This is a genomic window from Peptoniphilus sp. HMSC075B08 (assembly GCF_001815405.1).
Taxonomy (GTDB): domain Bacteria; phylum Bacillota; class Clostridia; order Tissierellales; family Peptoniphilaceae; genus Peptoniphilus_A; species Peptoniphilus_A harei.
In genome coordinates this window covers 99,406-154,406 of sequence record NZ_KV820459.1, presented here as the reverse complement: position 1 = coordinate 154,406, position 55,001 = coordinate 99,406, and the positions used below count along the sequence as shown (strand labels likewise).

General features: G+C 35.0%; 63 protein-coding genes and 3 other annotated features (2 of these 66 only partly in view). Of the genes, 10 read left to right on the top strand and 53 right to left on the bottom strand.

All coding sequences use genetic code 11. From position 1 onward, the window contains the following. From nadD to thrS, 7 genes are all read right to left on the bottom strand, one after another. Nucleotides 1-347 carry the 5' portion of a nicotinate-nucleotide adenylyltransferase gene (nadD, locus tag HMPREF3023_RS08570; protein WP_070702602.1) on the bottom strand. Its footprint begins 262 nt before the window's first position, so the window shows 347 of its 609 coding nt (coding positions 1-347); its start codon is at nucleotides 345-347; the stop codon falls past the left edge of the window. After that, on the bottom strand, nucleotides 347-634 hold the full coding sequence (gene yhbY, locus HMPREF3023_RS08565; RefSeq protein WP_070702600.1) for a ribosome assembly RNA-binding protein YhbY: 288 nt from the start codon (nucleotides 632-634) through the stop codon (nucleotides 347-349). Before yhbY ends, nadD begins: the two co-directional genes overlap by 1 nt. A gap of 12 nt (nucleotides 635-646) precedes the next feature. Continuing rightward, nucleotides 647-1,915 carry a GTPase ObgE gene (obgE, locus tag HMPREF3023_RS08560; protein ID WP_070702597.1) on the bottom strand — a complete coding sequence of 423 codons (1,269 nt, stop codon included), beginning with the start codon at nucleotides 1,913-1,915 and terminating at the stop codon, nucleotides 647-649. Nucleotides 1,916-2,062: 147 nt separating this feature from the next. After that, a complete protein-coding gene (gene rpmA / locus HMPREF3023_RS08555; RefSeq protein WP_019138550.1) occupies nucleotides 2,063-2,362 on the bottom strand; it encodes a 50S ribosomal protein L27 in 300 nt (99 codons plus the stop codon). Then, nucleotides 2,355-2,693, bottom strand: coding sequence for a ribosomal-processing cysteine protease Prp (locus tag HMPREF3023_RS08550; RefSeq protein WP_070702595.1), 339 nt, complete (start codon nucleotides 2,691-2,693; stop codon nucleotides 2,355-2,357). Before HMPREF3023_RS08550 ends, rpmA begins: the two co-directional genes overlap by 8 nt. Beyond that, nucleotides 2,693-2,998, bottom strand: coding sequence for a 50S ribosomal protein L21 (gene rplU / locus HMPREF3023_RS08545; RefSeq protein ID WP_070702593.1), 306 nt, complete (start codon nucleotides 2,996-2,998; stop codon nucleotides 2,693-2,695). The genes HMPREF3023_RS08550 and rplU overlap by 1 nt, the downstream gene beginning before the upstream one ends. 373 nt (nucleotides 2,999-3,371) lie before the next feature. Beyond that, a complete protein-coding gene (thrS, locus tag HMPREF3023_RS08540; protein WP_070702591.1) occupies nucleotides 3,372-5,282 on the bottom strand; it encodes a threonine--tRNA ligase in 1,911 nt (636 codons plus the stop codon). 383 nt (nucleotides 5,283-5,665) lie between these two features. Between thrS and HMPREF3023_RS08535 the strand changes: the two genes are divergently transcribed. Both HMPREF3023_RS08535 and HMPREF3023_RS09560 read left to right on the top strand, forming a co-directional pair. Beyond that, entirely contained in the window at nucleotides 5,666-5,920 is a 255-nt protein-coding gene (locus HMPREF3023_RS08535; RefSeq protein WP_070702589.1) for a hypothetical protein, read from the top strand. 105 nt (nucleotides 5,921-6,025) lie between these two features. Continuing rightward, nucleotides 6,026-6,922: a hypothetical protein gene (locus HMPREF3023_RS09560; RefSeq protein WP_210400925.1), complete on the top strand. Its 897-nt coding sequence runs from the start codon at nucleotides 6,026-6,028 to the stop codon at nucleotides 6,920-6,922. A gap of 88 nt (nucleotides 6,923-7,010) precedes the next feature. Here HMPREF3023_RS09560 and HMPREF3023_RS08525 read toward each other — a convergent pair whose 3' ends face one another. From HMPREF3023_RS08525 to ychF, 31 genes are all read right to left on the bottom strand, one after another. Further along, nucleotides 7,011-7,697 (bottom strand): DUF6873 family GME fold protein, encoded by a 687-nt coding sequence (locus tag HMPREF3023_RS08525; protein ID WP_070702587.1) that lies wholly within the window; start codon nucleotides 7,695-7,697, stop codon nucleotides 7,011-7,013. Further along, the gene (locus HMPREF3023_RS08520; RefSeq protein WP_070702586.1) at nucleotides 7,694-8,440 is read right to left on the bottom strand and encodes a TrmH family RNA methyltransferase; all 747 of its coding nucleotides are present in this window, start codon (nucleotides 8,438-8,440) and stop codon (nucleotides 7,694-7,696) included. Before HMPREF3023_RS08520 ends, HMPREF3023_RS08525 begins: the two co-directional genes overlap by 4 nt. 56 nt (nucleotides 8,441-8,496) lie before the next feature. Continuing rightward, nucleotides 8,497-8,997: a DUF4342 domain-containing protein gene (locus HMPREF3023_RS08515; protein ID WP_070702584.1), complete on the bottom strand. Its 501-nt coding sequence runs from the start codon at nucleotides 8,995-8,997 to the stop codon at nucleotides 8,497-8,499. Between the two features lie 46 nt (nucleotides 8,998-9,043). Beyond that, the gene (locus HMPREF3023_RS08510; protein ID WP_070702582.1) at nucleotides 9,044-10,141 is read right to left on the bottom strand and encodes a DUF3048 domain-containing protein; all 1,098 of its coding nucleotides are present in this window, start codon (nucleotides 10,139-10,141) and stop codon (nucleotides 9,044-9,046) included. A 380-nt stretch (nucleotides 10,142-10,521) separates the two neighbouring features. Next, nucleotides 10,522-11,172: a potassium channel family protein gene (locus HMPREF3023_RS08505; RefSeq protein ID WP_070702580.1), complete on the bottom strand. Its 651-nt coding sequence runs from the start codon at nucleotides 11,170-11,172 to the stop codon at nucleotides 10,522-10,524. A gap of 3 nt (nucleotides 11,173-11,175) precedes the next feature. Next, a complete protein-coding gene (locus HMPREF3023_RS08500; RefSeq protein ID WP_070702578.1) occupies nucleotides 11,176-12,504 on the bottom strand; it encodes a TrkH family potassium uptake protein in 1,329 nt (442 codons plus the stop codon). 68 nt (nucleotides 12,505-12,572) lie between these two features. Continuing rightward, the gene (rplT, locus tag HMPREF3023_RS08495; RefSeq protein WP_070702576.1) at nucleotides 12,573-12,923 is read right to left on the bottom strand and encodes a 50S ribosomal protein L20; all 351 of its coding nucleotides are present in this window, start codon (nucleotides 12,921-12,923) and stop codon (nucleotides 12,573-12,575) included. Nucleotides 12,924-12,935: 12 nt separating this feature from the next. Then, complete coding sequence (rpmI, locus tag HMPREF3023_RS08490) at nucleotides 12,936-13,127, bottom strand: 50S ribosomal protein L35 (RefSeq protein WP_070702574.1); 192 nt, start codon at nucleotides 13,125-13,127, stop codon at nucleotides 12,936-12,938. An 11-nt stretch (nucleotides 13,128-13,138) separates the two neighbouring features. Then, the gene (gene infC, locus HMPREF3023_RS08485) at nucleotides 13,139-13,759 is read right to left on the bottom strand and encodes a translation initiation factor IF-3 (RefSeq protein ID WP_246829204.1); all 621 of its coding nucleotides are present in this window, start codon (nucleotides 13,757-13,759) and stop codon (nucleotides 13,139-13,141) included. Beyond that, nucleotides 13,680-13,789: a sequence feature (ribosomal protein L20 leader region), on the bottom strand. Its footprint overlaps the gene before it by 80 nt. Nucleotides 13,790-13,831: 42 nt before the next feature. Next, on the bottom strand, nucleotides 13,832-14,449 hold the full coding sequence (gene udk, locus HMPREF3023_RS08480) for a uridine kinase (protein ID WP_070702572.1): 618 nt from the start codon (nucleotides 14,447-14,449) through the stop codon (nucleotides 13,832-13,834). Next, a complete protein-coding gene (locus tag HMPREF3023_RS08475; protein ID WP_070702570.1) occupies nucleotides 14,439-15,668 on the bottom strand; it encodes a peptidase U32 family protein in 1,230 nt (409 codons plus the stop codon). The genes udk and HMPREF3023_RS08475 overlap by 11 nt, the downstream gene beginning before the upstream one ends. After that, on the bottom strand, nucleotides 15,655-16,311 hold the full coding sequence (locus HMPREF3023_RS08470; RefSeq protein WP_070702568.1) for an O-methyltransferase: 657 nt from the start codon (nucleotides 16,309-16,311) through the stop codon (nucleotides 15,655-15,657). Before HMPREF3023_RS08470 ends, HMPREF3023_RS08475 begins: the two co-directional genes overlap by 14 nt. Nucleotides 16,312-16,353: 42 nt before the next feature. Then, a complete protein-coding gene (locus HMPREF3023_RS08465) occupies nucleotides 16,354-18,015 on the bottom strand; it encodes a ribonuclease J (RefSeq protein ID WP_070702566.1) in 1,662 nt (553 codons plus the stop codon). After that, nucleotides 18,015-18,473 carry a Fur family transcriptional regulator gene (locus tag HMPREF3023_RS08460; RefSeq protein WP_070702564.1) on the bottom strand — a complete coding sequence of 153 codons (459 nt, stop codon included), beginning with the start codon at nucleotides 18,471-18,473 and terminating at the stop codon, nucleotides 18,015-18,017. The genes HMPREF3023_RS08465 and HMPREF3023_RS08460 overlap by 1 nt, the downstream gene beginning before the upstream one ends. Then, entirely contained in the window at nucleotides 18,474-18,719 is a 246-nt protein-coding gene (locus HMPREF3023_RS08455) for a DUF1292 domain-containing protein (RefSeq protein ID WP_070702563.1), read from the bottom strand. Nucleotides 18,720-18,727: 8 nt separating this feature from the next. Next, nucleotides 18,728-19,144 carry a Holliday junction resolvase RuvX gene (ruvX, locus tag HMPREF3023_RS08450; RefSeq protein WP_070702561.1) on the bottom strand — a complete coding sequence of 139 codons (417 nt, stop codon included), beginning with the start codon at nucleotides 19,142-19,144 and terminating at the stop codon, nucleotides 18,728-18,730. 65 nt (nucleotides 19,145-19,209) lie between these two features. Beyond that, complete coding sequence (locus tag HMPREF3023_RS08445) at nucleotides 19,210-19,464, bottom strand: IreB family regulatory phosphoprotein (protein WP_070702559.1); 255 nt, start codon at nucleotides 19,462-19,464, stop codon at nucleotides 19,210-19,212. Between the two features lie 48 nt (nucleotides 19,465-19,512). Continuing rightward, nucleotides 19,513-22,125, bottom strand: coding sequence for an alanine--tRNA ligase (gene alaS / locus HMPREF3023_RS08440; RefSeq protein WP_070702557.1), 2,613 nt, complete (start codon nucleotides 22,123-22,125; stop codon nucleotides 19,513-19,515). A 78-nt stretch (nucleotides 22,126-22,203) separates the two neighbouring features. Next, nucleotides 22,204-23,487: an AI-2E family transporter gene (locus tag HMPREF3023_RS08435; RefSeq protein ID WP_070702555.1), complete on the bottom strand. Its 1,284-nt coding sequence runs from the start codon at nucleotides 23,485-23,487 to the stop codon at nucleotides 22,204-22,206. 4 nt (nucleotides 23,488-23,491) lie between these two features. Next, nucleotides 23,492-24,619: a cysteine desulfurase family protein gene (locus HMPREF3023_RS08430; protein WP_210400924.1), complete on the bottom strand. Its 1,128-nt coding sequence runs from the start codon at nucleotides 24,617-24,619 to the stop codon at nucleotides 23,492-23,494. Between the two features lie 7 nt (nucleotides 24,620-24,626). Continuing rightward, a complete protein-coding gene (locus HMPREF3023_RS08425; protein WP_070702554.1) occupies nucleotides 24,627-25,022 on the bottom strand; it encodes an RrF2 family transcriptional regulator in 396 nt (131 codons plus the stop codon). 11 nt (nucleotides 25,023-25,033) lie between these two features. Further along, a complete protein-coding gene (sufU, locus tag HMPREF3023_RS08420; RefSeq protein ID WP_070702552.1) occupies nucleotides 25,034-25,489 on the bottom strand; it encodes a Fe-S cluster assembly sulfur transfer protein SufU in 456 nt (151 codons plus the stop codon). Beyond that, nucleotides 25,479-26,720, bottom strand: a complete 1,242-nt coding sequence (locus HMPREF3023_RS08415; RefSeq protein WP_070702550.1) for a cysteine desulfurase — start codon at nucleotides 26,718-26,720, stop codon at nucleotides 25,479-25,481. Before HMPREF3023_RS08415 ends, sufU begins: the two co-directional genes overlap by 11 nt. Further along, entirely contained in the window at nucleotides 26,721-27,770 is a 1,050-nt protein-coding gene (locus HMPREF3023_RS08410; RefSeq protein WP_070702548.1) for a SufB/SufD family protein, read from the bottom strand. A 7-nt stretch (nucleotides 27,771-27,777) separates the two neighbouring features. Then, the gene (gene sufB, locus HMPREF3023_RS08405) at nucleotides 27,778-29,193 is read right to left on the bottom strand and encodes a Fe-S cluster assembly protein SufB (protein ID WP_197720992.1); all 1,416 of its coding nucleotides are present in this window, start codon (nucleotides 29,191-29,193) and stop codon (nucleotides 27,778-27,780) included. A gap of 1 nt (nucleotide 29,194) precedes the next feature. Continuing rightward, nucleotides 29,195-29,941, bottom strand: a complete 747-nt coding sequence (gene sufC / locus HMPREF3023_RS08400; RefSeq protein ID WP_070702547.1) for a Fe-S cluster assembly ATPase SufC — start codon at nucleotides 29,939-29,941, stop codon at nucleotides 29,195-29,197. A 127-nt stretch (nucleotides 29,942-30,068) separates the two neighbouring features. After that, nucleotides 30,069-30,428 carry a YraN family protein gene (locus tag HMPREF3023_RS08395; RefSeq protein WP_070702545.1) on the bottom strand — a complete coding sequence of 120 codons (360 nt, stop codon included), beginning with the start codon at nucleotides 30,426-30,428 and terminating at the stop codon, nucleotides 30,069-30,071. After that, nucleotides 30,422-31,039 (bottom strand): ribonuclease HII, encoded by a 618-nt coding sequence (locus HMPREF3023_RS08390; RefSeq protein WP_070702543.1) that lies wholly within the window; start codon nucleotides 31,037-31,039, stop codon nucleotides 30,422-30,424. Before HMPREF3023_RS08390 ends, HMPREF3023_RS08395 begins: the two co-directional genes overlap by 7 nt. Further along, entirely contained in the window at nucleotides 31,026-31,877 is an 852-nt protein-coding gene (ylqF, locus tag HMPREF3023_RS08385; protein WP_070702541.1) for a ribosome biogenesis GTPase YlqF, read from the bottom strand. The genes HMPREF3023_RS08390 and ylqF overlap by 14 nt, the downstream gene beginning before the upstream one ends. Beyond that, the gene (locus tag HMPREF3023_RS08380; RefSeq protein WP_070702539.1) at nucleotides 31,878-32,714 is read right to left on the bottom strand and encodes an HAD-IIB family hydrolase; all 837 of its coding nucleotides are present in this window, start codon (nucleotides 32,712-32,714) and stop codon (nucleotides 31,878-31,880) included. Between the two features lie 25 nt (nucleotides 32,715-32,739). Continuing rightward, a complete protein-coding gene (gene ychF / locus HMPREF3023_RS08375) occupies nucleotides 32,740-33,828 on the bottom strand; it encodes a redox-regulated ATPase YchF (RefSeq protein WP_070702537.1) in 1,089 nt (362 codons plus the stop codon). Between the two features lie 401 nt (nucleotides 33,829-34,229). On the opposite strand from ychF, the gene HMPREF3023_RS08370 reads away from it, so the two are divergent. The 5 genes from HMPREF3023_RS08370 (at nucleotide 34,230) to HMPREF3023_RS08350 (ending at nucleotide 38,452) form a co-directional block, all read left to right on the top strand. Further along, nucleotides 34,230-35,504: an ATP-binding cassette domain-containing protein gene (locus HMPREF3023_RS08370; protein WP_070702535.1), complete on the top strand. Its 1,275-nt coding sequence runs from the start codon at nucleotides 34,230-34,232 to the stop codon at nucleotides 35,502-35,504. Then, complete coding sequence (locus HMPREF3023_RS08365; RefSeq protein WP_070702533.1) at nucleotides 35,494-36,324, top strand: ABC transporter permease subunit; 831 nt, start codon at nucleotides 35,494-35,496, stop codon at nucleotides 36,322-36,324. The genes HMPREF3023_RS08370 and HMPREF3023_RS08365 overlap by 11 nt, the downstream gene beginning before the upstream one ends. A 127-nt stretch (nucleotides 36,325-36,451) precedes the next feature. After that, on the top strand, nucleotides 36,452-36,973 hold the full coding sequence (locus HMPREF3023_RS08360) for a sigma-70 family RNA polymerase sigma factor (protein ID WP_070702531.1): 522 nt from the start codon (nucleotides 36,452-36,454) through the stop codon (nucleotides 36,971-36,973). Further along, nucleotides 36,963-38,003 carry a hypothetical protein gene (locus tag HMPREF3023_RS08355; RefSeq protein WP_070702529.1) on the top strand — a complete coding sequence of 347 codons (1,041 nt, stop codon included), beginning with the start codon at nucleotides 36,963-36,965 and terminating at the stop codon, nucleotides 38,001-38,003. Before HMPREF3023_RS08360 ends, HMPREF3023_RS08355 begins: the two co-directional genes overlap by 11 nt. 155 nt (nucleotides 38,004-38,158) lie before the next feature. Next, nucleotides 38,159-38,452, top strand: a complete 294-nt coding sequence (locus HMPREF3023_RS08350; protein WP_070702527.1) for a hypothetical protein — start codon at nucleotides 38,159-38,161, stop codon at nucleotides 38,450-38,452. 123 nt (nucleotides 38,453-38,575) lie between these two features. Here the strand turns inward: HMPREF3023_RS08350 and HMPREF3023_RS08345 are convergent, their stop codons facing one another. From HMPREF3023_RS08345 to hflX, 10 genes are all read right to left on the bottom strand, one after another. Beyond that, on the bottom strand, nucleotides 38,576-39,388 hold the full coding sequence (locus tag HMPREF3023_RS08345) for an ABC transporter ATP-binding protein (RefSeq protein ID WP_070702526.1): 813 nt from the start codon (nucleotides 39,386-39,388) through the stop codon (nucleotides 38,576-38,578). Beyond that, nucleotides 39,375-40,259, bottom strand: a complete 885-nt coding sequence (locus tag HMPREF3023_RS08340) for an ABC transporter permease (protein ID WP_070702525.1) — start codon at nucleotides 40,257-40,259, stop codon at nucleotides 39,375-39,377. The genes HMPREF3023_RS08345 and HMPREF3023_RS08340 overlap by 14 nt, the downstream gene beginning before the upstream one ends. Before the next feature lie 34 nt (nucleotides 40,260-40,293). Then, entirely contained in the window at nucleotides 40,294-41,283 is a 990-nt protein-coding gene (locus HMPREF3023_RS08335; RefSeq protein WP_070702523.1) for an ABC transporter substrate-binding protein, read from the bottom strand. A gap of 37 nt (nucleotides 41,284-41,320) precedes the next feature. Beyond that, nucleotides 41,321-41,553, bottom strand: a binding site (T-box leader). A gap of 107 nt (nucleotides 41,554-41,660) precedes the next feature. Beyond that, the gene (locus HMPREF3023_RS08330; protein WP_070702521.1) at nucleotides 41,661-42,638 is read right to left on the bottom strand and encodes an ABC transporter substrate-binding protein; all 978 of its coding nucleotides are present in this window, start codon (nucleotides 42,636-42,638) and stop codon (nucleotides 41,661-41,663) included. A gap of 49 nt (nucleotides 42,639-42,687) precedes the next feature. After that, nucleotides 42,688-42,916 (bottom strand) — a binding site (T-box leader). Nucleotides 42,917-43,302: 386 nt separating this feature from the next. Then, on the bottom strand, nucleotides 43,303-43,740 hold the full coding sequence (locus HMPREF3023_RS08320; protein WP_070702517.1) for a hypothetical protein: 438 nt from the start codon (nucleotides 43,738-43,740) through the stop codon (nucleotides 43,303-43,305). Between the two features lie 109 nt (nucleotides 43,741-43,849). Next, nucleotides 43,850-44,281 carry a hypothetical protein gene (locus HMPREF3023_RS08315; RefSeq protein ID WP_070702515.1) on the bottom strand — a complete coding sequence of 144 codons (432 nt, stop codon included), beginning with the start codon at nucleotides 44,279-44,281 and terminating at the stop codon, nucleotides 43,850-43,852. A 102-nt stretch (nucleotides 44,282-44,383) separates the two neighbouring features. Beyond that, entirely contained in the window at nucleotides 44,384-44,566 is a 183-nt protein-coding gene (locus HMPREF3023_RS08310) for a hypothetical protein (RefSeq protein ID WP_070702514.1), read from the bottom strand. A 19-nt stretch (nucleotides 44,567-44,585) separates the two neighbouring features. Continuing rightward, entirely contained in the window at nucleotides 44,586-45,302 is a 717-nt protein-coding gene (nadE, locus tag HMPREF3023_RS08305) for an NAD(+) synthase (protein ID WP_070702513.1), read from the bottom strand. Nucleotides 45,303-45,316: 14 nt separating this feature from the next. After that, nucleotides 45,317-45,949, bottom strand: coding sequence for a YigZ family protein (locus tag HMPREF3023_RS08300; RefSeq protein WP_070702509.1), 633 nt, complete (start codon nucleotides 45,947-45,949; stop codon nucleotides 45,317-45,319). Then, on the bottom strand, nucleotides 45,942-47,231 hold the full coding sequence (gene hflX, locus HMPREF3023_RS08295) for a GTPase HflX (RefSeq protein WP_070702621.1): 1,290 nt from the start codon (nucleotides 47,229-47,231) through the stop codon (nucleotides 45,942-45,944). The genes HMPREF3023_RS08300 and hflX overlap by 8 nt, the downstream gene beginning before the upstream one ends. Nucleotides 47,232-47,322: 91 nt before the next feature. Between hflX and HMPREF3023_RS08290 the strand changes: the two genes are divergently transcribed. Next, nucleotides 47,323-50,202, top strand: a complete 2,880-nt coding sequence (locus HMPREF3023_RS08290; RefSeq protein WP_070702507.1) for a transglycosylase domain-containing protein — start codon at nucleotides 47,323-47,325, stop codon at nucleotides 50,200-50,202. Between the two features lie 18 nt (nucleotides 50,203-50,220). Continuing rightward, a complete protein-coding gene (locus HMPREF3023_RS08285) occupies nucleotides 50,221-50,412 on the top strand; it encodes a hypothetical protein (protein WP_070702505.1) in 192 nt (63 codons plus the stop codon). 138 nt (nucleotides 50,413-50,550) lie between these two features. On the opposite strand, the gene HMPREF3023_RS08280 is transcribed toward HMPREF3023_RS08285, so the two are convergent. The 3 genes from HMPREF3023_RS08280 to HMPREF3023_RS08270 form a co-directional block, all read right to left on the bottom strand. Beyond that, complete coding sequence (locus tag HMPREF3023_RS08280) at nucleotides 50,551-51,063, bottom strand: macro domain-containing protein (protein WP_070702503.1); 513 nt, start codon at nucleotides 51,061-51,063, stop codon at nucleotides 50,551-50,553. Between the two features lie 167 nt (nucleotides 51,064-51,230). Further along, nucleotides 51,231-52,739, bottom strand: a complete 1,509-nt coding sequence (locus tag HMPREF3023_RS08275) for a Na+/H+ antiporter NhaC family protein (protein WP_070702500.1) — start codon at nucleotides 52,737-52,739, stop codon at nucleotides 51,231-51,233. 13 nt (nucleotides 52,740-52,752) lie between these two features. Beyond that, nucleotides 52,753-53,466 carry a hydrolase gene (locus tag HMPREF3023_RS08270; RefSeq protein ID WP_070702498.1) on the bottom strand — a complete coding sequence of 238 codons (714 nt, stop codon included), beginning with the start codon at nucleotides 53,464-53,466 and terminating at the stop codon, nucleotides 52,753-52,755. A 135-nt stretch (nucleotides 53,467-53,601) separates the two neighbouring features. Between HMPREF3023_RS08270 and HMPREF3023_RS08265 the strand changes: the two genes are divergently transcribed. Further along, nucleotides 53,602-54,507, top strand: a complete 906-nt coding sequence (locus HMPREF3023_RS08265) for a restriction endonuclease (protein ID WP_070702496.1) — start codon at nucleotides 53,602-53,604, stop codon at nucleotides 54,505-54,507. A gap of 146 nt (nucleotides 54,508-54,653) precedes the next feature. Here the strand turns inward: HMPREF3023_RS08265 and HMPREF3023_RS08260 are convergent, their stop codons facing one another. Beyond that, nucleotides 54,654-54,899 carry a DUF1294 domain-containing protein gene (locus tag HMPREF3023_RS08260; RefSeq protein ID WP_083315544.1) on the bottom strand — a complete coding sequence of 82 codons (246 nt, stop codon included), beginning with the start codon at nucleotides 54,897-54,899 and terminating at the stop codon, nucleotides 54,654-54,656. Between the two features lie 79 nt (nucleotides 54,900-54,978). After that, on the bottom strand, nucleotides 54,979-55,001 hold the end of the coding sequence (locus tag HMPREF3023_RS08255) for a hypothetical protein (protein ID WP_070702491.1). 460 nt of this gene lie beyond the right edge of the window; the window shows 23 of its 483 coding nt (coding positions 461-483); the start codon falls outside the window, past its right edge — the gene reads right to left on this strand; it ends in the stop codon at nucleotides 54,979-54,981.

Sequence of the window (55,001 nt, the reverse complement as noted above, 5' to 3'; positions counted from 1 at the left end):
TTCTTCCAAGTCTTAAGTTGGAAGAGGGAGTCCAAGCCTATTAAGAAGTATAATTTTTCTTCTTTGTAGATTTTTTTTAATTCCCTAATTGTGTCCACTGTGTAGGATAAGTTTACCCTAGTGGTCTCTATGTCAGATATTTCAAAGTCTGGGTTTGGGGAGATGGCAAGCCTTACCATTTCATACCTGTCTTCTGCTGAAACCCCAAGGTCCTTGTGGGGAGGGTTGCCTGTTGGGATAAAGATTACCTTGTCCAGACCCATCTCCTCCTTGATGTACTCACATATCATGAGGTGACCATAGTGGATGGGGTTGAAGCTGCCTCCAAAAATTCCGTACTTTTTCATTATAATTCTATTTGTTTGTTTTCTTTAGATTCCCTATAAATTGTAAGCTTCTTGCCAATTTTTTGGACAAATTCTGCCCCTGTTGCATCAAGGATGTCGTCAACTATTTCGTCAACTTCCACTGGTGCATTTTGTAGGACATTAATCTTTACAATTTCGTGGTCTTCTAAAAGTTTATCTATTTGATTTAAAAAGCCTTGGTTGATCCCGTCTTTTCCCAGTTGGATAAGTGGATCCATGTTGTGGGCAAGGCTCTTTAAATAAGATCTTTCTTTTCCTGTTAACATTCTATCACCTGCTTATTCAAAAAATTCAAATTCGTATTCGCCAATAAATACTGAGCAGCCATCGTGGGCCCCAAGTTCTTCTAGTTTTTCTACAACCTTATTCTTTCTAAGGTTTTCTTGGAAGTATTTAAGTGAATCGTAATCGTCAAAGTTTGTGGAGCGAAGGAGTTTGTCAATGTAAGGTCCTTCAACAAAGTATTCTCCATGTTCTTTGAAGACCCTGATGCCCTCTTCTCTCTTAACTTCTTCTACGTGGACTATGTCGTAAGTTTCGTGGTCTTCGTAGTCCACTTCTTGAAGGAGTCTATAAGTTTCCTTCATTAGCTTGTCAACATTTTCTGTTGTGGCACAAGACCCAGCTATTATCTCGTACTTGTCCCCAAGTTCTTCTCTTAATTTTTCTAGGTTTTCTTCTGCTCCTGGGACATCTGTCTTGTTGGCAAAAATAATTTGCTTCTTTTCTCCCAGTTTTTCATTGTATCTCACAAGTTCTTCATTGATCTTGTGGAAATCTTCCACTGGATCCCTGTATTCTGAACCAGAAACATCTAGGACGTGGATGAGGATTCCTGTCCTCTCAACGTGTTTTAGAAATTCGTCGCCGAGACCAATCCCTTCAGATGCTCCCTCAATTAGTCCAGGTATGTCTGCTATAACAAAGGATTCACCTTCATCAATTTTTACAACACCTAGGTTTGGAGAAAGGGTTGTGAAGTGATAGTTGGCAATCTTCGGCCTAGCAGATGTAACTATGGAAAGAAGGGTTGACTTACCTACGTTAGGAAAACCAACTAGTCCCACATCTGCAAGGAGTTTAAGTTCCAATATTATCTCTCTTTCTTCTCCCATGTTGCCTGCTTGGGCAAAGGCTGGTGCCTGTCTAGTGGAAGTCTTGAATCTGGCATTGCCCATGCCGCCACGGCCGCCCTTGCAGACAGTGACAGACATATTATTTTCCTTTAGGTCGTAGATAACTCCATTAGTGTTGGCGTCCCTAATTAGGGTTCCGACTGGTACCTTTAGGATAATGTCCTCTCCATCTTTTCCAAATTTTAATTTGCTCATGCCATTTTGACCATTTTCGGCCTTGTATTCTCTTTTGTATCTAAAGTCCATCAAAGTGTGAAGTCCAGAGTCTGTCATTACAATTACATTGCCACCTCTGCCTCCGTCGCCGCCAGCTGGTCCTCCTGCTGGTTCGAATTTTTCTCTTCTCCAAGCGACAGCGCCATCTCCACCTTTTCCGGCCTTTAATTTTATTTTAGCTATATCTATAAACATTTTTACCTCGCATTTTCTAAAATTATATCACAGAATTAGCACAGAATTGTAGTGAAAACTTGAACCTTATGTCAAATATGTAAAATCTTTGTGAAAATTAGACTTTACTCTTAAAAAAATAAAAGCAAGGTTTCCCTTGCTTTATCTTTATGCTAATTCAACTTTTTCTTCTTGGTAAACATTAGCGAATTTCTTTCCGCCTTTGCCCTTAGTTGTGAATCTTAAAATTCCATCAGCTGTTGCAAATAAAGTGTCATCTGACCCTTTCATTACATTTTCACCTGGATGGATTTTTGTTCCTCTTTGTCTAACGATGATGTTACCTGCTAGAACAAATTGTCCGTCGCCTCTCTTAACTCCAAGTCTCTTTGAGTTTGAGTCACGACCGTTCTTAGAAGAACCTGCTCCTTTTTTAGAAGAAAAAAGCAATAAATCAAATTTAATCATTTTGCACCTCCACCTTCTTTAGTGTCAAATATCCTGGATAGGCCTCGTCAATGAGTTCTATCCCCTTAATCATAAATTCAAAACAAGTTTGAATATCATTTCTTTTAAAAATTTCACTTTTTAAAATTTCTATTTTTAACAGTCCGTCGCCCTGTGTGTCACTTATGTCACTTTCGCTTATCCCCAACTTATCAATTAAGGTAAAGTATAGGGTTTGAGTGAGAGTGGATATGCTGGAGCAGACAAGTGTGTCAAAGTCTCCCTCTGCGTGGCCACAAGACTTAAATCCATAGTAATAATCGCCCTTTTTGTAAAGGTCAATCCTAGTCATTAGTTAATACCTGTGATTTCAACTAAAGTGTATGGTTGACGGTGACCCTTTTTCTTTCTTTCGTTTTTCTTAGCTTTGTATTTATAAACGATAACTTTTTTAGCTTTATCTTGAGCTAGTACCTTAGCTTCAACCTTAGCACCCTCTACATATGGAGTACCAACTTTTGGTTCGTCACCTGATACAAAAACAACCTTGTCAAAAGTTACAACGTCGCCTTCTTTTGCATCTAGTTTTTCAACTCTAATTTTGTTACCAGCTTCAACAGTATATTGCTTTCCGCCTGTTTCAATAATTGCGTACATTTGTAGCACCTCCTCATTACAAGACTCGCCATCCTAGGCACCGAAGTTTAAAACCTATTCTGTGCGGTTACATCAATGTATTCTATCACATGAATATGGGTTTGTAAAGAAATTTTATAAATATTTATGGCTTTAGTTTTTTTATTATTTTATAAAAATTTATGAGCTTGTAATTGCTTCTTACTTTATAAAAATTTATGAGCTTACACATATTTATTAGTTAATAAATTTTTAACAAATCACAATAAACTCAAGCTTTATAAATTTTTGTCACATCATAGGAAACTCAAGCCTTATAATTTCCACAAAAAATAGCAGGCCCCAAGGACCTGCTGTGATTTTATCTTTTATTTATAAGTTTTTCAAGTATAACTTATTCAGTTATTGTCTTGTTTTTGATTTCTTCTTTAAGTGAAGCTATAAATTCATCTACATCAACATCTTGAACTTCTTCCCCGCTTCTCTTTCTAACAGAAAGCTTTCCAGAAGTTTCTTCTTTTTCACCAATTACAAGCATGTAGTTGATCTTCTTAACTTGTGCTTCCCTAATCTTGTAACCAACTTTTTCAGTACGTCCATCTAGGTGAACTCTAAGTCCTTCTGCGTGAAGTTTATCTGCAAGATTTTGTGCATAATCCTTGAACTTGTCAGATACAGGGATAACTTCAACTTGAACTGGAGATAACCATAGTGGGAATTTACCAGCAAAGTGTTCGATTAGGATACCCATAAATCTTTCAACTGATCCAAGTAGGGCCCTGTGAAGCATAACTGGTCTTTGTCTTTCTCCATTTTCATCAACGTAAGTTAGGTCAAAGTTTTCTGGAAGTTGGAAGTCAAGTTGAATTGTACCACATTGCCAAGTTCTACCAATGGCATCTTCTAGGTGGAAGTCAATCTTAGGACCGTAGAAAGCTCCATCGCCTTCGTTAATTGTGTATGGAAGGTTCTTTTCTTCTAGGGCTTCTTTTAGGTTCTTTTCTGCAAGGTTCCAAGCGTCAAGATCTCCCATATAGTCGTCTGGTCTTGTAGAAAGTTCAATTGAATATTTAAATCCAAAAGTGCTGTATAGGTAATCTGCAAGGTCAATCATCTTAAATACTTCGTCTTTAACTTGTGAGAACAAGCAGTAAACGTGAGCATCATCTTGAGTAAATGTTCTTACTCTGAATAGGCCGTGTAATGCTCCAGAAAGTTCGTGTCTATGAACAACACCATATTCTGCAAGTCTAATAGGAAGGTCCCTATAAGAGTGGTTGTTGGAATTGTAAACAAGGATTGAGCCTGGGCAGTTCATTGGTTTAACTGCGTAGTCGCCGTCGTCAATCTTTGTGAAGTACATGTTGTCCTTGTAGTGATCCCAGTGGCCTGATCTATGCCATAGGGCTTCGTTTAGGATAATTGGAGTTAAGATTTCTCCGTATCCATTTTCTTCAAGAACTTCTCTCCACCAGTTTAGGAGGTTGTTTCTTAAAACCATTCCATTTGGGTGGAAGAATGGGAAACCAGGTCCTTCTTCGTGCATGCTGAAGAGGTCAAGTTCTTTACCAAGTTTTCTGTGGTCTCTCTTTTCAGCTTCTTCACGTCTTTCAATGTATTCGTCTAATTGTTTTTGTTTTTCAAAGGCAATACCATAAATTCTTTGTAGCATCTTATTGTCAGAGTCCCCTCTCCAATAAGCACCTGCTATTGAAAGAAGTTTAATAGCCTTGATTTTCTTAGTTGAAAGAAGGTGAGGTCCCTTGCAAAGGTCAGTGAAGTCACCAATCTTATACATTGTGATTTTTTCATCTTCTGGAAGGTCATTTATTAGTTCAACCTTGTAGTCTTGGTTTTTTTCTTTGAAGTAAGCTAGAGCTTCTTCTCTTGAAATTTCAATTCTTTCTACTGGAAGGTCCTTCTTGGCAATTTCCTTCATCTTGTCTTCTATTGCCTTGAAGTCTTCTTCTACAAATCTGTGTTCAAGGTCAAGGTCGTAATAGAAGCCTGTTTCAGTTGAAGGTCCAATTGCAAATTTTGCTTCTGGGTAAAGTTCTTGGATTGCATAAGCCATAATGTGGGATGCAGTGTGCCAGAAAATTTGCTTTCCTTCCTTGTCTTCAAATTTTACAACTTTGAAGTCGCTATCTTCATAAACCTTGTCGTCAAGGCCAAGAATTTCACCGTTAACTACTGCTCCAAGAGATTGTCTTAAAAGACCTTGGGATATGTCTCCAGTGATTTCAGATACCTTAACTCCACTTTGGTATTCTTTTTGTGATCCGTCTGGGTATTTTATAATCATTTTATCCTCCTAAAAATTAATAATAAAAAAAGCCACCATCCCAAAGGACGATGACCGTGGTTCCACCTTAATTAAACTCTAGGGACTTAACGCGTCCTGACGCCATAGTTTGCTATGGGACTCCAAGTTAGTTTTCAAAAATATAAAATTGGAAATTTTCACCAGCCATTTCCTCTCTTAGAATTTTATAAATCCTACTCTTCTTATCAAAGTCTCTTTTAAAATTGTTTCTATAATAACACAAAGTTTTTATATCTTCAAGAATAATTTTAAGAGAAATTATCATTTCTCTCGTTCCTATATATTACCCAGGAGAATTTATTTAAAACAAGATTTTTCTATTTTTGATATAATTTAAGAAGAAAAGTTTTTTGGAGGTAATTATGAAAATAAAAACTAAAAAGAGAATTGTATTAACTTTATTATTTATTATTCCAATCCTATTTAGACTTTATACAGCCTTTAGTCAATTTTATGGTTATTATCGTAGCCCAAATATTAAATTTAGTTTTATATTTTATTTTCTTGACTATTTAGGAAATAGTGTAAGTTCAACTTTTTATTGGTATCCACTAATTGCCTTATCACTTATTTACCTAGATTTAATGTTCAAAGACCATTTTGTTAAGAAAGAATAAAAATTATACAAAAGATAATTTATCTAAATTTCAATATGAGGTAAAACTATATTTTAAAAAAAGATTTTTGATATAATTTAAGAAATCTTATTTATGGAGGGGCTTATGAAGGACAAGTTAAAATATTTTATCATTACTCTTATTGTTATGGGATCTGTTCCCATTCTACCTGTCTTAGAAGATAATTTTTATGGATTTTTTGCCTTTATAAATTCTTATGGGCTCAGCTCTTTTGTATTGCCACTTCTGATTTCTTTGCCCTTAATTTATAAAAATAGAAGTTTTTATTTTTTCTATGTATTCCTTATACCAATCCTTTACAATAACTTTTTTATTATTTATTTTTTCAAAGTCGTGGACCACTCCTTCACTTCAATAATATTTTTTGTCCTTGGCCTGGTCTTGTCTCTTTACTTATTAAAGGTCAATAAAAAAAACTCCCTAAGAGGAGTTAAAATTATTTTATATAATAATCATTTGAGGAGATGTAAAAGTGAAATGGATTATGAAACTCAAATTAAAATGTTCAAGCATTTAATTCCTATTGGCGAGAGAGATTCAAAAGATCTTATAGATTATCTCAAAAATAAATTTGACCTTGTTGAAATTAATTTTTCAGAACTACCTTCTTACAAGAAGGATATGCTTCGTGAGAGTGCAAAATATTCCATGGGAAATGATAAGCTAAATGTTGAGATAAAGGACATGTCCTTTCGCTACTTTAAAATTATAGAAAATGAAAAAAGTATAGAATATGTAGATCCACGAGAGGCTGAGTATGGTGATTTTCTTTTTCTTATACTTGAAGAAAAGACTAAATATATATCTTCAAATAGTGGTAGACTTCTAACAGAGATGATTTACATTTCTGGTATTTCTATGGAATCTTACCTTGAAGAAGATTTATTATTTAAAGAATTGCTTTCTTTTTTAATGTTTGATTACCTTTATGATAATAAATTTTTATATGAAAAAATTATTCACAAGGAAATAAATAGATAGTATATGTTTATAAAAAAAGGTGACCTTACAAGATGGAATTAACCATTCTATAAGGTCATCTTTTATGCTTGTCACTTTTACAAAAGTTTTAAATAAAATAAATAGAACCGTAGTCTTCTATAGGGTCTTTTGACAAAATTTCAATTTCATAATCATATTTATTAATTATTTTTAAAATTTCTTCATGGGAGGAGTGTTGGGAAAAGTCGCCTGTGAAGAATATTTTTTTGCCCAAGACTCCACTTGCCCCACCAATAAAACCGTAGTTGAAGTTTTGGAGTTTAATTTGTTCGTGGTCTATCTTATAAATGGGAATCAAGTCCTTTAAGGTCTCGTAGATTCCTCCATCACTTGTGATGACAAAGTCATCGGTTACAAGGCAGGAGCATTTTGCATAACCCTGCTTTATATTTACCAGGTCGTAGCCACGATTTTTATAGTAGTCTAGGATGACTTGGTCTGTGTGCTTTAAGTTATGGACGAAAATCTTTTTAAAGGCAAAGGCATTGAGATGTATGTCTCCTGGGTATTTTGCCGATAAAGATGAATGAGATGGAAGAACTTTTTTGTCCTTAAAAATCTCTTTATAATATTCAAGATTATCCCTATCCACAACTAAATCTCCACTGGGAAGTGGATGAACCAAGATATCTGGGTGGGTGTCTAGTCCCTTTAAGACATTTGTGTTTGCCTTGGTCCTCACAACTTCCCCATATTTTTTTAATTTATCGGTAGCTTTTTTTGGAAAGTTTTCTGCTACTAATACATAGGTCATTTCATCATCTCGTAAATTATAATTGATGCTGCAACATTGGCATTAAGGGAGTCAACCTTAGGAGAAATTGGAATATTTAAAAAATCTTTTGCGTGGGACATTAAAAAGTCCGAAACTCCTTTAGCTTCGTTGCCTATTACAACTATGTCCTTGTCCTTGAAGTCATAGTCCCTTGTTGAAGTGGAATTATCTAGTGAAGTTGCAAGAATATTGAAGTCTAAATCAACCAAGTCCTCTCGTGACATAAAGTAAATTGGCAGCCTAAAGATAGAAGACATAGAGGACCTCACAGTCTTTGGGTTGTAAAGGTCGCAGGACTCAGGAGAGATTATAAGGCCGTCAAGTCCCAGGGCATCAGCAGAACGAATTATTCCCCCAAGGTTGCCAGGCTCTCTTATGTCGTCAAGGTAGAGAAATTTGCCAGAAGTCCTGTCAAAGTCCTTGTGAAGATAGGAATAGTAGGCTATGATGCCAGGAGATGTGACAGCGTCGCAGAGATTTTTGAAAATATGATCAGAAAAGACAAAAATCTTGTCTTGTCCCACATTTTTTACAATATTTTCAAATTTATTTTCCTTATAGGCAGTTTCACTAAGGGCAAGATACTTAATTTCAAAGCCCTCGGCCTCTTCAATAACCACAGGCTTCTCCACCATGAAGAGCTTGTTCTCTTGTCTGTGCTTTTTCTCCAAAAGTCCCTTTAAAAATTTGTATGTATTGTTATTTTTACTTGTAATTATCATTTTTTCCTCATTTCTTAAAGAAAAAAGCCCCGAGGGGCTCTTAACTTTAATAAATTTTATAAAAATTTGCTCTTATCTTTTAGGTATTCTTTAACGTCGATAACTTCTCCATTGTCCATGATGATCTTGAAGGAGTAGTCATAGACATAGGCTGCAGAAAGTCCAAGTAGGGATGCTGGTAAAGCTAGAAGCATACCAATTGCAGAAGTTGTAAGTGAAAGTGATAGGACAGTTTCACCCTTATTTTCCACCAATAACCTGCTGGCATTTCCCTTTCTCCAGATTTCCTTTATGGCTTCAAGAATTTCGTCAAGATAGTTTATAACATCGTCAACATATTCTCTTCCAGTTTTTCTTTCTCCCTTGGGGTCAGATTCTTTTTCTTCCTCATTTTCATAAACCTTTGATGGGTCAATGTTTACATCGTACTTGCCTTCTCTAATATAAGAGATTGCCACATCAACGTCGCCGTCACTATCTAAAAGTGCCTTTCTCACAATGTCGTAGGACGCGCCAGTTATATTTATTACATAGTCGATTTTTGTCATATTAATCATAAAATCACCTCTATGTCTTTCTTACCCAAAAGAAGATTTTTTAATTTTATTTTTGATTTTCAAGCTTGGCTGGGGTTTGATTTTCTGTATTGTTTCCTTCCCCTTCTTGACCTTCTTGTCCTTCAGTTTCTGGAACTTGGTAAACTGCGTTACTTTCTTCATCAACTATGGAGAAGAAAGTTCTGCCTGGGCAGAATTTAACTTCAGTTTCATCAGGATATTTTAAGATTGTTTCTGCATCTTCATTTTCCTTTTCCCAAGTTATTGGGGCAAGTTTTCCCTTTTGAAGAAGAAGGCCTGTTCCACTTCCTATGTTTGCCATTTTTAAAGTTCCCTTAGGTCCAGCTACAACTCCCTTTTGGAAGAGGACTACAAGGTTATCTGTATCAAATTCTTGGCCTGTTGCCTCGTCAATAACTGGTTGACCTTGACGGATGTACTTGTATTTTCCTGTAGCTTCATCATAGATAAAGTTTGTCTTGTAGTTTTTGTTAAAGTTTAGTGTTATTTCCCCCACATCAAGACCTTCGATATTTGCTTTCTTGTCGTAGAAGTTAAGAGATGCAGTGTTGTCATTTACGTCAACTCCCTTTTCCACTAGATAATTTTCAAGTTCTGGAAGGGAAATATAACCATTGTGGGGCGCACGCTTGCCAACGTCCTTGTTTCTGTGGAAGACAATCCCTTCAAGTGCAATCCCATCAAGGTCAACAACATTCCTACTTCTTACTTCAGCAAGTCCTGCTTCTGATCCACCCCAGTGGGCATAAATTGCATTGTATTCCTTGGCAGTTTGGACAAAGTAAGGTCTTGCAGAGCGAACTGGTCCCACATTTTCTGGGAAGTTGCTTTGGAAGAGGGCCATGTATCTTGTAAACTCACCCTCAACCCTGTACTCATAGATTATGTCGGCCTTGGAAATTTGTGCTTGAGGCCTTGCATCGTCGTGGTTATCAAGCATAACTGCAAATATTTTTTTATTTTTTTGTTCCTCGTTATCTCTCTCTTCATGAGTTAGTGGTGTGTAATAAACTATTTTTTCTGGTTCTTTTACTTCTGGAGTCTTATTTTCTGTTGTCTTGCCACAGGCAACTAAAGTTGTAGCTGCTAGGCCCACAAGTAAAAGTTTTTTTAATTTTTTCATAAGATTACCTCTTTCATTTCTTTTATGTATTAATTTAATTGTAGTTTATAAATGTAGATATGTAAATAAGAGGATTTTATAAATTTTTATTGGTTAATAGCTTTTTCGTGATAAAATTAAATAAGGCGGTGGTTTTATGTTTTATCTTACAATAGTTCCCCTTTATTTTATTTGCTTGGCAGGATATTTTTTAACTGAGTACACAAAAATTATTAAGAATGAAAAAATAAGAAAGAGAGTCAACATTACTTGTCACGTCATAGCTTGGCTAATACTTTTCTTTTATTTCGTAATAAGAAAATTTATATAAAAATTTGCAAAAAAAAATAAGGACTAGGTCTCAAAGGCCTTAGTCCTTATTTTTTGTTTTTTCATAATTTTTAGTTTTCTTCTATAAAATTTTTGATGTCCTTGTCTGAACCTAAAACTGTCAAAGTGTCATCTTCCTTAATCTTAAAATCAGAGCCTGGATTTACAAAGTTTTCACCATTCCTCTTTACCATCAAGATGTTAAAGTTGTAGTCTTCTCTAAGTCCAAGTTCAGTCAAATCTTTTCCACTCATTTTTACAGGTGCATTGAAATCATAAAAACTGTATCCCTTGGATATTTCATCGGAGTCAAGCAAGTTGTTGTTGGATAAATTATTCGCAACTCTATAACCCATATCTCTTTCTGGAAAAATAATTTTATCTGCTCCACATTTTAACAAAATTTTTCCAAACCTATAGGATGTTGCCTTGGCGATAACTTTTCCAATCCCCGCTTCCTTAGACGCAAGGACTGCCATAATTGCTGGTTCAAGGCTTTCACCAATGGCGACTATTGCCACGTCATAATTGTTTAAAGCTAATTCTCCTACTGCCTTTTCATCTTCAAGGTCACATACAATTGCCTCTGTTACATTGTCGTTAATTAAATCAATTTTTTCATGGTCTGAATCTACGACCACAACGTCATTTTTCAAATCATATAATCTAGTGGCCACAGTGGAACCAAATCTACCACAGCCAAATACAATAAATGTCTTCATTTTTTACCCCACTATAATTTTCCCATATGAATATCTTGTGTGCTTCTTATTTTTCCTATTTAAAAGACCTATTCCAAGAGTAGCTGCCCCAACCCTTCCAAGATACATTAAAACAATTATAATCAACTTTGAAAGAGAACTTAAGTTGGCAGTTAATCCTCTACTAACTCCTACTGTACCAATGGCTGATACAATTTCATATAAAATATCTAGATACAAAAATTTTCCACCTTCGATTATTGTTATACAAAGGGAAGAAAAAATTACCAAGGCAGAGCCCAGTGAAAAAATGCAAAGACTCTTTAAGAGGGCGTCACGTGGAATTGTCTTGTGAAAAATTTCTGTTTCATCATTTCCCCTTAAAACAGATAAGGTTGAAAATAACAAGACACCAAAAGTTGTGGTCTTAATACCGCCACCAGTTGATGCTGGTGACGCACCAATGAACATTAGCATAATAGTTACAATAACTGAGCCTTCTTGCATCTTGCCAATGTCTATGGAGTTAAAGCCAGCAGTCCTTGCAGAAGATGACATAAAGAAGGATGCCAAAAATTTCCCCTTTAGGGTCAAGCCTTCCATAGATGCACTCTTGTGTTCCAAGATAAAGTAGGCTATGGTTCCCAGTAAGAGCAATATTCCTGTAATTGAAATAACAACCTTGGAGTGTAGGCTCAAGTTCCTAAATCTCCTCTTCTTATAGATATCAATATAAACTGTAAAGCCTAGTCCACCAAAAATTATTAGAAAGGCAATAACAAGGTTTACCGTTATGTTGTCTACATAGTCCACAAGGGAGTTGCCAAGAATATCAAAACCTGCGTTACAAAAGGCAGAAACTGCATGGAAGAGAGAAAATAAAATTCCCTTTTGAAGTCCAAAGTCAGGTATAAATCTTGTAGCAAGTAAGACTGCCCCAATAAGTTCTACACTTAAACTAAACTTTATGATATAAATTACTAGCCTTATAATTCCCTTGCTTGTATCAGCATTAGTTTGTTCTTTTATAATTCTTCTCTCAGAAATACCAATTTTTTTATTAAAGGCAAGGGCGATTAAGGACAGGAAGACCATGGTTCCCAGTCCACCAATTTGTATCAAAGTTATAATTACAAGTTTGCCGAAAACTGTCCACTGAGTGGCAGTGTTGGCAACAATAAGTCCCGTTACACAAGAAGCTGATGTTGATGTGAAGAGAGCATTTAAAAATCCAATGGACTTTCCATCAGCTGATGCCATGGGAAGATTTAATAAGATTGCCCCAAATAGTATCAAGCCAAAGAAGGAAAGGCAAACCATAAGTGGTGGATTCTTTTTTAATTTTCTAATCATAATTTCCTCTTTAAATAAATTTATTCAAACTTATTATACAAAAAAAGCTCCCAAAAGGGAGCAATTATTTATTGTTCTTTTGCAATTTCAACTAGTTTTGCAAAAGCAGCTGGATCATTGATTGCCATTTCAGAAAGCATCTTTCTATTAATAGTGATGTTTGCTTTCTTAAGGCCGCTAATGAATTTTGAATAGCTCATGCCATTAATTCTTGCAGCTGCATTAATTCTTGTAATCCAAAGTTTTCTAAAATCTCTTTTTCTTTGTTTTCTACCAATGTAAGCATAGTTAAGAGATTTCATAACAGCTTGGTTAGCAGTTCTAAATAATTTTGATTTAGCACCAAAATATCCCTTGGATTGCTTTAGTATATTCTTATGTCTTTTTTTAGCGTTAACGCCTCTTTTTACTCTAGCCATTTTTACCTCCTATTAAGGGATCATGTGATCAATTCTTCTTTGATCACCTTTAGAAACCGTACTGCTCTTTCTTAATTTTCTTATTCTCTTAGCAGATTTCTTACCTGTTAAATGTCCTTTAAAAGCGTAAAATCTCTTAAGCTTTCCAGAACCAGTTCTCTTAAACCTCTTTGCGGAAGCTCTGTGAGTTTTCATCTTTGCCATAAAAATCCTCCTTAATTATCAGACTTGTCGCTGTCTTTTCTTTCTGAAAGGAACATAACTAAACTTCTTCCTTCCATTTTAGGTTTTTTGTCCACAACTCCATACTCAGAAATTAAATCATAGAACTTGTCGAGAACTTCTCTTCCAAGATCAGTATGACCCATCTCTCTACCTCTAAATCTAACTGAAACCTTAACTCTATCACCGTTTTTTAAGAAATCAATAGCTCTATTGGCTTTAGTATTCAAGTCATGATCTTCAATGTTTGGACTAAATCTAAGTTCCTTAACATTGATCACCTTTTGCTTTTTTCTAGCTTCTTTTTCTTTTTTCTCTTGCTCGTATCTGTATTTACCATAGTCCATTATACGGCACACTGGTGGTTTTGCATTTGGAGCAACTTTTACTAGGTCCAGTTTTTTAGATATAGCCATGTCGATGGCTTGATTCTTGGACACAACACCAAGTTGATTGCCCTCATCATCTACTAATCTGACTTCCTTTTCTCTTATCTCTTCATTGATTTGAAGTTCTTTAATTTCTAAGCACCTCCGTAAATTAAAAAAGCGGGCACCTAAAAAGATGCCCGCAAATTCATCGTAATTTTCAAATAACCTAAATGACTGTGCCATTAGGTGAGAAGCGGACTTCTTCTTTAATAACAAAGACAATAATAGCACAGATGTCTTCCATTGTCAAACACTTTATACCAAAGATTTTATTTTTTGGTACAAAATATCAATGGCAACTTCATTTTCGCCACCTTCTGGGATAATTAAGTCCGCATACCTTTTTGAAGGCTCAACAAATTGAAGATGTGATGGCCTAACTGTTGCAAGATACTGCTCAATAACTGAGTCAAGGGACCTTCCCCTCTCAAGCATATCTCTCTTAATCCTTCTTATTATCCTAACATCGGCATCAGTGTCCACAAAAACTTTTATGTCCATGATGTCGATTAGATTGATCTCGTTAAAAATTAAAATTCCCTCGAGAATAATAATTGGCTTTGGCTCAACAACTTCTTTTTCCTTACTCCTGTTGTGGAGGGCGAAGTTATAAATTGGTTTCTCAATAGACTTCCCTTCCTTTAACATTTGTAGGTGTTGAAATAAGAGGTCATTGTCAAAGGCAAGAGGATGGTCATAGTTTGTCTTGACCCTCTCTTCAAAATCCAAATTAGACTGGTCCTTGTAGTAGGAATCTTGCTCAATTACTGACACATTGTCTCTTCCAATTAGTTCAATTAGTTTCTTGGTAACAGTGCTCTTGCCGCTACCACTTCCACCACATATTCCAATAATGCAGGCCTTATTCTTCATTTTCTCTCCTTAAAATAAATCCTTTTTTAATAGGTTCTTCGATTTTAATTTTAAAAATTTGCTTTGCCTTGTTTGCAACGTCTATTTCCCTGTCCTTATCATCTAACATCTTTTCTATCTTGTAGTCAAAGTGTTTTATGCCAGGTCCAAAGATCTCAATTTCTTCCCCAACAAAGACCCTATTTCTTTGTTCAATTGTTGCAATCTTTGTTTCCTCATCATAGTCTAGGACAATTCCCACGAAGTCGTAACCTCTGATATAAGAGTTGTCCTCATAAACTTGTGAGTCTTCGTTTGCTTGTCCATAGAAGAAACCTGTCGTGAAGTCTCTGTGACTTACTTTTTTAATTTCTTCTAATAGGGATGGGTCGTACTTGTAATTTTCTGGATCAGCATAATATGCATCGATTGCCATCCTGTAAGACCTAATTACTGTTGCAAGATAGTATTCACTTTTTACACGACCTTCGATTTTAAGGCTGGCAATACCAGCTTCAATCATTTCGTCTATGTGTTCAATCATGCAAAGGTCCTTGGAGTTCATGATAAAAGTTCCCTCTTCGTGTTCTTCTATTGGGAAGTATTCTCCAGGTCTCTTTTCTTCAACTAGGTTGTACTTGTACCTGCAAGGTTGAGCGCAGTCACCCATGTTGGCATCTCTTCCTGTCATGTAATTTGACAAAAGACATCTGCCTGAGTAGGACATGCACATGGCACCGTGAGCAAAAGTTTCAACTTCTATTGTGTCGCCAACTTCTTTTATAATGTCGGCAACTTCCTTTAGGCTAAGCTCTCTTGCCATTACAACTCTTTCTGCTCCCAGTTTTTGCCAGAATTTTACAGTTTCCACATTGGTAACTGATCCTTGTGTTGATATGTGGATCGGGAAGTCTGGTGCAACTTCCTTTACCTTCATAAACATACCTGGATCTGCAACTATTAGGGCGTCAACTCCAATTTCATAAAGTTCTTTGATGTAGTCTTCTACACCTTCCATGTCGTCATTGTGGGGAATGATATTTAAAGTTACGTGAATCTTCTTTCCCCTCTCGTGTAGGTAGTCTGTTGCCCATTTAATATCTTCCATGGAGAAATTTTTGGAAGCCTTCCTAAGTCCAAAACTTTCTCCTCCAAGATATACTGCATCGGCACCATATTCCACTGCAGTTTTTAATTTATTTATATCACCTGCCGGTGCTAAAAGTTCAATCTTCTTCATCTTTTCTCCTCACTAAAAGTATTCCGTCCCCAATGGGGATTACTGATGAGTCAAATCTCTCATCACTAGAAATATCTTTTAAAAATTTTCTAAGTCTTTTTACAATTGTTATTTTTCTTCTCTTTACAAGGGAGTCCTCTGCTATCATTCCTTTAAAGAGGACATTGTCGCAGAGAATTATTCCCCCATGATTCAAATTTTTTAGGGCCTCATCAAAATATTTTTCGTACTGACCCTTAGCTGCATCTATAAATATAAAGTCGTACTTTTCTTCCAAATCAAGAAGAAAGTCATAGGCATCGCTGTGGTGAACTTTTATTGTGTCTTCAAGTCCCACATCAGAAATATTTTTCCTTGCGATTTCTACCATTTCTTCCCTTAACTCTACGCTGTCGATTTTTTCTATGCACTTATTTCTCTTGGCAAAGGAAATAGAAGAATAGCCTATGGCAGTCCCAAGCTCAAGAATCTTCTTTGGCTTGTGGATGGCGAGGAGAAAGTTAATAAATTCTTCACTTTCCCTCTCCACTATTGGAACGTGATTTTCTTCTGCGTAATCCATCATCTCGCGAAGCTTTTCATCTTTTAATTCTTTTAAATCTCTTAAATAGTTTTCTATATAATCGTAATTTATATTTGGCATAATTCCTCTAAAAAAGGGAACCTCTTAGATTCCCTAAATATCCTAAACCTCCATAATAATTGGTAAAATCATAGGATTTCTCTTTGTGTTTTTGAAAATATATGATCTCAAGTTATCTCGTATATCAGACTTAAGTCCATTCCAATCCTTTAAGTTGTCGCGTGAATCGTCATTTAAGATTTTTCTAACAACATTTTTTGCATCTTCAATAAGGTCTTCTGATTCTCTTACGTAAACGAAGCCTCTTGATATAATGTCAGGACCTGAAACAACCTTGCCTTCTTTTGTCAAGGAGATAACAACAATTATTAGTCCGTCTTCTGATAAGTGTCTTCTGTCTCTTAGAACGATGTTACCAACATCACCTACTCCAAGTCCGTCAACAAGGATATTTCCTGATGGAACATCTCCCACAAGTTTTGCAGACTTTTGTGAAATCTCAAGACAATTACCATTTTCCATTATAAAAATGTTTCTTTCATCCATGCCCATTTGCTGTGCAATTTTTGCGTGCTTCATAAGGTGTCTTACTTCACCATGGGCAGGTATAAAGTATTTTGGTTTTACTAGACTTAATATTAGCTTTAACTCTTCTTGACAAGCGTGACCAGAAACGTGAATTTCTGATAGGGTTTCATATATTACCTTTGCTCCTCTTTCAAGAAGTCTATTTATTACCTTTGTTACAGCATTTTCATTTCCTGGTATTGGAGTTGCTGAAAGTATAACTGCATCATTTGGTGTAAGTTGAATTTTTCTATGTTCTCCATAGGCAATTCTTGTAAGAGCTGACATTGGCTCTCCTTGTGAACCTGTTGTTATTAATACAATTTCACTGTCGTCATACTTGTCCATATCCTTAATGTCAACAAAGGTATCTTTTTTGACCCTAAATTGTCCAAGCTTTCTCGCTGTTTCTGTTACATTTACCATGGACCTACCAGACAAGACAACTTTTCTGCCATATTTTTCAGCAGAGTTAATAATTTGTTGAACCCTGTGAACGTTGGAAGCAAAGGTTGCAATTATAATCCTGTTGTCTGATAAACTTTGGAAAAGTCTATTAAAGGTTTCTCCAACCTTGGACTCACTCATTGTGTAGCCTTCTCTTAGGACGTTAGTAGATTCACCTATCATAGCTAGTACACCCTTTTGTCCAATTTCTGCAATCCTTGTTAAGTTAATAGGTTCTCCACTGATTGGAGTGAAGTCTACCTTAAAGTCACCTGAGTGGTAAACATATCCCAATGGTGTCTTTATTGCAAGAGCACAGGCATCAGGAATAGAGTGGTTTACATTAATCCATTCTACTTCCATCTTGCCAAGTTTAACAACATCTCCAGCACTTACTACGTGGAGTTTATCCCTTGAAAGTCTATGTTCTTTTAATTTGTTTTCTAGGAGTCCAATTGTTAGACCAGTTCCATAAATATCTAGGTCTAACTTTCTTAGTACATAGGGAATAGCACCAATATGGTCTTCGTGACCGTGAGTTAGGACAAGTCCTCTTATCCTGTGCTTGTTGTTCTCTAGGTAAGTTACATCTGGTATTACAACATCAATACCAAGCATTTCGTCTTCTGGGAAAGTCATACCACAGTCTATGATGATAATATCATCTCTATATTCAACTAGTGTAAGATTCTTTCCTATTTCGTGAAGTCCTCCCAGTGGGATTATCTTCACCTTATTTGTGTTTCTCATTAATTTGCCTTCTCCTCAATTTTGTGTTGGCAGTCTTCGCAATAACCCATAAATTTTAGAGTGTGGTCAACAATTTTAAAATTCTTATCTTTCTCTATCTTTGCTTCTAGTTCATTTAAGTTGTCAATATCAACTTCTTCTACTTTGCCGCAATTTATGCAAACGAGATGGTGGTGCCTATGGCCTTCATTGGGTACTCTTAGTTCATATCTTAAAATATTGTCATCAAATGCAATTTGATCTAAGACTCCAAGTTTGTGGAATAATTGCACGGTCCTATATATAGTTGCAATTCCCATTTCTGGGTCCTTCTTTGCAACTAAGTTATAAACTTCTTCTGTAGTCAAGTGTTTGTCCTTGTTGTCCAGAAAAATTTCATAGACCTTTGCTCTCTGTTTAGTGTATTTATATCCACTGTCCTTTAAGATTTTTTTGACAGGTTCAATGTTTCTTTCCATTTATTCACCGTCTAATTCGTCTAAAAGTTCTTCATAAGCCTTGCTTGCAACTTCTAGCTCGTCATCATCGATGCCAGCAAGAAGTTCGTCACCATTTTCGTCTTCAATTACCTTTAATATATAAATTTCTGGATTTTCTTCGTCTGTATAGAGTGCGACATAATCAGTGTCCTCAACAGAAAATTTTGCATCAACAAAAAATTCAACTTCTTTATCATTTTCGTCATATAATTTTATTTTTTCCATTTTATCACCTATAATTTTAATCTATCCAGATAGGATTGCAGGATGTAAGTCGCTGCAATTTTATCTATATATTTTTTTCTATTCTCTCTTCGAACTGAACCCTCTATTAAAACTTGTTCTGCCATTAAAGTGGTCATTCTCTCGTCTACATACTCAATCTCTACTTTAAATTTGTTTTTAAGCTTTTCTGCAAACTTGATCACTTTTTCACTTTGTGGCCCAATAGTGTTGTTCATGTTCTTTGGAAGACCTACCACTACTTTTTCTACATTGTTCTCTATAATAATTTCATGAATTTTCTCATAGGCTATCTTATTTGATTCTCTTTTTATTGTCATAAGAGGTTGTGCTGTAAGCAAAAGGGCATCTGATATAGCTACCCCAATCCACACATCTCCTACGTCTAAGCCTAAAATTTTATTCATTTAACCACAACCTTTACAGGTACATATATAATATGTAAAAGAGATGGACAAGCCATCTCAATCTTTTAAATCTTTTCTAAATAAACTTTTAACATTTCTTGTAAAAGCTCGTCACGCTCTACTTCTTGTATCATGGATCTTGCATTATCATGGCTTGTGATATATGTTGGATCACCTGATAATATATATCCTATAATTTGGTCACTTGGGTTGTATCCCTTTTCTTCTAGAGCATTGTAAACTGTTTTTAAAATGCTTTTTATTCTCTCTTGTTCCAAACTACTTTTTTCAAAAATTTGTGTATTATTATTTTGACCCATAATTACCTCCAAATAGATTATACCATAAAAGTATCTATTTTGATATTTTTATAAGAGCTCATCTAGCTTGTTTAGAGCTTCTTCAACCTTATCTAAGTCCTTTGCACCAGCAGTTGCCATATCAGGTCTACCACCGCCGCCACCGCCAGCTACTTTGGCGATTTCTTTGATTAATTTACCTGCAGCGATTTTCTTTTCAACAAGATCCTTAGAAACTGCACATACAAAGTTTAATTTATCATCATTTACAGTTGCAAATAGAACTACAACTGATCCAAGCTTGTTTCTAACCTCATCTGCTAGGTCACGAAGAGTATTTACATCTACTCCATCGAACTTTTTAATAACATACTTGATTCCATTTCTTTCTCTAACATCCTTTGTTAAGTCAGAAATTTGATCTTTAGCAAGGTCGTGTTCAAGCTTTTCAATAGATTTATTTGCTTCTTTTAGGTTTTTAATATTTAATTTTATCTTTTGAATAATTTCATCCTTGTTGGATTTTAATTCACTAGCTATTGTTTCTTCTTTTTCACTTAAGTTATTTAGGTATTCATAAACAGCTGGTCCTGTAATAGATTCAATTCTCCTAACTCCATTACTTATACCACTTTCAGATAGGATCTTAAACATGGAAATTTCAGAAGTGTTGGATACGTGAGTACCACCACAAAGTTCACGAGAATAATCTCCCATGGATAGGACTCTTACTTGGTCTTGGTACTTGCCTTCGAATAATCCTATTGCTCCCATTTCTTTGGCTTCTTCAAGTCCTGTTACCTTTGTTTCAACTGGAAGTCCTTCAAAGATTTTTTCATTTACTCTTCTTTCAACTTCAGCAATTTCTTCTTTTGTCATTGCATCAAAGTGGGAAAAGTCAAATCTCATCCTATCAGGCATAACTAGGGATCCTGCTTGGTTTACATGGCTTCCTAAAACGTCTTTAAGGGCCCTGTGAAGTAAGTGAGTTACAGAGTGGTTTCTCCTAATGTTATTTCTTCTCTTAGAATTTATAATAGCCTTAACTGGAGCTTTTTCCAGTCTACCTTCCTCAACCTTTACAAGGTGAAGGTGAAGTCCATCCTTAGTTTTCTTTGTGTCAGTAACTTTTAGCTTAAAGTTGTCAGAAATAATTTGGCCAGTGTCTCCAACTTGACCACCACTTTCTCCGTAGAAAGTTGTCTTGTCAAGGACTACAAGGCCTTCTTCTCCTTCATTAAGAGAGTCAACTATTTCATCATTGGCAATTATTCTAACAATATTTGCCTGGCATTCATCTTCTTCATAACCTAGGAATTCATCACTAAGTCCTTCAAAGAGATGCTTGTTGTCTTGGTTTGCCCAACCAATGTTGGAGTCGTTTCTAGCTTCTCTAGCCCTTCTCTTTTGGTCATCCATTTCCTTCTTAAAGCCATCCATATCAACGTCATAGCCGTCTTCTCTTAGGATTTCTTCTGTTAAGTCAATCGGGAAACCATAAGTGTCATATAGTTTAAAGGCTTTTTCACCATCTAGAAGTCTTTCCTTGTTTTCCTTCATTTCATCCATGTGGGCCCTTAGTCTAACAAGTCCACCATCAATTGTTTCTAAGAATTTTTCTTCTTCTCTTCTAATAATTTCCTTGATGGATTCTCTGTTTTCCTTGAGCTCTTCATATTGTTCGCCCCAAGAGTCAATTACCATGTCGGCAATTTCATATAGAAAGGCTCTTTTAATTCCTAGCTTTCTTCCATGTCTTGCAGCTCTTCTTATAAGTCTTCTAAGTACATAGCCTCTTCCCTCATTTGAAGGGACAATTGTATCAGAAATCATGAAAGTCATCGCCCTAATGTGGTCTGTTATAACCCTAAAGGAAATATCTAAGTTTTTATCCTTGCCATATTCTTCCCCAGAAACTTTTGCAATTTCTTGGATTATATCTTTTATGGCATCAATTTCAAATATATTGTCAGTTTCTTGTAGGACTGTAGCAATCCTTTCAAGTCCCATACCTGTATCAATGTTTGGATGAGCTAGAGGATTGTAGTTTCCTTCTTCGTCCTTGTCGAATTGTGTGAATACAAGGTTCCAAATTTCAATAAATCTGTCTCCTTCTCCACCAGGTCTTTCTTCTTCTGATCCGTGTTCTAGTCCTCTGTCAACGTAAATTTCTGAACATGGACCTGATGGACCAACTTCAAGTTCCCAGAAGTTATCTTCTTTGCCTAATCTGATGATTTTTTCTTCATCAATTCCCACTACATCCTTCCAAATGTTGTAGGCTTCATCGTCTTCATAATAAACTGTAACCCACAAGTCTTCTTTTGGGATTTCGAGATTAACTGTCAAAAATTCCCAAGCCCATGGGATTACTTCGTGCTTAAAGTAGTCTCCAAAGGAAAAGTTCCCTAACATTTCAAAAAATGTTGCGTGTCTATCAGTTAAACCTACATTATCTATGTCGCCAGTCCTAATACATTTTTGGCAAGTAGTAACTCTCTTTGCAGGTGGAACTTCTTCGCCAGTGAAAAATTTCTTCATTGGTGCCATTCCAGCTCCAATTAAGAGAAGTGATTTATCATTCTTTGGAATTAGTGAAAAACTTGGTAGTACAAAGTGTCCCTTTGATTCAAAAAATTTTAAAAATTCAGTTCTTATATCGTGTAAACCTAAATGTTTCATATTACAACTCCTATTAAAAATCCTCCCATACCCTGGGAGGATGTGCTATAAACATTATAATTATAAAGAATATGAATGTCAATTAGAGCTGTATCTGTCGTTGTATTTTATTTTGATAAAATCAACAAGTATAAAGATAATTGACATCAATGGAACAGAAATTACCATTCCCCATACACCAAAGATTCCACCACCAATAATTATTGAAATTAAAATTACAAGTGGGTTTAGTCCAGTTGAATCTCCAATGAGTTTTGGTGCGAGAATATTGTTCTCTACCCATTGAACTATTACGAATAAAATCAAAACCCATAGGGCCTTCATAGGCGAGTCCATAAAGGCAAATAAAACTGCCGGCGCACAACCAAGGAAAGGACCAATATAAGGGATTATATCTGCCACACAAGTTATAAGACCAATGATAATGGCAAAGTCTACTCTTAAGACTAAGAGGTAGGCCATAGTTATTAATCCTACGAAGATTGCCATTAGCATCCTTCCCCTAATGAATTGTTGGAGGGCTGTGTCAATATTGCTTGTGAGATATGAGATGTCGTCTCTGTATTTATTTGGTATGGCCTTTTTCACTCTATGCATAAATCTATCCTTGTCCACTGAAAAGTAGAAGGAAAAGATTATAATTAAGACAAGTCTAAAGGCCGAAGTTAAAAATCCATAAAGTTTAGAAAGTACATTGGAAAGAGATCCCATTAGTGATCCTTGGGCCTTGACTATTAGGTCGTTAATAGTCGCCTTAATAGAATTTAAAATATCAGAAACTATTTGTGGTGTCTCAACATCCCCATTTACCTTTGGATTTGTCTCCTTGTAGACATTTATAAAGTTTTCTGGAAGCTCAATATTAAACTTGGCAAATACATTTGACGCGAAATTATTAACTTCTCTTATTAGGGTATCCACCATGGCAGGCAGACTTGTAAGCAAGTTGGAAATTTCATTAATAGTTTTTGGTATTACTGAAACTATTAAGATTCCAAAAATAAGTATAGCTGAGATGTAAACTATTATTACACCAAACTGTCTCTTGACTCCCTTCCTCTCCAAGTAGTTAACTATTGGGTCGATAATATAGGCAAATATTATTGCTATTATTACCGATGAAAGTGTGTAGCCAAGGATTGGGAACTTATTAAAGATTATATTTATTAAGTAAAAAATAAGTATCCCCAAAAATATTTTTGTGATAAGCCTTAGGTCTATATTTATCCTCTTCTTGCCATCAATGTATCTGTTCCCAATATTTATTAGATAGTAAATTGCTAAAAATATTAAGAGAATAGAAAGAATGGCAAGGGCATAAATCATAAATCTAGCAGCATTACCAGATATTTGCTCTAACATAATATCACCTGTTCTTGAACTTTTTCATCCCCTGGTTTATTTTTTCCACTACATAATCACACTCTTCTTTTGTGTTTTCGTGATTAAGTGAGAGCCTTAGCATAGAAAGTGAGTCTTCTTCACTCCTACCTATTGCCCTTAAAACATGGGATGGGTTAATGCTTCCTGCTGCACATGCTGATCCAGAAGAAACACATATATCAAACATGTCAAGATACTGAACCATGGTTTGTGGTTTAGTATTTTTTAAAGTGATATTTATATTTCCAGGAAGTCTTTTTTCTTTGGGACCATTTAAGATTACTCCATCTATATTCAAGAGTTTTTCTATTGTGTAATCTCTTAGTTCTCTTGTAATAGATGTCCTCTCTTCAATATTATTGTAAGCATCTTCTAAGGCTCTTGCAAGTCCGACTATTGATGCAAGATTTTCTGTTGAGGCCCTTTGTCCTCTTTCCTGTTCACCACCATCTAAAAAGCTATCAAGTTCAATTCCCTCTTTGACATAAAGAAGACCAACTCCCTTTGGAGCTCCAAGCTTGTGACCTGAAAGGGAGAGCATGTCCACTCCTATGTCTTCTATCTTAAATTTAATATTCCCCATGGCTTGAACTGCGTCTGTGTGAAATAAAATGTTTTTTGCCTTAGCTATTTTTGCGATTTCAGCAAGGGGTTCAATAGTTCCTATTTCATTGTTGGCAAACATAATTGAAATAAGTCTTGTGGAGTCCTTGATGGATCTTTCAATTTCATCTAAGTCCACAAAACCTTCTTTATCAACTGAAATGAGACTAGTTTCTCCTCCCCACTTTTCAATCTTCTTTAAGGAATTTAAAATAGCTGGGTGTTCAATCTTTGATGAAATAATATGGTTTTCTTGATTAGGTAAAAGTGAGCCCTTTAAGGCCCAGTTATCTGATTCAGATCCAGAGGAAGTAAAGTAAATTTCACTTGCCTTTACTCCCAGGATCTCTGCAATTTTTATTCTTGAATTTTCTATGGCTGCCCTAGATCTTTGACCAAGAGAGTATATTGCCGATGGATTTCCATAATTTTCTTTTAAATAAGGAAGCATGGCTTCAAAAACATTGTCTGTGACCCTAGTAGTGGCAGCATTATCCATGTAAATCATAGTGACCTCACATGTCTGCTAGAGTCATGGATTCCATGACACCTTCAATTTGACCTTGAAGTTTGGATAAGATGTCCCTTGTTGCACATTCCTCTTGCTTGTTGCAGGCAGACTTTTTCCCAAGATCGCAACAAGAAAGTGAAAGGTCACCTTCAAGGGCATTTATTATTTCTCCAATTGCAATATTCTTTGGATCTCTTGCAAGAACGTAACCGCCACCTGCACCCCTAATTGATTTAACTAGGTCAGCCCTCCTAAGAAGGGTGAAGAGTTGTTCCAAATAGGATTCTGAAAGATTTTCATCTTTCGCAATATCCTTCAAGGCTATAGGGCCCTTGCCCATATTTTCTTTTAAGTTGTACATAGCCATTAGGCCGTAACGACCCTTTGTAGATAATTTCATCTAATCACCTCTTATGATAGATTAAAGGATCCCTTTTCTTCATTGTTCTCTAACATATTCTTTAGAGTGTACCAGGAAAGAACTGCACACTTTACTCTGGCAGGTAAAGTTGAAATAGATTCAAAGGCAATGGCATCGTCAAGATCTTCCAAGTCGTCTGGATCGTCAATCTCTCCCTTAACCATTCCTATAAACTTGTCTGCCCTTTCAATAGCTTCTTCAACTTTTATGCCCTTGACATTGTCACACATAATTGATGTTGAAGCTTGAGAAATGGCACATCCATGACCTGTGTAGGATATATCTTCTATAGTGTCATCTTGGATCTTTACTTCAAGAGTTATCTCATCTCCACAGCTTGGGTTATGACCAAGTTCTTTTTTTGTGTAGTCTTCTAGTTCTCTTCTGTTGTGTTTGTTTCTAGAGTGTTCCAAGATTAGTTCTGTGTAAATATTATCAAGATTCAATTCCTAAAATCCTCCTTACATCTTCAAGATGTTCTACGAAATAATCAATTTCTTCCACTGTGTTATAGATTGCAAAACTTGCCCTGCATGAGAAGTTTGAACCCAAGTACCTGTGAAGAGGTTGAGCACAGTGGTGACCAGATCTTATGGCAATTCCATAAGTGTCAAGTATTGATGCAACATCGTGAGGATGAGCTTCTTTAAAATTGAAAGAAATTACTGGTGCCCTGTTTTTGTCACTTGTTGTATAAACTTCAAGATAGTCTAAATTTTTGAGCTTGTCGTAACAGTAGTCAGTTAAATATCTTTCATATTCATCAATTTTTTCCATGCCATATTTTTCTATAAAGTCAATGGCTGCTGCAAGGTTTACTGCTCCTTCAACATTGGCAGTTCCTGCTTCAAACCTTTGTGGTGCATCTAGAAAAGTTGTGTGGTCTTCGTAGACATATTCAATCATGTCGCCACCTGATAGGAATATATCCATCTTGTTTAGAAGTTCTTCCTTTCCATAAAGGACACCAATACCTAGGGCAGAATACATCTTGTGACCAGAAAAAGCCATGAAGTCAACGTCAAGTTCACTTACATTGACCTTTCTGTGGGGAACTAATTGTGCCCCATCAAGAATTATTTTTGCATCTGAATTTTCTCTAGCGTACTTAACAATTTTTTCTATGTCAGGGTTTGTTCCAACAACATTAGATGCTCCTGTTATTGAAACAATTTTTGTATTCTTAGTAACTTTTTCTTCGATTTCAGAAAAAGGAATTTGCATATCATCGTCTACATATAAAAACTTTAGCTTTGCTCCAGTTTTCTTGCAAACTTCTTGCCATGGAACAAGGTTTGAATGATGCTCCATTATAGAAATTACAATTTCGTCGCCTTCCTTTAAATTGTTTAGTCCATAAGAATAAGCAAGAAGGTTTAGGGCTTCAGTTGCATTTCTTAAAAATACAACTTCTGATGGCTTCTTTGCTCCAATAAAATCTGCGACTTTTTGTCTTGCAGCTTCGTAAACTTCAGTTGATTTCATTGCAAGATAGTGGGCTCCCCTGTGAGGGTTTCCATTTTCACTTTCGTAAAAGTTTTTTATATTGTCAATAATTTCCCTTGGCTTTTGTGTTGTTGCACCATTGTCAAAATAAACTATTTGCTTCCCATTAGGCTTTAAATTTAAAAAAGGAAACTCTTTTCTGATTTCTTCTATTTCATTTTTAGTAAACATTTAATTTCCTCTCTTTATAATTTCTCTAACTGCTTCCCAAACTTCGTCCTTTAGTTTTTCATCTCCTAGAGCATCAATTGCACCTGAGAATTTGGACTCAACTATTAGGGCTTCTGCTTCATCAAAACTTATTCCCCTAGACATTAGATAAAAGATTTGGTCATTATCAAGCTTACCAGCACTAGATGCGTGGTTACCAACAACGTCATCTTCATGAGCAAGCATTAGGGGAACTGAAACTGAGTGAACTGTGTCATCTAGTAGGATTGAGTATTCTTCTTCTGACCCAACAGCACCCTTAGCCCCTTCTATAAATTGAAGATTTGACTTAAAATTCTTTGATGATTTATCCTTTAGGGCTCCGTTAACTAGAATGTCTGATTCAGTCTTCTTGCCCCTGTGGATCATGTCGTAGTTCATGTTTAGATATTCGTCCTTTTGACCAAAGTAAATTGAATCAACATGACCTTCAGAATATTCTCCAATTAGTTCACACTTGTAATTTGTGTAAAGTTTAGCTGCTCCCAGCTCATATTGGTGGACGCTGACTTTTGCATGAGCTTCTGTATAAACTCCAATAGATTCAAGAACTAGGGACTTGTCATCATCTCTTGCAATAACAAAAACTTCAACTTCAGAATTTTCTTTTGCAAGAACTTTAATAACAGAGTTCCTAAATTTTTCGTCCTTGCCAGTAGAAGTGTAGTCAAGGACAACTTTTAATTTTGAGTCTTTTTCTGCAACTATGTGGTGGAGGTCGAAAAGTTCAGAATATTCATCATCAAGTTCAAATAACTTGAAGTCTTCTTCTGTCTTTCCTTCTTCACTTGTATATGACTTGTAATAGTTTAAATACTCCCTATTTTGATCCAAGACTTCATTTGAAATACCATACTTAATTTTTTCAAATTCAGAAATTTCTCCTGGATTATCTTCTCCTACTTCTCTATATGACTTCCCTTGAATTTGGGGAATTTCTATTTCTGTTTCATTTACCCTTAAGAAATTAAAAGTCTTAAAGGCAATTTCATTTCCAATTATTTTATTCATGTTTCACCTACCCAATTGATCCAACAAGTTCAAGATTGATTAAGTTATTCATCTCAACTGCGTATTCCATAGGAAGTTCCTTAGCTATTGGTTCAGCAAAACCTCTTACTACCATTTCTTTGGCCTCTTGTTCAGAGATACCCCTAGACATTAGGTAGAAGATAACTGAGTCGCTAATCCTTCCAATTTTTGCTTCGTGTCCAATATCAATATCATTGTTTTCAATTTTTATTGTAGGAATTGTGTCTGACCTTGACTTGTTGTCAAGCATCAAGGATTCACAAGATGTTGAGTTCTTTGCACCAACTGCATTTTCTTTTATTTCAACTAGTCCCCTGTAAATTGCAACTCCACCAGATTTTGAAATTGACTTTGTGTTTACAGTTGAAGTAGTGTGTGGTGCTGCGTGAACAACTTGGGCACCTGTGTCAAGATTTTGTCCTTCACCTGCAAAGGAAATACCAGTGAACTCACTAGATGCATTTTCTCCCACAAGGATTGATGCAGGGTAAAGCATGGAAACTTTTGAACCAAAGGATCCTGAAACCCATTCGATCTTTCCATCTTTTTCTACGATTGCCCTCTTAGTGTTGAGGTTGTACATATTTCTTGACCAGTTTTCTATTGTTGAATACCTAAGTGTTGCACCTTCGCCAACAAAAAGTTCAACTGCACCTGCGTGTAGGTTTATAACATTGTATTTTGGAGCAGAGCAACCTTCTATAAAGTGACAGTAGGCTCCGTCTTCTATGATAATAAGTGTGTGTTCAAATTGTCCTGCACCTGGAGCATTAAGTCTAAAGTAAGATTGTAAAGGAATATCTACATTTACTCCCTTTGGCACATATACAAAGGATCCACCAGACCAAACTGCATAGTGAAGAGCAGCATACTTGTGAAGGCTAGGTGTAATACACTTGCTAAAATATTTTTTTACGATTTCAGGATATTCTTTAAGTCCTGTTTCAAAGTCTGTATAAATTACACCTTGGTCTGAAAGATATTTTTGGATGGAGTGGTAAACAACTTCTGAATCGTATTGAGCTCCAACACCAGAAAGCATGGCTTCCTTTTCTGCCTCAGGTATTCCAAGTTTGTCAAAGGTATCCCTAATTTCATCAGGAACATTCATCCAGTCATCAGACATATCTGCATCAGGTCTTATATAAGTTGTGATTTCATCCATGTCTACTTCAGAGATGTCTGGCCCCCAGCTTGGATTTTCTTTTTCGTTAAAAATCTTAAGAGCCTTTAACCTACTTTCAAGCATCCATTCTGGTTCATTCTTTTCAGCAGAAATTTGTCTTACAATTTCTTCTGTAAGTCCCTTTTCAGTCTTTGACCTAAATGTAAATTTATTTTTAATATCATAGACGCCACGGTCCATGTCTTCTACATAAGTTTTTTCTACTTTTTTAGTCAAATTATTTCACCTCTTCTCTTATCCAGTTAAATCCTTCTTTTTCGATTTTATCTATTAGAGAAGCGTCTCCTTCTTTTACAATTTCACCATCTAATACTACGTGAACATAGTCAGGTTTAATGTTGTCAATTAATTCCTTGTGGTGGGTGATAATTAAAACAGCATTGTCCTTGCTTAAATATTTTTCGATTCCAGATGATACAATTCTTGTTGCATCAACATCAAGTCCTGAGTCTGTTTCATCAAGAATAGCAAGCTTAGGATTTAACATTAACATTTGAAGAATTTCATTTTTCTTTTTTTCTCCACCAGAGAAGCCTACGTTTAAGTATCTTTCTGCATAAGAAGAATCCATTTTTAATTCTTCCATTTCCTTCTTAATTTCTTTTTTAAATTTTAAAATTGAAATTGGCTTATCGTCCTTTAAAGACTTTGCAGTCCTAATAAAGTTTTCTACAGAAATCCCAGGAACTTCTTCTGGAGTTTGGAAGGACATAAATAGTCCCTTGTTTGCCCTCTTGTCTGTAGTAAGGTCTGTTATGTCTTCTCCGTCTAAGAAGATTTTTCCACTTGTAACATTGTAAACAGGATTGTCCATGATTACATTGGCAAGAGTAGATTTACCAGAACCATTTGGTCCCATAATCACGTGAACTTCTCCGTAATCAATTTTTAAATTTATATTTTTTAAAATTTCCTTGTCTTCTACGCCTGCGCTTAAATTTTCTATTCTTAATAACTCTGTCATACTTCCTCCATTTATTAAAAAATAATTCATACAAAATTACTATGTTTTTTACTATTAACTATAATAACACAAGTTCTTTAATAATCAAATATTTATTGCAAATAAAAAAACTAGGCTTAACCTAGTTTTATGAAAGCATAAATGCAGATTCTATGTGATTGATTTCTTTCTCATTAAAATAAACTTCAATTATGTCAAAGCGAACCATAATGTCAAAGAGTCCCTTGGCCATTATGTAGGCTGTGGCAGTTTGAATAATGTTTTGCATCTTGTATTCTGTTACAGCCTCGTAAGCATCTCCATACTTTCTCGAGTTACGTGACTTCACTTCCACAAAGACAAGTTCCTCCTTGTCGCGTGCAATAATATCTATTTCAGTCCCAAGGGCACGATAATTTCTATCTAATATAATATAACCCTTATCCTCTAAAAATTTTGTGGCAATATCTTCTCCACGATTGCCGAAAAATAAATTGTGTCCTACCATGATTCTATATTCTTTAAAAAAGTTTTTCTGTGCATGTCACTTGGCCCATAAGCCTTTAGGGCCTCCCTGTGATATTTTGTGGCATAGCCCTTGTGCTTTTCCAGTCCATATTGTGGGTACTCTTCTGCCCACTTCTTGCAGAGATTGTCCCTATAGACCTTGGCAACAATAGATGCACAAGCAATAGAATAGCAAGACTCGTCGCCCTTGATTATTGCCTTTTGGAAGATTCCCGTTTCAATAGTTTCTGCATCAATTAATACACAGTCAGCTTCAATTTTTTTATTCTCGTTATCTCTCAAGTTTTCAAGGGCATTAATCATGGAGATGTGGGTTGCCATCCTTATGTTTACCTTGTCAATTATATCGGCACTTGCCCTTCCGATTCCAACAGCAAGGGCTGATTCTAAAATTTTTAGGTAAAGTTCTTCTCTCTTCTTGGGAGATAATTTTTTGGAGTCATTGACCCCTTCAATGAATTCGCCTCTTGGCATAATTACTGCTGCAGAAACCACGTCTCCAAAGAGACAGCCCCTGCCAACCTCATCTATGCCACAAATATTTTTGTAGCCCTTTTCATAATATTCTTCTTCAAAACTATAGAAACTCATCAGGAACCTCCAATGTAATCCTGCCAAGGATTCCCTTCCTAAACTCATCTAGGACAATGCCTGAGACTTTTTCATAATCAATGTAGCCACCACGCATTAGGGCACCCCTCTTGCTTCCAATTTCATCCATGATTTCAATTCCAGTCTTGTCATGAATATCTGATAACTTATATCTTTTTTCTAAAGAAGAAGGAGCAATTTCCTTTAACTTTTCTATTAACCTTAGGGCAAGAGTTTCCCTGTCCATGATTTCATCTTTTATGGCACCAGTAAAGGCAAGGTTAAGTCCAACCTTATCTTCAAACTTTGGCCAAAGAACTCCTGGTGTGTCAAGAAGGTGAAGCTTTGGATGAATCTTTATCCACTGGTTGACCTTGGTAACACCTGGCCTGTTCCCAGTCTTGGCTGACCTCGTGCCTGATATTGAATTTATAAAAGTTGACTTGCCAGAGTTGGGAATCCCAACAATCATGGCACGAAGGGGTCCCTTATTAAGTCCCTTGTCCTCAAATTTTTTTATTTCATCTGCCATAAGCTCTTCAGACTTATTTACAACAAGCCCCACGTTGGGTTTCATTGCATTATAAGAGATGGCAAAGTTATTCTCATCAGTTAGCCTTTCCATCCAAAGGTCATTTAACTTAGAATCAGATAAGTCTGACTTGTTAAAAATTAGAAGTCTTTTTTTATTTTTTAAAAGGTCATCAAAGAGAGGATTCCTACTTGAGAAGGGTATTCTCGAATCTATAATTTCTATTACAAAGTCAACGAGTTTTAACTTCTTCTCAATATCTTCTAGGGTCTTCTTCATGTGACCAGGGTACCAGTTAATATTCATTTAATCACCAAATAAAACCTTATCTAAAATCTTTATTGCACCGTCATTGTTATTATCATAATCAGAAACCACATCGGCAACTTCCTTTAAGACATCAACAGCATTTATCATGGCAAATCCAAGCCCAACATTCTCAACAAGCATCTTGTCGTTGGAGTCGTCACCAATGGCAGCAACTTCTTCTAGTTTTATATTCCTGTTTTCTGCATATTTCTTAATACCGAAAAACTTATCTCCATTCTTTTGAAGGATTTCAAGCATCCACTTTGGCTCTCTCTTAATTTTCATTAGGTGGAAGTTAAACTTGTCCTTGTCTTCTCCTATTCCATCTTTTATTGTCCTACGAAGTTCCACTAAGTCGTCGTGAGTCCCTGCAAAGACAATGGAAAGGGGATGACCTTCATAGTCATCAAAATTATCAAGTCCGAGATTTCTCCCCCTGAAGGCATCTACATAAACTCCTTCAAAGGATTTAAAATTCTTTTTCTTGTATAAGAGGTCAATCCCATCTTCTCTTGCAACGTGAATTGTGGAGTAGACCTTGTCATTCTTGTCGAAGGACATAATTAAGTCCACGTCTTCCTTTGACATGGGATTTACAAATTCAAGTTTTCCAGTTTTATTATTTTTAATAATATTTCCATTGTTGCAAATTAAATCTATTTCTAGGTCTTCACCCACGAACCTGTGAGCAGTGTAAAATTCTCTTCCAGTTGCAACAACAGGAATAATATTGTTTGCTCTTAATTTTTCCACAAAGGGCCTAAAAGATTCTGTCATCACCTTATCAGTAGATAAAAGAGTTTCATCTAGGTCCATTGAAAGCATCTTAATCATAAATCACCCTTTTTCTTCAGCTTTATTAAACGTTAAACTTAAAGACCATTACGTCGCCATCTTCAACGACATAGTCCTTACCTTCACTCCTAATAAGTCCCTTGTCCCTTGCGTTGGCCATAGAGCCAGAGTCCACAAGGTCTTGGTAAGAAATTGTGTCTGCCTTGATAAATCCTCTTTCCATATCTGTGTGGATTTTTCCTGCAGCAGTTGGAGCCTTAGAACCTCTCTTAACAGTCCAAGCTCTTGTTTCCATTTCTCCTGTTGTGATAAAGGAAATTAGGCCAAGAAGTCTGTAGCTAGACTTAATTAGCTTATCAAGCCCTGATGACTCAAGGCCAAGTTCTTCCAAGAAAAGTTCCTTTTCATCTTCATCTAGGGCAGCTATTTCTGATTCAATTTCTGCAGAGATAACTACAACTTCGTCGCCAGTTTTTTCTGCATATTCCCTAACTGCCTTTACATATTCATTGTCTTCCTTTGTAAGTTCTTCTTCTGCAACGTTACAAACATAAATAACAGGCTTTGCACTTAGAAGAGAGTAGTTCTTAATGATTTTCTTTTCTTCATCATCAAGTTCAACTTCTCTTGCAGACCTTCCTTCTTCTAAGGCTGTCTTAATTTTTTCTAAAAGATCTCTTTCCTTGGCAAGATTTTTTTCAGCCCTTGCTTTTTTTGCAACCTTTGAATACCTATTTTCAACTTGTTCTAGGTCAGAAAAAATTAATTCTAGGTTTATATTTTCAATATCACGCAAAGGGTCAACGGATCCGTCAACGTGAATTATATTTTCGTCTTCAAAACATCTTACAACGTGGACAATGGCATCGACTTCACGGATATTTGATAAAAATTGGTTGCCAAGTCCTTCGCCCTTGCTGGCTCCCTTAACAAGTCCTGCAATGTCGTAAAATTCTATATTAGTGTAGACAATTCTTTGTGAGTTGGCCATCTTTGAAAGAACTTCTAATCTTTCATCAGGCACGTTTACAACCCCAACGTTTGGTTCAATTGTTGCAAAGGGATAGTTTGCAGCTTCTGCACCAGCACTTGTTAGGGCATTAAATAAAGTAGACTTACCAACATTAGGTAGTCCCACGATTCCAAGTTTCATTTAAAAACCTCCATTCAGATTAAAATTATATCACAAGGCACTTTTTTAGTCATTTTATTTTACCTATAAGCTACCAGTTTATTATTAAGTCCTAGATTTTTTTCACTTCATATTCTAATCCCAAGTCATAGTTTTTTATAAAGTTATAGTTTTTTATGACCTCCTATTTTTTTATAAAGTCATAGTTTTTTATAAAGTTATAAATTTTTGTAAAGTCATAATTTTTTATGAAGTCATAAATTTTATTGACTTATAAGTTTAAAATTATAATAAAAATTAAAATTTATCTCCAATCTTTTCTATTATTTAGTTAATATTTAGCTAAGATAGGCTCTTCAATCTTTTAATTAAATATTTTTTATTGTATAATGAGTTTATTAATTATTAAAGAGGTGAATAGTATGAGTGCCATCGTCATAAATGACCTGACAAAGGGCAAGGGTAAAGATAAAGTTTTACGAAATTTAAATCTTGAAATCTTGGACGGAGAATTTTTCTCCCTACTTGGAACTGAAAAATCTGGAAAAACTACTCTTGCAAGAATTATAATGGGATTTTTAAAACCTAATAGCGGATCTATTAAGGTTTATGATATGGATTCATTTAAAGAATCAAAGGAAATAAAAGAAAGTGTGTCTCTTGTGCCAGAAGATATGATTTTCGATTCAAAAATCAAGTCTTTTGCCTTATTAAAGAAGACACTTAACGCACACAACCTTGCTAACACAGAAGACATTGACCTTCTATGTGATTATTTTGAATTTAATTCAAATTTAAGAGTTTGTGATTTGAGAGACAGGGAAAGAAAACTCTTAGCTATTATTAACGCCCTAGTTATTAAGCCAAGACTTTTAATCTTAGACAATCCTTGCAAGTTCCTGGAAGAAAAGGATATAGACAGACTCTTCTCTCATGTTAAGAAATTAAATGAACAAGAAAACTTAACAGTTTTACTTTTATCTGAATCATTAAGAGAAGCAAAAAAATATTCTGCCCGTATTGCCTACCTGTCTGACGGTAAGGTCCAAGACATTGAATACAACAATGTCAAGGCAGCAGGAGATAAAGTTTTAAAAATCGACTCCTTCAGGGGTAATTTAAATTACTTTACTTCTATTGGATCAAGGATAATTAAGGACGAAGAAGATGAAACTATCCTTTACTATGACGGACCACTTCCAGAACTTTCTAAAGTTATCTACGAAGAAGGCCTAGAAAATTATGTACTTGAAGATGCTCAGTTAAGCGACAAGGTTGAAGCTTATTACAAGGGAGAAAATGCAAAACTTCCAAGAAGAAAGACTGAAGCTTCTAAAGAGTCAAAGGACATTAAATTAGAAGAAACTTCTACTGTGGAAGCAGAAACTATTAATGGAGTAAGTGAGTCTACTGTTAAGATAGACCAAGCTGAAAATAACTTTGACACTGTTGAAGGCCTAAGCACTGCTGAAATGGAAAAGGATACTGTCCACAACACAAAGACAAATCTTTTTATGGATGAAGAGTATTCTGAAAAAGTTCTTGGAGAAGAGAGTCCTCAAGTGACTCCAGAAGAATCTGAGGCTCCAAAAGAAGAAAAAACTTCTCCTGACACAATAGTTATTGAAACCTCTAATGATGGCATCTTCAATGCAAGTGAAGAAACAAAGCTAAAGGAGGACAAAGATGATATTTAATATGGAATTTAAATCAAACTTTGCAAAGATGATTTCTTGGGCCATTGTCCTAATAATTTTACTGGGACTTATGCTTGCCTTTTATCCCTTCCTTGCAGAGTCACAAATGAATTCGCTCTTTAATTCAGTTTTAGAAAGTTTTAACGAGCCAACAAGAAATATCTTGGGCTTTTATGAAGGCATGGATATATTAAACATTGGCGACTATCTTGCCCTAGTTTACCACTATCTTGCAATATTAATTTTTGTATTTGCAATGCAACTTGGAGCCAACTCCCTTGCAAAGGAACAATCTTCAGGTAACATTGAATATATTTACTCAAACCCAATTTCTAAATCAGAAATTGTAACTGGAAAGTTCACAGCAAATATTTTAATTTATATTTTATTTTTAATTATAATGGCACTTGCAAGTTTTGGACTTGTCCTAGGTATCTCTTCTCTTGGAAGCGACACTCCACAAGTTACAAGCTTTGAAATTATAGAAGGAATTGTAAAAGTTTTCGTTGGACTACTTGGCTCTGGCCTTGTCTTTATGTCCATAGGATTTTTCTTCTCTGCAATTTCAAAGTCTTCATTACACCAAGATGCAGTAGCTGCACTTTTTGTATTCCTAATTGTATTACTTACAATTGTAGGAAAAGTTATTGGCGATGTCTTCGCTATGGTAGTTTCTTACTTCCCTAACGAAGCCTTTAGACCTTATAGCTTTGTTAGCGCAAACTTAAACCTATTTGGCCTAATAGCAAATGCAGTGATATTTATCTTGATGATAGTATTGACTTACTCAATATATTCTAATAAAGAACTTAAATATTAATTAAAAAAACTATCTTGGGTAACCAGGATAGTTTTTTTGTGCTCAAAATTATTTTTCATAAATTTTAATTTTAAAAATTTGTCAGAATTATTATCTCTATCACGAATATATAAGTGAAGGAGGAAATATGGATAATCAAGACTTGATAGAAAGGCTAAAAAATAAAGATGAAGATGCCCTCTATATATTTATAGAAGATTACGGAAAAATATTAAAGGGAGTTATTTCAAAAACACTTTGGAAATATCCAAACCTTTGGGACGAAGCCATGAATGACGCACTTTTAATTATATGGCAGAATATTCAATACTTCGACCCAAGTAGGTCTACTTTTAAAAATTGGTGTGCCCTTGTTGCTAAATATAGAGCCATAGATATCCTTAGAAAAGAAATTAAATTTGAAAGCCTTAGACTAGATGAAGATTCAAAAATAGTCGATTCAGATTTATCTTCAAATCTAGAAATAGAAGAAGTCCTTTCACTTTTAAATGACGAAGACAAAAAACTTTTTGAAAATATTTTTATCCATGGTCTTTCCTATAAAGAGGCAGCATCTAAACAAAATATTTCCACAGCTAACGCCTATAAAAAAGTTAGTAGAGGAAGAAGTTTTTTAAAAAAATGGAGGAGAAATTTTTATGAAAAATAATATTTATGATGAGTTAAACGACATGAAAATTGAATACGAAGAAGTTCCTCTTAATGATTTTGAAAGAGAAAATCTAAAAAGAACTGTGAAATCATTAAAAATAAAAAACAAGAAAAATAAGTTTAATAAAAAAATAGTTACTATTGCAGCATCTCTTATATTAGTTTTGGGGATTACAAATTACACATCCGGTGGCTATGTCTTTGCCAAGACAAGAGAATTAGCAAGTAATTTTAAAATTACTTTATCTGATGCCATGGGATTGTCAAGGGAAGTTGATGAGTACAGCGTAAATTTAAACGAAGTTTTTGAAATAAATGGCAAAAAATATATTTTTGATAAATTTATTATTGAAGATAATAATTTATACACTGTAATTTTGAGTCTAAATGACTCAGAAAAAATGCTCTCCGGAGAAGTTAACTTAACTGAACTTAAGGTTAATGGCAAGAAAATTAAAATTTTCGGCTCCAACGGCTCTGGATATACTTTACCTGAAGATAAAAAAGTAAATGTCTATACTCTTAAATATGTTTTGGAAGACTCCTTACCAAAAGAAGGCAAAGTTAATTTAGAATTTTCCTTTGATGAATTTTTAGGAGACAAGAAAAAAATTAATATTTCAACAAATATAGATATGTCTCAAATGAAAATGAATAAAAATCTTATAGCAAAGGACTTTACTATTCCAGATACAAATAACATTGTCATTGAAAGCTTTACTACAAGCCCAGCTTCACAAAAAATCCTATTAAACTATCCTGACACCGAAGATGGATATCTTTATTCAATAAAAGCCAGAGATTCTAAGGATAGATTTGTATATTTTGAAACTGGCGAAGCAGAGAAAAATAAATCCAACCTTTACTTCTCTCCAGTCACTAGCAAAGTTACTGCCGATGAACTTTTAAATGAAATAAAAACACTAAAATGCCAATTATACAGAGTGACAGTCAACAGCTATGACGGCAAAGAAATGCCTATTGAAGAACAAGCAATTGGTGACGAATTTACTCTCACTTTAAAATAAAATTTTATATTAAACAAAAAATCCTACTCTTTCTTGAGTAGGACTTTTTTATTATTTTTAAGTCTTAATTTTTTTAACTCATCATTTTTTTATCCCATTAATGATGCTTACTATTATTTTTTATTTTTCTATGTTATTATTTTTTTGGTGATATTATGAAAGATTTACTTATAGGATTACTCGCAATATATATTATTTATAATGAAATTAGATTAAATAAATTTATAAAAAATATAAATTATAAAGTATCGAGGACTTTATGGCTAAGTTATAAGTTAGATGACTTTAGCTACTTAAGAGAAAAATTTAATAACTTAAGTCATGATGACATTCTACACATATACTCATTAATTTTAAAAAATAGAAGATTAGATGCAGTTAAATATCTTTCTAAAAAAGAATGTGTAAGTATGCCTGAAGCCTTTGATTGTATCAATAAATATTTTTAAACTAATAAAAAGTAAAGTAATTTTTAAAGTTATTTTGAAATTAAATAGTAAATAAAAAGGAGCCTTACTGAATAGACTTATCTATTGGGTAAGGCTCCTTTTTCATGCAATTATTTATGAAATTTATGCGAAGCTTTCAACTTGATTTACTCTAGCAAGCTTTTCTACTTCTAGATTATTTTCTTCTTCAATCTTTTCGTTGTAGATCCTATTTAGTTCTTCTTCTGTAACTTCACTTGGAAGAATATCTAAGACAACTTTTCCCTTGTTGAGCATTATAATTCTGTCTGAGTAATCAATGGCATTTTTTAAGTTGTGAGTAATCATTAGGGTTGTGATTTTTTCTTTTTTAATAAGGTCATTGGTCTTATCCATTATTATCTTAGAAGTCTTTGGATCAAGGGCTGCTGTGTGTTCATCAAGTAAAAGAATCTTTGGTCTCTTAACAGTTGCCATAAGAAGTGACAGTGACTGTCTTTGTCCACCTGATAAAAACTTTACTTGAGTCTTTAATTTGTTTTCAAGTCCCAGGTCAATGGACTTTAGCTTTTCTATTATCTCGTCGTTGTTCTTCTTGTCGATCAATCTCTTGAAGGTAAATTTGTGTCCTTTCTTGAAGGCCATGGACATATTTTCTAAAATATTTAGGCTCTGACAAACTCCCTTCGATGGGTCTTGGTTTACCTTGCCTATATCTATTGCCCTCTTGTCTTCAGATAATTTTGCAATATCCACATCTCCCAAGAGGATTTCTCCAGAGTCAGGGTTAAGTGAACCTGAAATCATATTAAAAAGTGTAGACTTGCCACAACCGTTAGGTCCCAAAATTGCAACACACTTATTTTCTTCTATATCAAGGGAGAAATTATCAAAAATTTGATTTTCTTCTTCCATTCCCTTGTAAAAAGTTTTTGATAAATTTTTAATTCTTAGCATTTTCTTCCCTCTTTCCTTTTAAAATTGATAGTCCCTTTGAAGAAACATCATTATAAACTATGAAGAATACTACGATTATTGCAGTTATTCCCTTTAAATCACTTGGAGCTAGTCCTAGGTAAAGGGCGATCCCGTAAATAATCCTGTAAATTATGGCACCGATTATGGCTCTTGTCGTCCTATTTAAAAAGCTCGCGTTCTTTAAGAAGGCATCACCAATTATAACTGATGCAAGTGCTGATACGATTATGGCTTGGCCCATTGTGATGTCTGCATAACCATTTGACTGTGCCATTAGGGCTCCAGCAAGTGCAGCAAGTCCGTTGGATATTACAAGTCCTATTGCAATATACTTGTCTGGATTTTTTCCAAGGGACTTAACAAGAGTTTCATTATCTCCTGTTGCCAAAAGAAGGTAGCCCTTTTCAGTCTTCAAAAACCAATCAAGAATTAATTTTATTACAAGTGTTATTATTGCAAGAATTAACATCTTAGGAAGACTTTCAAAAAGTTGAAATACAGTCTTATAATCAAAGAAGGTAACATTTGGTGTACCAGTAATTCTTAAATTCACTGAATATAAAAATGTCATCGTTAGGATTCCTGATAAGATTGCTTGGATCTTAAACTTCCTAAACAAAATATATGTGATATAGCCTCCAAGTCCTCCTGCCACAAGTGAAACTAGCATTGCAAGGATTGGGTTCATGCCAAGTGTTAGCATCTTTGCAAAGGCAAAGGCCCCTAGTGGGAAAGTTCCTTCCACTGACATGTCAGGGAAATCTAAAATTTTAAAAGTTATTACAACTCCTATTGTCAATATTGAAAATATAAGTCCCATGACAATGGATTCCATTATTACTGAATTCAACTTTTTCCTCCTATATGTTTTAATCTTTTTTCATCTATTCAACTACTTTTGCATTATCCATTAAGTTCTTGTCATCTTCTAGGCCAAGGGCTTCAGCAGTTTTCTTGTTTACAACCTTACTTGTTTCAGTTGAGAATAAAACTGGAACATCTTTTACTTCCTTGCCACCAAGGATTTCACTTGCCATTCCTGCTGCCTTCATACCAAGTTCAACATAGTCAACTCCTGCACTTACAAGAATTCCATTTTCAACTGGACCTTCTTCTGATGCAAAGGAAGGAATCTTTGCAGCCTTTAGTGACTCTGCAATTATTGTTGATGCAGAAGAAACTGTGTTGTCAGTAATTGCCATGAAGATGTCTATCTTTCCTTCAATTGTCTTTATTGCTGTTGATACGTCATTGATGTTATTTACTCCAACTTCCACTACATTAAGTCCAAAACCATCTGCTGCCTTCTTTAGTTCTTCAACTTGGAATTTTGAATTGGCTTCATTTGTTGAGAACATAACTCCAATATTTTTAATGTCTGGGAAGATGCTAATCATTTCTTCTAGTTGAGCTTCTATTGAGAAGTAATCAGAAACTCCTGTTATGTTTCCTTCAGGTTCTTCCAAGTTTTTAACAAGGTCAGCAGATGCTGGATCTGTAACTGCGTTAAATATAATTGGAATTTCCTTTTCACCATTTTTTGCTCCTTGGGCAGCTGGTGTTGCTATTGCGTAAATTAAATCAACATTTTTGTCTTGGAATGACTTAATAATTGATGGTACAACTGTTAAGTCTCCATTGGCATTCTTAGAAATAATTTCCACATCTGGGTTTGTCTTTTTAAGTTCATCTTCAAAACCCTTTCTCGCTCTTTCAAGAGCAATGTGGTCTGCAATTTGAATTACTCCAACTTTTTTTCCGCCACTAGTTTCTGCAGCATTTACTTCTTTTTCATTTACACTATTTTCACTTTTGCCACAAGCCACAAGAACAAGGGACATCATAAGTAAAATAAACAACTTTCTAAATTTCATAAAAAACCTCCATAAAATAAAAAAAGCCTTTCATCCACATTGGGACGAAAGACTGACTTCGCGGTACCACCCGATTTTATAATCAAAAAGATTACCTCACTTTAAGGTCTAACAACCTCTAGCCTCAGATAACGGTGGCTTCCGTACTTGCCTACTAACTTCAACAAATAAGCTTTAGAGTGTATGTTAAATTTCCGTGTATTGCCTATCACCAACCGGCAACTCTCTTAAAATCACTAAAAATTCTTTTTTCTCTTTCAACGCTTTATTTAAATTATATTTAGTATATTCTGCTAGCAGACCAAAGTCAAGTCTTTTTTTATAAATTCGTCCAAAATTTTTATTTAATTTTTATTTTACTTATCTCAGTGAGATTTTTATTTTAAAATTTCTGCATCCTTTAAATTTTCATTCGTAAGATCAAGTCCAAGAGCTTCAGCAGTTTTGTTGTTGATCTTTTTCTTTGAAGTCTTGTTGTCTTCTGCCTGAAGATTTTTTATGTCTTCACCCTTTAAAAGTTTTATTGCCATTTCTCCTGCTTGTCTTCCATGTTCATAGTAGTCAACGCCTTCACTCATAAGGAGTCCTTTGGAAACTTGTCCTTCTTCAGCAGAAAGTGATGGAATTTTATTTTTTAAAAGATTTTCTGCAAGAATTGGGCCAGCAGATGCAACTGTGTTGTCAGTAAGAGCATAATAAGCATCTATCTTTTCAGTTATAGTTGAAAGGGCTTGGCCAATGTCGTTGATGTTATTGATTCCCACGCTTTCAAGTTTAAGTCCAAGTTCATCACAAGCCTTCTCTAAATTTTCAACTTGGACCTTTGAGTTGACTTCATTAGTTGAGAAAATTGTTCCAATAGTTTTTACATTAGGATAAATTTTTAAAAAGGATTCTAATTGATCTTTTGCAGAAACTGCGTCGTTAACTCCTGTGATGTTTGTGATTTTATCTGACGATTCAATTAAACCTGCTTCCACAGGATCTGTAACTGCTGAATATATAATATTTTTATTTGGAAGAGCAGTCTTTGCTCCTTGGGCAGCTGGTGTTGAGATTGCATAAACTAGTTTATATTCATCTCCTTGAAACTTTTTAGGACCAGTTGTAGCTAGGGCTTGGTCTCCTTGTAGGTTTTCCACATCAACTTCTACATCAAGTCCTTCTTCCTTAAGCCTGTCTTGGAAACCCCTTAGGGCATTGTCAAGGGACACGTGTTCAATATATTGGATTGCTCCAACTTTTATTTTTTCTCCACTTTCTTTTTCTGCTTTCTTATCACCTGCACATCCAACAAGGGAAAGCGCAAGGGCACCAATACTTATAACTTTTACCATTTTCTTTAAATTTTTCATTTTTGTCCTCCAAAAAATTATTTAAAATAATAAAAAAATCCTTCACCCCATATAGGGCGAAGGATTCGCGGTACCACCTAAATTCGAAATAAAAATATTTCCTCTTTAAAGATCTAACAATCTCTAGTCTATGGTAACGGAGACTTCCGTAAAGATCTACTATTATTCAATCCTCATGCTTTAGAGTGAATATATGACATCAACTTATCTGCGGGCTCTCACCATCCCCACTCTCTTTAAGACTCATTAAATATCTTTTTCTCTTTCATGGCATTTATTATTTTATTAGTGGATATTATATTCTTGTAAAAAATTTTTGTCAAGACTAATTTTAAATTTATTTTTTATCTTTTCTATAATATTTTTAATGTAATCATTCAATTTATGACTTTTTCTTTGAAATCACATAAATAATGAAGCAAGTTATCAGATAAACTCCAATGACGAAAATGTCATTTATTATTGTTTCAGAACTCAAACTTCCTGTCTTGTAATAAATAAATCCATCAACAATTATCATAAAAAGTATGAGTATAAATAAATTTTTAATTCTATCTTTTAACATTTACATCACCCTTAAATAAATTTTAATAAAAATTATTTTATTAACAGTAAAAATATTGTGATGTTTTTGTAAATTTTAATTTTCTTTTTTATTTTTTATTTAATTACTTTGAACAATTTTAAAATCTATGTCGATATCTCCACCTTCAGTGGAACTTGCTGAAAACTTATAATCAACTTTGTCTTTTTTTATTGGAGCAGAAGTCTCTCCATCTTTTCCTGCTTCAACAATTACAGGATAATCTCCATCAATTTTAATTTCTACTGGATATTCACCCTTGTTTTTTATCCAAAAATTCACTTCACTTCCATTGGACTTTTCTAAAGAGCGTTCTTGTTGGAAAGCAGAACCTTTTTGACTTCCATTTTCAACAATATATTCTTCATTAGATTTTTTGTCATCTTCTTTTTTTTGATTGATATTTTCTGCAGTTTCTTTTTTATTTTCTTCTTCTACACCGTTAGTCTTTTTTGCACATGCTGATAAACTTATCAAAGCTAAAGCAACAGCAATAACAGTTAAAAATTTTTTCTTCATTTTAAACCTCCAAATCTTAATTTACAAAAAATGCCACAAAAAAATACTTCGTGGCATTAAAAAACAGATATAGCAATTTTAAATTATAAGATTCTTGGAACTATTAAAATTAATCTCTTTGAACAATTCTATAATCTATATTTATGTCTCCACCTTGAGGACAACTAGCTGTAAACTTATAATCTTTACTAAATCTTCCGACTGAAGTTGATGTATAGCCTTGTCCTCCTGCTTTTACAGTAACAGCATTTCCACCATTAATTTTTATAACAACAGGGTACCTGCCATCATTTCTTATCCAAAAGTTTACTTTACTTCCATTCCCTTTCGTCAATTGACAATATTTTTCATACTCAATTCCTCTGTAAGAGCCTGTAGTAATAACCATGCTATAAGGAATGATTTCTTTATCTTCCTTATCAGTATACTCTATGATTTGTTCTCTATATTGATTATTAACTGTATCAGAATTTTTTGCAAATGAAGGAACTGTAAGTAAAACACAACCTAATACAATTGTTGGAACTATAGATTTCTTCATTTTATCCTCCTAAAAATATATCTGTTTTTAAACAAATTATATAAATAATTTATTTATTAACAGTAAAGATATTGTGATGTTTTTGTAAATTTTAAATTTATTTTATTCATTTCTTCTTGATATTACATAAACTACAAAGCAAGTTATCAAGAAGACGCCGATTACAAAAATATACTTATAAATTAAATCTGAAACTACTATGCCACTTGTAAAATACCTGTAAACATCAAAGGCTCCCATAATAACTAGTAAAATAAATAAATTTCTAAGTTGATGATTTCCCATTTTAATCTCCCTTTAAAAATTAAAATTTAAAACTTGGAGCCATAGATCTTTTGTGAGCTGAATTTTTGTGCATCCTGTCAATTTTTTCTTTTATCTCAGGCTCTGGAGTTTTTTCTCCCCTGATGTAAGAGTCAAGAACGTCATAAGTGAAGCCCATTTCATCTTCATCAGTTTGTCCTACCCAAAGGCCTGCTGATGGCTTTTTATTTATTATAAAATCAGGAAGTCCCAATTCCTTTGCCACTTCAAAGATATCTGTCTTTAAAATATTTACTATTGGCATAAGGTCTGCGCCAGAGTCCCCATACTTTGTTGAGTAACCAAGGTACCACTCACTGGCATTTGATGGACCAAGGACTAGGTAGCCCAAGTCTTGGGCATAATAATAAAGTGTGGTCATCCTAAGTCTCGGCTTGATGTTTGACCTTGCCATCCTATTGTCTGATGTGAAGGAAGCATCCATTAGTTCTTCAAAAGTTTTTGTTAAATCAATTGTCTTTGTCTCAAGATCTATAGCTTCAGCAACTTTTAGGGCATCTTCCCTGTCCTCATCGATACTGTCGCAAGGCATAATTAATCCAAGAGAATTGTCTGGAAAAACTCTTTTGGCAATAGCAGCGATAACTGCTGAGTCAATTCCACCTGACAAACCAAAGATAAAGCCCTTGGCTCCAACTTCTTTTGCATAATCTTCTACCCACTTAACTAAGTCTTCTGTTAATTTTTTATAATCCATAATTTCTCCTAAATTTAATAAATAATTTTTCCATCAATAGTTGGAAGTTCAATCTCTTCCAAGTCTTCTTTTTCAAAATTTGCAGATGTAATATCCCTGATCTTATCAATAATGGACTTGTCTTCTCCAATATCAATTGTGACTTCAACCTTATCTGTATAATTTTCCTCTATGATTTTATAATTTTCGTTTGCTAACAAGTTCACGATAGCACCGTGGAAGGTGTAGTCGTAAATAATTTTTGTCCTGGTAAAATTTTTTCTCTCACACCTCTTGGCCTCATCAAGGGCCTTTACCACTCCTTCTGTGTAGGCACGAACAAGACCACCTGCTCCTAACTTTGTCCCACCAAAGTAACGGGTTACAATGACAAGGACATTTCTCATTTCTTCTTTTTTTAAAACTTCAAGCATGGGGATACCTGCTGTACCTGATGGCTCCCCATCATCAGAATACCTCTGCGTCAGTCCATCTTCGCCAATTATATAGGCGTGACAGTTGTGGGTTGCCGACCTGTGTTCTTCTTTAACCCTTTCTAAAATTTCTAAGGCCTTTTCTTCACTTTTTACAAAAAAGGCATGACCAATAAAAATTGATTTTTTTATTTCAATTTCTGCCTTCCCATCTTTTAAAATTGTCTTATACATTTACAACATAATCCTTTACTTTTTCGTATTCTCTTTCTTCAAGCTTGAGGTCTAAATAAATTCCATCATCTTCATAGATAGGTTTTGCATCGAACTTTTCTACTAGCTTGTAGAGGAGGTCTGTGTCGTCATAGGCAAATTTTAATTTCACATCAAAATATTTTTCATCGAGATTGTCCTCAATTATTTTCAAGAGGGAGTCCATATTTTCATCCTTGAGAGCAGAAATATAAACCTTCTTGTCTGACATAACTCTCAGTGGCAAGTTGATGTCATAGAGGTCAACCCTGTCCACCTTGTTAAAGACAGTGATTATATTTTTGTCCAAGACCTCAATGTCCTTTAAGATTGCCATAGTCGTGTTGTATTGGATTTCCAAATCTTCACTTGATGCGTCAATTACGTGGAGGATTAGGTCCGAATACTTAATTTCTTCAAGGGTAGACTTAAAGGCCTCGACAATTTTTGTGGGAAGCTTAGAAACAAATCCAACTGTATCAGAAATTATAAACTCACGACCAGAAAGAAGCCTTGCCTTTCTTGAAGATGGATCAAGGGTTTCGAAAAGCATATTTTTTACAGAAACTTCTCCCGATTCTTCTTCCTTTAGTCTGTTCAAAATCGTAGACTTGCCTGCGTTTGTATAACCAACTAAGGACACAATAGGGATATTAGAGTCAATCCTTCTCTCCCTTGTGGTGTCTCTAGTCTTCTTGGCTTTTTCAAGCTTCTCCTTAATCTTATCGATTTCTCTTTTTAACCTTCTCCTATCAGTTTCAATTATTTGCTCACCTGGTCCCCTGGTACCAATTCCACCACCAGTCCTTGACCAACCATCAATACCAAGAAGTCTTGGGAGTTGGTACTCAAGTCTTGCCAGTTCAACTTGAAGCTTGGCCTCATAAGTAGTGGCACGAAGGCCAAATATATCTAAGATCAAGTTTGTCCTATCGATGACCTTCTTCTTGATTCTCTTCTCCAAGTTCCTTACCTGGATACCAGAAAGCTCATCGTTAAAGACAACGGCATCAACTTCTAGAAGCTCAACCATTTCTTTAATCTCGTCAACCTTACCAGATCCAATTAGATATTTGGGGTTAAATTTATAAATATTTTGAGTTACCTCGCCCACAACTTCAGCCCCGTCTGCATAGACAAGCTCACTAAGCTCCTGCATAGAAGTTTCAAGACTGTGGGGGTAGGCCCCAAGATTTGTTCCAACAGTTATAACTCTCTCTAATTTTTTATTTGAATTTAAATTCTCTAAATAAACATTATCCATAATTAACATTATACTACATCCTTGCAAGTTTCAAAAACCGTCTAATAGTATTTAGCTTGTTAAAATGTTATAATTGTACAAAGGAGAAAGTATGGAAAACTTAAGAGAATTAAAAAATAATTTTAAAAATTTAAATAAAAATCAAAAAATAAAAATTGGCCTCTTGGTCTTGCTTTTGATTTTTGTTTTACTTATTTCATTTTTTTCTGCCCTCATAGTTTCAATAATTTCAAAAACTCCTGCCACAGACTTAAATAATTTGAGTTCATCCTTTAACCAGAGCTCCTACATTTATTCTAAGGATGGAAATTTAATTGAAAAAATTGAATCACTTGAGTACAGAAGCCTTATTGACATTACGGATATTCCTGAAGACATAAAAAATTCCTTTGTTGCCATTGAGGACCACAGGTTCTACAAGCACAAGGGCCTTGACCCCATTGGGATAGCATCATCTATTGCTGCAAATATAAAATCAAGGTCTATTATGCGTGGTGGATCAACAATAACTCAGCAGTTAGTTCGTTCAGTTTATCTCACAAACCAAAAAACTCTTGGGAGAAAAATCCAAGAGGCCTACTTGTCACTTCGAGTTGAAGATGCCTTGACTAAGGATGAGATCCTTGAGGCCTACTTAAATAGAATTAATCTTGGCCAAGGTGCCTATGGGATTGAAGCTGCAGCCCAAACTTATTTTTCAAAGTCTGCCGTAGATTTAAACATTGCAGAAGCTGCCCTTCTTGCATCAATACCAAAGTCACCAACAAATTATTCACCCTTTAAGTCAGTGCCACCTGAGTACTTGGAGGATGACTTCAGGGTCATTGGGACTCGTGAGATTGACGGCAAGGACCTCTACATGGTTTTAAACGACGATGCCTTCAAGAGGCAAAAAACTGTCCTAATGAGGATGCATGAGCTTGGCTACATCAATGACACTGAATACGAAAAGGCAAAGAATTTTGACATTGTGTCTGACTTAAACCCAAAAAATTTTAAAAACCACACCATGTCCACTTATTCCACAGACTACATAAAAAAAGAAGCTTCAAGATATCTATCTGACTTCTACAAAATTAGTCTAGAAGAAGGAGAGCACAAACTCTTTACAGGTGGTTACAAGGTTTACTCCACAATTGATGAAGAAATACAAAAGGATTTGGAAGACAAGTACGAGGGCTTCCAAAAACTCCTCTTAAATTATTCATCTTCTGGTGGAGCAAGGATGCTAAACCTAAACTTCGATGAATGGAAAAATATTATCTTTGGCGACGAGGTCTTATACTTTGCTAGGGAAAATATCCTAGACGACAAGCTAAACCTTATTATTCCAAAGTCCCTTTACAGTATCTCATCTCACGGCGACTTGAAGATAAAAAGTCTATACTTCAAGGACACTGGCCAAAAAATTGACATCATAGATGCCTATGAACTTGGTGACGATAAAATCTTAAGGACCTATGAACTTGGTGGCCTAAAAATCGAAGAAGGGGCTTTTGAATTAAAGAATAATTATTTGATTATTGACGGAGATTATTTAAAGGATTTTCCAGATTTTTATAAAATTGAAAATGAAAATTTAATTATTTCAAATAAGTACTTTGATTACAAGGAAGACCCAGTAGTCCAACCACAATCTGCCATGATTGCTGTCAATAATGAAACAGGTTTTGTGGAAGGAATTATTGGTGGCCTTGATGTCAGGACAAAGAATGCGAAGATTTTAAATCGCGCCACAGATTCCTTTAGACAGCCAGGCTCTGCTCTTACACCCTTTAGTGTTTATCTTCCAGCTCTTGAATCTGGTAAAACTCTTGGAGATGTATACGATGACGTGCCAATGACTGTTGATGGAAACTTTTGGCCAGCAAATTATTATGACTCCTTCAAGGGACTAATGACCCTTCGCAAGTCTATGGAAGTATCTTCTAATGTCATCCCTGCAAAAATCCTTCAAGATCTTGGCAAGGACAAGGCCATGGATGTCTTAAAAAAATTTGGTGTAATTGATGAAGATAACAAGGACTACTTCATCTCACATGATGACAACAAAAATAAGAATGACGAAAATCTTGAGTCCCTGGCTCTTGGCAATATGCAGGTAGGCCTTCGCTTATCTGACTTATCAAAGATGTACCAAACTATTGCCAACCAAGGAGTTTACAAAGAAGAAACTGGTATTTTAAAAATTGAGGATCCAAGTGGCAACATAATTATTGACAACTCCAATAAAAATAAGAGGCTCTTTGACGAGAAATCGTCCTACCTTTTGAGAGATGTCTTTATTGGAAATGCTAAAAATGGAAATGCCAAGGGAGCAAAAATAAATTCTTCAGAAACTGGTGCCTACTTGGGACAAAATAAGACTAAGTCAGATTATTTTGTAAATGCCTTTAATGAGTCCCATACGGTTTCCTTTTGGCTAGGAGCAGACACACCAAAGATCTCTCTTGCAGCCAATAGTCAAGATGCCCTTAATCTTTTTAACAAGATGGCAAAAAATATTGGTGAAGAAGAAAATTTTAAGGAAGATCCTTCCTACATTGTAGCGAGAAAAATTTCATCAAAGAGTGGGAAACTTGCAACTAAGCTTTCTAATTATGCTGGCGCCTCATACACAGAAAAATTTATTTCTGGAACTGAGCCAAAGGAAAATGACGACTTGTTTAAAAAATATTTAATATGTAAGGACTCAGGCAAGATGGCCAACCAATTCTGCCCAAGTGAGTCAGTCCTCTACACAGTTCTCTTTGAGAGAAAGGAAGGCTACGATGCCAAGGACCACTATGGCATCTACCCTGAAGACTACATGACTATTCCTAAGTCTTATTGCAATATCCACACCAGAGAATGGTATAATGAAAATATGGATGAAGATGAGTCTAATGACGACAAGTCTTCAAAGAAAAAAGATAAGGATTCAAAAAAATCCTCAGATAAAACAAAATCGTCTAGCAAGAAGAAAAAATAAATTAATTTAGGAGGAAGTATGAAAAAATTATCTAGTTTAATAAAATTTATTGCCTTTATAAAGATGATTAAACCAAAGAGAAAATTGAGAAGAAGAAAGAGAAGACTCAAGAGCTTCCTTGCCCTTTTAAATCCAAAGAGAGCTGGAAAGGTTGCCTACCATGCTGGCAAGATAAGAATGAGAAACGAAATAAAGAGATTATTATATTGATAAGTTAAAAAATTTTGATTTTCAAAAGTTTTTTCAAAAAACTAAAGAACTTGTAATTTAAATTTTCAAAGAATACTTTTACAAGCAAGTAAAAAGATAGCCTGTCTTTTGTGACAAGCTATCTTTTTTTGTCTTATTTTATTTTTCCATCCAGTCTTTATTTTTTTCTTTTAAAACATTTAGAAACTTGTCATTTAAAACTGAAATAGTGACATCAAGATTGTGATCTTCTAAAAAGTCTCTAATAGTATAAACAGCAACTTCTGCCGCTTCTTCAAGTGGATAACCATAAATCCCTGAAGACAAAAGTGGGAAGACAAGAGATTTAAAATTATTTTCAACTGCCAAGTCAAGTGCAGACTTGTAGGCTTTTTGTAAAACTTCTTTCTCTCCTTGTTTTCCATCAAAATAAATTGGTCCCACAGCGTGGATAATATTTTTCGCCCTTAGCTTATATCCCTTTGTCACAACAGCTTGGCCAGGCTCTATTGGGGCAAGTCCTTTACATTCTTCTTCTAATTCACTGTCATCTGCATGAGAAAAGATTTGTCCGCAAACTCCTCCGCCAGGTCTAAGCTCTTTATTTGCAGCATTAACTATTGCGTCAACGTCGTAGTCTAAAATATCCTTCTTTTCAATTTGAAAAGTCATAGCAGCCCCCTTTCTTTATCTTACCTAAACTATATACCACATTAAAGGATTTTTAAAGTAGTTAAAAAAACTTTTTCACATTTCCAACAATTTTATTATTCAAACTTTTTAACTTGACTTGACAATTGAAGCAATAAAAAAAGGCCAGCAGAGCCAGCCTAAAAAATTTAATTATTTACATTTTTTAAATATTTATTTATTGTTAGTCTTCTCATTACAAAAACAATTACTGCTAAGAAAACTATGCCTATCGGAAGTGTAAGGTTTGGCTTGTCAAGTATACCTGATACTAGAAAGGCCAAGAAGGATGCAGAACCAACGCTAATTGCATAAGGCAACTGACTTGATACGTGGGCTATGTGGTCGCAACCTGCTCCTGCTGATGACAAAATTGTTGTATCAGAAATTGGTGAGCAGTGGTCTCCAAATACTGATCCTGAGAAGATTGCAGCAAGAATAATTGACAAGAAGTGCATGTGGTCTGTGTGCATTAGGATTGGAACCATAATTGGAATTAAAATACCAAAAGTTCCCCAAGCAGTTCCTGTTGAGAAGGACAAGAAGGCACCTACTACAAAGATTATTGCAGGCAGCATCCACATTGGCATTGTTGAATTAGCTATAAGTGATGCAATATAAGATCCTGTATTTAGGAATTCATCACTTGTGATCCCACCAATTGTCCATGCAAGAGATAGGATAACAATAGCAGAAATCATTGTCTTCATACCTTCCACTATCCCCTTCATAAAGTCGTCAAACTTTAAAAGTTTTCTTGGAATATAAAGGATAAAAGAAATAACAATTGCAAAGAAGGCTCCAATTACAAGAGACAAGTTTACATTTGCATCTCCAAAGGCTGCTCCAGCTCCCACTCCTTCAGAGAAGAAACCTCCAGTCTTTAACATCATCATTATTGTTACAAAAATTAAGACTACAATTGGAAGTACAAGATCAAAAACTCTTCCATTTTTTGAATATTCGTAACCAACATCTTCTTTTTCAACTATCTTTGATGTGTCATTTAGTTCATACTTTTCCATTACTCCCATTTCAATGTCCGTTGTTGAAAAGTATAAAATCATAAGAAGTGTCATAAAGGGATAAATATTCATAGGTATTGTAGACAAGAATACGCTCATTGGATTTGCAACCCCTGTATCACCAATAACGGCAACAACTGAAGCCGCCCAAGATGAAACTGGTGCCAAAATACAAACTGGTGCTGCACAAGAGTCTATTATGTGAGCAAGCTTGGCCCTAGATACCTTGTTCTCATCAGTTATTGGTTTCATAACTGCTCCAACTGTAAGACAGTTAAAGTAGTCGTCAATAAAAATTATAATTCCCAAGAAGGCTGTGGCAAGTTTTGCCATCTTCTTGCTCTTAATCTTCTTACTTGCCCACTTACCATAGGCAAAAGATCCACCTGCCATGTTCATTACCATGACCAAGGATCCAAGCATTGCTAAGAAAACCAGCATAAGGGCATTGTCCCCAAGCTTGGTCCCCATTAGTGTAAAAACTGTTTCTAAGGCGGCAATAATATTTCCACCTGTAAAGATAAGTCCTCCAGCTATAATTCCAATTAACAGTGAAGTGATTACTTCCTTAGTTATAAGTGCCAGGGCAATGGCAACAATTGGAGGGACTATCGATAAAAATCCAAATTCCATTTTTTCTCCTTTTCTATTTACTCTCTTCCTCTCTCTTATTTTCCCTATAAGTATCCATTACTTCAGAAAAAATATCAGAGCTTGATACTGGTGTGTAGGTGATAGCATTGGCACCTGCTTCGATTGTCTCAATAATATGCTCATCAGTGTGACCACCTGTAGCTATTATTGGAAACTCATCTCCAAGTAGCTTTCTTGTATATCTTACTAGTTCTGCAGTGTTTTTTCCACCTGCAATATTTAAAACTCTGGCACCAGCTGCAACCTTACCCTCTATATCGTCATACCTTGAAATAACAGTAGCTATAACTGCAATGTCAAGAGCCTTGGATATCATACTAATATTTTCATTAGTCATAGGGGCATTTACGACAACTCCAGTTGCTCCCATTAGCTCAGCTTGAAGACCAATGTTAACTGACCTAAGTCCTGAAGTTGTACCTCCACCAATTCCTACAAAGACTGGCATTGACGCAACTTCCATTATAGCAGATACAATTTTAAGTTGAGGTGTAAAGGGATAGACAGACATAACTGCCTGGGCGTTATTGTTTACAATAATAGGTATATCATTGGTAAATATGAGAGACTTTATCCTCTTTCCCATAAAATTTATCCCACTTGCTCTGTAAATTACTTCAGGTACAGAAACTTGTCTCCTCCTGAGTTCTGTTTCAATTGATGGAACAAACTTCTTTTTCTTTTCTGAGTTATTAAAGTTTTCCATTTTTACCTCCAAGTATTAAATATTCGTTAATATTCATTAAATAAAATTTTCCTCCACTTGTCAATAATATTAAGAAGAATAAATATTAAAAACTGTGTTATACTTTCCTTAAGAAATGATGAAAGAGGTGGAAAAATGCCTGTCAACTTAAAAAGATTTGGATTTGAATTTGAAAATTGCAAGAAGAAGGTCCCCTATACAATCGAACACGAGAAAAAGCCCCTAGACCTCACAAAGGAAATGACAAAAAATTTGGAGTACCTCCTTTGGTACGTTCCCAATATAAATTCAGCCCAGTCACAAGAAAATGAGCTCACATCTTCATTAAATTTTGAAAATTTTGTCTTTGGAATAATAAAAAATTATATGAGTTTAGAGAACAAGGACGTGGCCTTCCTAGACTATATAGATCAGGACATAGTAAAGTTTTACGACAAAAAAATTTGTCCCCACTCTCAAAAAATTATTTTGACAAAGTCAGAAGGCGAATCAAAAACAGATTGTCTCTTGAGACACATAAGAAACTCCTTGGCACATGGCAACTTCAACATTGTTGAGGACTTGTTAGTTGGCTTCGACTACAAGTATGGGCCTGGCGGAGAAGAGATCTGTACGGGAATCTTTAAAATCTTTCCCAAAAACCTTTTGAGAGGCCTATCAAGCCTAGACGAAGAAGTAACAGCAGAAGGCTTGGCACAAATTGCCCTCCAAAGGACTGGATACCAGCTAGAACGCTTTAAGAATGAAGACAAGGACACTTCCTTCGACTTTTATGTAAAGAAAGGTTCTAAGAGGTATGCACTTGAAATTAAAAAATACAGGAACACCGAAGTTTTGTCAGAAAAAGAAGTAAAAAAACTCTTGGACAAGTTCTCAGGCTTGTATGACAAGATAATTCCTGTCCTCTTTATCAACACATCCTTCTTGAAAAAAGAAACTAAGGAGAAGTTAAAGAAGGAAAGAGTAATTATCTTGGATATCAAAAATATTTTAAAGATGTTAGATGGACGTGACATCTTGGGCGAAATTGAATCCTATTAAATTTTTCTATTTTAACTTAGCTTTGACTTGCAAGTTCATAGATTTTTTCAAACTTTAATTTCGCTTTCAAACTTTAAATTATCTTTCGACCTACAAATTAATAAATTTTTGCAAGAAAAAAGGATGCCAGCTTCCACTAGGCATCCTTATTTTACTGTCACATAAATTGTCACAAGTATTCCAATCAAATTTGCAATATAAAACTTTCTCTCACGAGTCTTGTGGTGAAAAAATTCCATTCCAGCAAGTCCACCAAGACCTCCTACTAGTGAAAATGTGAGGAGGGTCTTCTCACTTATCCTCCACATCTTGTGCTTGGCCTTAAACTTGTCCAGGCCATATAGAATAAAATTCATTAAGTTCAAAATTATAACTATATATAGCTTTTCCATTAAATCATCCTCAATTTATAAACTATAAATTATAATATCACAAATTAAGAATTAAATTTAACATTTATTAAATTAGTCTTCACTCCATCATTTCAAATTTAG

What these genes read in the sequence shown, in the direction of transcription:
- HMPREF3023_RS08390 (WP_070702543.1), bottom strand. Translation starts at nt 31,039, where the DNA reads ATGAGTTTCTATAGTTTTGAAGAAGAATATTATGAAAAGGGCTACAAA.
- HMPREF3023_RS09560 (WP_210400925.1), top strand. Translation starts at nt 6,026, where the DNA reads ATGAAGGACAAGTTAAAATATTTTATCATTACTCTTATTGTTATGGGA.
- HMPREF3023_RS08345 (WP_070702526.1), bottom strand. Translation starts at nt 39,388, where the DNA reads ATGCTAAGAATTAAAAATTTATCAAAAACTTTTTACAAGGGAATGGAA.
- HMPREF3023_RS08425 (WP_070702554.1), bottom strand. Translation starts at nt 25,022, where the DNA reads ATGAAATTATCTACAAAGGGTCGTTACGGCCTAATGGCTATGTACAAC.
- HMPREF3023_RS08550 (WP_070702595.1), bottom strand. Translation starts at nt 2,693, where the DNA reads ATGACTAGGATTGACCTTTACAAAAAGGGCGATTATTACTATGGATTT.
- HMPREF3023_RS08505 (WP_070702580.1), bottom strand. Translation starts at nt 11,172, where the DNA reads ATGAAGACATTTATTGTATTTGGCTGTGGTAGATTTGGTTCCACTGTG.
- HMPREF3023_RS08310 (WP_070702514.1), bottom strand. Translation starts at nt 44,566, where the DNA reads ATGGGAAATCATCAACTTAGAAATTTATTTATTTTACTAGTTATTATG.
- infC (WP_246829204.1), bottom strand. Translation starts at nt 13,759, where the DNA reads ATGGCACAGTCATTTAGGTTATTTGAAAATTACGATGAATTTGCGGGC.
- rplT (WP_070702576.1), bottom strand. Translation starts at nt 12,923, where the DNA reads ATGGCTAGAGTAAAAAGAGGCGTTAACGCTAAAAAAAGACATAAGAAT.
- HMPREF3023_RS08510 (WP_070702582.1), bottom strand. Translation starts at nt 10,141, where the DNA reads ATGAAAAAATTAAAAAAACTTTTACTTGTGGGCCTAGCAGCTACAACT.
- HMPREF3023_RS08300 (WP_070702509.1), bottom strand. Translation starts at nt 45,949, where the DNA reads ATGTATAAGACAATTTTAAAAGATGGGAAGGCAGAAATTGAAATAAAA.
- rplU (WP_070702593.1), bottom strand. Translation starts at nt 2,998, where the DNA reads ATGTACGCAATTATTGAAACAGGCGGAAAGCAATATACTGTTGAAGCT.
- HMPREF3023_RS08370 (WP_070702535.1), top strand. Translation starts at nt 34,230, where the DNA reads ATGAGTGCCATCGTCATAAATGACCTGACAAAGGGCAAGGGTAAAGAT.
- rpmA (WP_019138550.1), bottom strand. Translation starts at nt 2,362, where the DNA reads ATGATTAAATTTGATTTATTGCTTTTTTCTTCTAAAAAAGGAGCAGGT.
- HMPREF3023_RS08380 (WP_070702539.1), bottom strand. Translation starts at nt 32,714, where the DNA reads ATGATTAAGATGCTTTCAATGGACCTAGATGAAACTCTTTTATCTACT.
- HMPREF3023_RS08525 (WP_070702587.1), bottom strand. Translation starts at nt 7,697, where the DNA reads ATGACCTATGTATTAGTAGCAGAAAACTTTCCAAAAAAAGCTACCGAT.
- yhbY (WP_070702600.1), bottom strand. Translation starts at nt 634, where the DNA reads ATGTTAACAGGAAAAGAAAGATCTTATTTAAAGAGCCTTGCCCACAAC.
- HMPREF3023_RS08445 (WP_070702559.1), bottom strand. Translation starts at nt 19,464, where the DNA reads ATGGGTCAAAATAATAATACACAAATTTTTGAAAAAAGTAGTTTGGAA.
- HMPREF3023_RS08335 (WP_070702523.1), bottom strand. Translation starts at nt 41,283, where the DNA reads ATGAAATTTAGAAAGTTGTTTATTTTACTTATGATGTCCCTTGTTCTT.
- ychF (WP_070702537.1), bottom strand. Translation starts at nt 33,828, where the DNA reads ATGAAACTTGGAATCGTGGGACTACCTAATGTTGGTAAGTCTACTTTA.
- HMPREF3023_RS08315 (WP_070702515.1), bottom strand. Translation starts at nt 44,281, where the DNA reads ATGAAGAAATCTATAGTTCCAACAATTGTATTAGGTTGTGTTTTACTT.
- hflX (WP_070702621.1), bottom strand. Translation starts at nt 47,231, where the DNA reads ATGGATAATGTTTATTTAGAGAATTTAAATTCAAATAAAAAATTAGAG.
- HMPREF3023_RS08360 (WP_070702531.1), top strand. Translation starts at nt 36,452, where the DNA reads ATGGATAATCAAGACTTGATAGAAAGGCTAAAAAATAAAGATGAAGAT.
- HMPREF3023_RS08275 (WP_070702500.1), bottom strand. Translation starts at nt 52,739, where the DNA reads ATGGAATTTGGATTTTTATCGATAGTCCCTCCAATTGTTGCCATTGCC.
- obgE (WP_070702597.1), bottom strand. Translation starts at nt 1,915, where the DNA reads ATGTTTATAGATATAGCTAAAATAAAATTAAAGGCCGGAAAAGGTGGA.
- HMPREF3023_RS08460 (WP_070702564.1), bottom strand. Translation starts at nt 18,473, where the DNA reads ATGGAAAGAAACATTGAACCTGTCAAAAAAATCTTAAAGGACAGTGGA.
- HMPREF3023_RS08265 (WP_070702496.1), top strand. Translation starts at nt 53,602, where the DNA reads ATGCCTGTCAACTTAAAAAGATTTGGATTTGAATTTGAAAATTGCAAG.
- rpmI (WP_070702574.1), bottom strand. Translation starts at nt 13,127, where the DNA reads ATGGCAAAGATGAAAACTCACAGAGCTTCCGCAAAGAGGTTTAAGAGA.
- alaS (WP_070702557.1), bottom strand. Translation starts at nt 22,125, where the DNA reads ATGAAACATTTAGGTTTACACGATATAAGAACTGAATTTTTAAAATTT.
- HMPREF3023_RS08350 (WP_070702527.1), top strand. Translation starts at nt 38,159, where the DNA reads ATGAAAGATTTACTTATAGGATTACTCGCAATATATATTATTTATAAT.
- HMPREF3023_RS08285 (WP_070702505.1), top strand. Translation starts at nt 50,221, where the DNA reads ATGAAAAAATTATCTAGTTTAATAAAATTTATTGCCTTTATAAAGATG.
- HMPREF3023_RS08415 (WP_070702550.1), bottom strand. Translation starts at nt 26,720, where the DNA reads ATGTTTACTAAAAATGAAATAGAAGAAATCAGAAAAGAGTTTCCTTTT.
- HMPREF3023_RS08500 (WP_070702578.1), bottom strand. Translation starts at nt 12,504, where the DNA reads ATGATTAGAAAATTAAAAAAGAATCCACCACTTATGGTTTGCCTTTCC.
- HMPREF3023_RS08455 (WP_070702563.1), bottom strand. Translation starts at nt 18,719, where the DNA reads ATGGAAAAAATAAAATTATATGACGAAAATGATAAAGAAGTTGAATTT.
- HMPREF3023_RS08280 (WP_070702503.1), bottom strand. Translation starts at nt 51,063, where the DNA reads ATGACTTTTCAAATTGAAAAGAAGGATATTTTAGACTACGACGTTGAC.
- HMPREF3023_RS08520 (WP_070702586.1), bottom strand. Translation starts at nt 8,440, where the DNA reads ATGATAATTACAAGTAAAAATAACAATACATACAAATTTTTAAAGGGA.
- sufC (WP_070702547.1), bottom strand. Translation starts at nt 29,941, where the DNA reads ATGACAGAGTTATTAAGAATAGAAAATTTAAGCGCAGGCGTAGAAGAC.
- HMPREF3023_RS08270 (WP_070702498.1), bottom strand. Translation starts at nt 53,466, where the DNA reads ATGGAAAACTTTAATAACTCAGAAAAGAAAAAGAAGTTTGTTCCATCA.
- HMPREF3023_RS08470 (WP_070702568.1), bottom strand. Translation starts at nt 16,311, where the DNA reads ATGCCAAATATAAATTACGATTATATAGAAAACTATTTAAGAGATTTA.
- HMPREF3023_RS08290 (WP_070702507.1), top strand. Translation starts at nt 47,323, where the DNA reads ATGGAAAACTTAAGAGAATTAAAAAATAATTTTAAAAATTTAAATAAA.
- udk (WP_070702572.1), bottom strand. Translation starts at nt 14,449, where the DNA reads ATGAAGAATAAGGCCTGCATTATTGGAATATGTGGTGGAAGTGGTAGC.
- HMPREF3023_RS08320 (WP_070702517.1), bottom strand. Translation starts at nt 43,740, where the DNA reads ATGAAGAAAAAATTTTTAACTGTTATTGCTGTTGCTTTAGCTTTGATA.
- HMPREF3023_RS08430 (WP_210400924.1), bottom strand. Translation starts at nt 24,619, where the DNA reads ATGATTTACATGGATAATGCTGCCACTACTAGGGTCACAGACAATGTT.
- HMPREF3023_RS08410 (WP_070702548.1), bottom strand. Translation starts at nt 27,770, where the DNA reads ATGAATAAAATAATTGGAAATGAAATTGCCTTTAAGACTTTTAATTTC.
- HMPREF3023_RS08365 (WP_070702533.1), top strand. Translation starts at nt 35,494, where the DNA reads ATGATATTTAATATGGAATTTAAATCAAACTTTGCAAAGATGATTTCT.
- HMPREF3023_RS08355 (WP_070702529.1), top strand. Translation starts at nt 36,963, where the DNA reads ATGAAAAATAATATTTATGATGAGTTAAACGACATGAAAATTGAATAC.
- HMPREF3023_RS08435 (WP_070702555.1), bottom strand. Translation starts at nt 23,487, where the DNA reads ATGTTAGAGCAAATATCTGGTAATGCTGCTAGATTTATGATTTATGCC.
- nadE (WP_070702513.1), bottom strand. Translation starts at nt 45,302, where the DNA reads ATGGATTATAAAAAATTAACAGAAGACTTAGTTAAGTGGGTAGAAGAT.
- thrS (WP_070702591.1), bottom strand. Translation starts at nt 5,282, where the DNA reads ATGATTATAAAATACCCAGACGGATCACAAAAAGAATACCAAAGTGGA.
- HMPREF3023_RS08515 (WP_070702584.1), bottom strand. Translation starts at nt 8,997, where the DNA reads ATGATTAATATGACAAAAATCGACTATGTAATAAATATAACTGGCGCG.
- HMPREF3023_RS08475 (WP_070702570.1), bottom strand. Translation starts at nt 15,668, where the DNA reads ATGAAGAAGATTGAACTTTTAGCACCGGCAGGTGATATAAATAAATTA.
- HMPREF3023_RS08395 (WP_070702545.1), bottom strand. Translation starts at nt 30,428, where the DNA reads ATGGTAGGACACAATTTATTTTTCGGCAATCGTGGAGAAGATATTGCC.
- HMPREF3023_RS08465 (WP_070702566.1), bottom strand. Translation starts at nt 18,015, where the DNA reads ATGAGAAACACAAATAAGGTGAAGATAATCCCACTGGGAGGACTTCAC.
- HMPREF3023_RS08330 (WP_070702521.1), bottom strand. Translation starts at nt 42,638, where the DNA reads ATGAAAAATTTAAAGAAAATGGTAAAAGTTATAAGTATTGGTGCCCTT.
- ruvX (WP_070702561.1), bottom strand. Translation starts at nt 19,144, where the DNA reads ATGAATAAAATTTTAGGCTTAGACGTAGGAGATGTGTGGATTGGGGTA.
- HMPREF3023_RS08260 (WP_083315544.1), bottom strand. Translation starts at nt 54,899, where the DNA reads ATGGAAAAGCTATATATAGTTATAATTTTGAACTTAATGAATTTTATT.
- HMPREF3023_RS08535 (WP_070702589.1), top strand. Translation starts at nt 5,666, where the DNA reads ATGAAAATAAAAACTAAAAAGAGAATTGTATTAACTTTATTATTTATT.
- ylqF (WP_070702541.1), bottom strand. Translation starts at nt 31,877, where the DNA reads ATGAATATTAACTGGTACCCTGGTCACATGAAGAAGACCCTAGAAGAT.